We start from the raw sequence: 57,671 nt of genomic DNA, 5'->3' as shown, positions 1-57,671 counted from the left end.
GCTGCTCGGCCTCGCTAATAAAGTTATTTTTGCGCATCTGGCTCAGTACCACATTGCGCCGCTCGGTCGATTTTTCAGGGTTACGTATCGGGTTGTAAGTAGAAGTAGCCTTAAGCATACCAATTAACGTGGCCGCTTGCGCAGGGTTAACCTGGTCCGGCTGCTCATTAAAATATTTTAAGGTAGCTGTTTTTATACCGAAGGAGTTGTTACCAAACGGCACCGTATTAAAATACATAGTAAGTATTTGCTGCTTGGTATAAACATGCTCAATTTTATACGCGGTAAGCCACTCCTTAAATTTATATATCACCGTACCCAGGCCCGGCACACGGCTCAGCACGCCCCTCGCTTTCTTTTTACGGGTGCTAAAAAGGTTTTTAGCCAACTGCTGTGTAATGGTACTACCGCCGCGGCGATCGCCTTGCGCGGTTGATACCATACTGCTGAAAAATGACAGAAAATCAACACCGCCATGGCTGTAAAAGCGCGAATCCTCGGTGGCTATAAGGGCGTTGATCAGGTTAGGCGAGATGTCTTTATAGTCGACAGGTGAGCGGTTCTCTTTATAAAACTGGCCGATGAGTTTTCCGTCAGCCGTATAAACTTCTGATCCTACCGAAAGCACGGGAGTTTTTATATCCTCCATGTCAGGCGAATAGCCGAACAACCACAAAAAATTAAGTTCGATGGCGCAGAAAAAGATAATGACAAAATATATAAATATAACAAGATAGCGCAGGACGCGGTACTTTATGCGTTTGAACATTTGGTAAAGATGTAAAATTATGAAGCTAAATCATAACGGGACAACAAAATTTAACAACGTAAACCGGGTTAGTAAATTTTATAAACCACAATTTATTTTTGCTGAGAAACGCTTGTTTGCTGCTGCTTTGATGTGGGTTTTTCCAGGTCCTGCATAAAAAGTTTGTTGGCCATAACTCCGGTAAACACCTCGAACTCGCCGCCCTTAGCTATATCGCTATAATTTAGGTATAGTTTGTTGTAGCCGCTTTTTTCAAGGTTCATACCTTGTAAATAAAAATTTTTACGGGTGATGGCCGTACCACCGTTTACAATGCTGAACTGTTTATTGCTCGGCAGTGTGATGGTAGCCTTATCAAACTGCGGCAGGCCGATAAAGTATTGTCCGCCTGGTATTATGCTGTAAAAGCCCAGGCTGTTAGTAATATACCAGGCCGATATCTGGCCATTATAATCATTGCCGCTAAGGCCTGATGCTTCTGGCGCATAAAGCTGATTTATAATGCGGTTGATATAGCTCTGTGTTTTTTGCGAATTATCAGTAAAGGCGTACAAATAGGGTATAAAGTTATTATACAGGTAAGCCACGCTAAACTGCCCGGTAAAGCCTTCGATATAAATCGGGTGTTCTGTCAGGGTGCCGAAAAAGCTATCGAGCTTTTCCTCGAATGCGTCTTTACCGCCCATCATCTCTAATAGCGCTTCCTCATCGTGCGGCACCATAAAGGCATATTGCCAGGCATTGCCGCGTTCATAAGCTACGGTGTCGATGGGCTTAAAAGGTTCCTGCCACTTATCACCTGTTTTTGCCTGAAAGAAACCTGTTTTAATATTGAACAGTTTTTTCCACGATGAAGCCAACTGGTAATGTTCGTTGGCTTCCTGCGTTTTATTTAAAGCTTTAGCCATTTGCGCCGCAAGCCAGTTGTAATAGCTGTAAAACAAAGTTTTACTTACTGATAATGGCTTATTGCCCTGTACAAAGCCCTGCTGTTTTAAGCCCTCATTATTTAAGTTATTAAGTGACGAGCGGAGTTTCTGGTATGCTTTATCCGCATCAAACCCTTTTATGCCTTTGGCAGTTGCATCCAAAATAAGCTCATTAAAGGCCAGGTTGGTGTTATTGCCGCTTCCGTCAAGGTAACTCTTTATAAAATCTACCGTGCGTTTGGGGTCGGTAAGCGTTATCAACTGATAGCGCGAGCCGAAGGTATTAATAGGCGTAACATCATAGTAGGTGTAGCCCTCGCTTTTTGCGGTCTTATTATCGGTGGTAATGTAAGTGCCATCAGCATCATTAGCTATATTGGGCGTAAGCATGGTGTGATACATTGCGGTGTAAAATACGTTTTGCTTTAAAGCAGCAAAATCAGGCAATTTTACAACCTTTGGAGACGGTCGCCCATAAGGATTATAGGTAGCTGGCGCCGCTTCTTCCACACGAGGCACGGGCGGCGCGCCGCCAATGACCTCCATTTTACTTAACTCTTCCGTCCAGGTGGCTTTTGCCGCTTTTTGTATTTTACGCAGATCAAAATCGGGTATTTCGGTATCCAGGTTTTTCAGCGCACCGGCGGTACTAACATGCGATAGCCCGGTGCGGATAGCCACCTCGCCCGGATCATCAAATTGCAAGTAAAGTTTTACATCAGCTCCTGATGCACTCTTTTGCCCAACTTGCAACGCGCCATTTACAGCAATACCAAAAGTTTTAAACGGCTTTGAAAATTTGGCGTAGAAATAGGTGCTCCTTTTATTACCATCTGTGCCTGATGTGCGCAGACCGTGCACTTCATGGTCGTTTACAATTTCAACTTCGCTGTAAAGTATGCCGCCGCCATATTGCAGGTCAATGATCACATTAGCCTTCGGCGCGGTTGGGAAATCGTATACCTGCAAGCCGGCGCGGGAAGTAGCGGTAAGTTCAATCTCTACCTTGTTATTAAAGGTTACGTTATAAAAACCTACTGAAGCTTTTTCATACTTCTTTTTAAAAGATGCTGAACGTTTAGCCTGGCTTAATTCTGGCTGACCTATAGTCGGCATAAACAGAATTTCGCTATGCGGTAATCCGGATGCATCGGCGTAAACCGCATGGGTAAAGCCGTGTATGGTACTGTCAGTATATGAATAGCCATCCTGCGAGGTGCCGGTTACTGGCGTGAGCAGCACCATGCCATAAGGGGTAGCCGCACCGGGATAGGAGTGTCCGCTGCCAGCCGTACCAATAAAGGTGTTAACCAACGGTGTATGGTCTTTCTTTTTCTGTGCCGATGTGTTGGCCGTTACGAAAAATAACATCGCCGACAGGCAGGCACTGCTGTATGTAAACTTCATGAAGATTAATGTAGAATTTACCGTTTTAATCAACGCAAAATAAAGCGTTTATTTTGTGGTTACGTAAATAAAAACAGTTTACGCTACGGCCTTAGCAAAAGTTTTTGTGCCGATGCTATTTAGTTGATGGTAAAGCTATCCGCATCCTTCAAAAACGGGAGCGCGCGCCGTGTTTTTTCCAGTTCGATAGCGGCAATGGTGAAGGTATAAAGATCTTCCTCGTCGCGTTTATAATAGATCACCTTTCCGTTCGGATCAATACAGGTTGAATCGCCTGAATGATAAACTTCGTTACCATCATGCCCAACACGGTTAACTGCCACCACGTAGCTTTGGTTCTCTACCGCGCGGGCCGGTATCAGTGTGCGCCAGTGCAGTGCGCGGCGTTCAGGCCAGTTGGCCACAATCAACAGCAGGTCATACTCGCCGTTAACATTACGCTGCCACACCGGGAAACGCAGGTCATAGCAAATCATCGGGCAAACGTTCCAGCCTTTAAGTTCAACTATCAGGCGTTTATTGCCGGCGGTAAATTTTTCGTGTTCTTTACCAAGCGCGAATAAGTGGCGCTTATCATAATGTTCATGGCTACTGTCGGGGCGCATCCATATCAGGCGGTTGTAATACTTGCCGTCTTCCTCAATAATCAAGCTGCCGGTTATTACACAGTCAAACTTTTTGGCGGTCGCGGCCATCCACTGCATGGTTTTGCCGCCCATTTCTTCAGCAAGCGGCTCAACATTCATGGTAAAGCCGGTGTTAAACATCTCGGGCAGTACAATCAGGTCGGTTTTTTCACGTATGTTTGATAAGCGCAAACTGATGTTCTGCAGGTTCTTATCGGCATTTTCCCAAAACAGGTATCCCTGGAATACAGTGATTTTCAGATTATCCATAGGCAAGTATAGCTTAGCTAAAAGGCTAAATATTATTGCAATGTGTTAAAATTTATTTAAACTTTAATTAACCTATCAACGGCTTTATCTAAAGTTTCTTGTGTTTTGGCAAAACAAAAGCGAATCACCTTAAAGTCGGTACCCTTACTGTAAAAAGCTGATGTTGGTATGGCTGCTACGCCAAATTCCCTGGTTAAACGCACCACAAAATCCGTATCCTTTTCGTCACTAATAGCATCATAAAATACTGATTGGAAGTAGGATCCCTCGCAAGGCAGTAATTTAAACCTGCTCTGCTCAAGCCCGGCCCTGAAGTGGTCGCGCTTTTGCTGGAAAAAGCCTGGTAAATAGTTGTAATGTTCTTCGTTTTTCAGATATTCAGCTGCGGCGAACTGCATGGGCGTGTTTACGCTGAATACTAAGAACTGGTGTATCTTCCTGAACTCGCGCATCAGGTAGGCCGGGGCAATACAGTAACCCAGCTTCCACCCGGTAACATGAAAGGTTTTGCCAAGCGATGCTACAATAAAGCTGCGGTCGCGCAACTCTGCATAGCGTGCCATGCTTTCATGTGTGCGGCCGTCAAATATCAAATGCTCATAAACTTCGTCGCTTAAAATAAAAATATCCCTGCTATTGATGATGCTGATCAGTTGGTCAATATCTTCCTTACGCAGCATGGTGGCGGTAGGGTTATGCGGGGAATTCAGGATGATCATGCGGGTGCGGTTGGTGATCAGCCTTTTAACCATCTCCCAGTTTATGCGGTAATCGGGCGGTTCCAGTTGTAGTGATTTTACCAGGCCGCCCATCATACGTACTGCCGGGGCATAAGCATCGTAAGCCGGTTCAAAAATAATAACCTCATCATTAGGGTTTACTACAGTGCTAATTGCGGTATAAATAGCCTGTGTACCGCCTGCGGTTACGGTTATCTCCGTTTCCGGATCGTAAACTGCACCGTAAAGCTTTTCAGTTTTGGCGGCAATTACCTCGCGCAGGCTCATTAAACCGGCCATTGGCGCGTATTGGTTGTAGCCTTGCTGCATAGCCTGGCTAACCAGTTCTTTTAATTCAGCAGGGCAATCATAGTCCGGAAAACCCTGCGACAAATTGATAGCGCCCAGTTCGGCAGCCAGTGCCGACATGGTGGTAAATATAGTAGTGCCCGTTTGTGGTAGCTTTGATATTATAGGTATCATCAATGGCTAAAATACCGCAATAAGTAATTTGTTTACCATTTGTTGAAAAATAGCGTGTTTATTTTACACACTATCCATGGCCGATTGTCAGTTACCCGTAATAACCTGGTTACAGATTACAGCCGCTTGCGGTTATATTTCGGCTTTAAGGTTTAATAACTACTTTAGTGGTATGAAGTATGTGAAACTTTTAGCAGTTGTTGCCGTAGTTGCAACTATTATATCGTGCCAGCAAAAAGGTAAAAAAAACGATGTGCCTGTTGTTGGCTTTGTTGATGCTTTTGAAGATGCCACTATTGCACAGGCGCGTACCGGTTTTACGGATGCGCTGAAAAAGGGCGGTTTTAGTGAAGACGCGCATACCGTAAAAATAGAATACCGTAATGCGCAGAACGATATACCCCAATTAACGCAAATTGTAAATTATTTTGTTAGCCAACCGGTGGATGTGGTGGCTACGTCAACCACATTGTCCACTGTCACGGCGTTGCAAAAAAGTAAAACTATCCCGGTATTCGCTATGGTATCACCCGTGCCCGAGCGGATGAAGGTGCTTGATGCGAGTGGAAAAGCGCCGGCAAATCTGTTTGGCGCGTTGGAAGACCTAAACTATATCGATACGTCATTTTCTATCATTCCGCATATACTAAAACCTAAAGCGGGAGCTAAGTTGGTTGTAGGCATGATCTATAATCAGTCCGAACCACAATCGGCAGATGCTATGGAGCGCATAAAAGGTTTGGCTGCTAAACTGAACGTTAATCTGGTAGCATTGCCGCTAAATAATTCGTCAGAAGCATCGCTGGTAACGCAATCATTGCTGGCTAAAGGTATCGACGCTTTTTTTGCTAACCCGGATAATACCGTGTTTGCTGCCTTCGAAACCATTAAAAAAAATTGTGACGCTAAAAATGTACCTATCTTTACCAGTGAAGCTGGTTTGGTACAACGCGGCGCGGTAGCCGCTTTCGGGGCGGATATTTATCAATGGGGATACCAGGCCGGTGAACAGGCGGTGCAATATCTTAAAACACACAAAACCGACGGACTGAAGCCGGAACTGGTAAAAATCAGGAAGCGGGTATACAATGCTGATGTTGCTAAAAAGTATAAACTTACACTGCCATCAAACTTTGAAGCGATAAAATAAATGGATTTTTATCTCACCGCTCTATTGCAGGGTTTATGTTTCGCGGGTATCGCGCTTGGAATTTATATTTCCATGAAGATATTTAACATACCCGACATTACTACTGATGGCAGTTACACGCTTGGCGGCGTAGTTACTGCATTGCTACTTACGCATCAGCAACCGGTATACATTGTTTTACCTGCGGTGATTGTGGCCGGGGCACTGGCGGGCGCTATAACAGGATTAATTCATACGCGCTTAAAGGTAAACCCACTGCTTGCCGGGATATTGGTGATGACGGCACTTTATTCGGTCAACTTAACCTTGATGGGGCGCTCAAATATTCCGCTGATAGCTGTTAAAACCTTGTTTGATAAGCTGCCGTTACTGACTGACCCTAATGAAAATACAGGCGTTGTGTTATCGCTTGTTGTATTGTTAATTACTTTATTAATAGGTTATCTGCTAAAAACTGATTTCGGGCTGGCCATGCGTGCCACCGGTAACAGCGAAACCATGATACGCGCGCTTGGTGTTAATACCAATAACATGAAAATTGCCGGGCTTGCTTTAGCTAACGGACTAATTGCCCTCAGCGGCTACCTCATGACGCAATTTCAGGGTTTTGCTGATATTAATATGGGCATAGGTATTGTTATAACCGGGCTTGGGTCTGTTATCATAGCCGAAACAATTATTAACTGGCTACGCATTACCTCGGCATGGCTTAGCCAGGCATTGGTTATTGCCGGTGCCATAGCATTCCAAATGGTGCTGGCGGTAACGCTGAGCATTGGGGTTGATGCTAACCTGCTTAAACTGGTTACAGCCTTGTTTGTGCTGCTGATTGTTAGTCTGCCCCGTTTATCCCTTAGCAGAAATACATGATAGCGCTCAATTCAGTATATAAAACTTTTAATAGGGGTAAGGCAAGCGCGATTATCGCTATAAACAATGTTTCACTCAACATCGCTGCTGGTGAGTTTGTGGTTATTGTTGGCTCGAACGGATCGGGTAAATCAACGTTGCTTAATTTGGTAGCCGGCAGTGTTTATGCCGATGAAGGGACCGTGCAAATTGACGGCAACAATGTTACCCGTATGGCAGATCATCAGCGTAGCAAATGGGTGGCGCGGGTTTTCCAAAATCCGTTAAGCGGCACGGCTCCCGATTTAAGTATTATTGATAATTTCCGGCTGGCTGCTATTCGCACCAAGCGTAAGGGTCTGTCAGTTGGTGTAAACGCAGGTTTTATGGATAAGGTAAAAGGGCATATAGCCACTTTAGGCATGGGGCTTGAAAATAAACTGGAGCAACCTATGGGTACCCTTTCCGGAGGGCAACGCCAGGCGCTTACCCTGTTGATGAGTGTTATGGATAGTTGTAAAGTTTTGCTGCTTGATGAACCTACCGCGGCACTTGATCCACGCTCAGCCGAAACAGTAATGCGCACGGCAGATCAATTGATCCGAGATTTTAATCTCACCTCTATACTTATTACGCATAATTTAAAGGACGCCTATCAGTACGGTACACGGCTCATCCAGATGAATGAGGGCGCAATTGTGCGGGATGTTTCAGCGGAAGAAAAAAAGACGTTAACTCAAAACGATTTATTTAGCTGGTTTTCGTAAGCGTTAAAAAAATTGGCAAAGTTATTGTATCTGTCTGATTGCTATGAAGAACAATGATTTTACAACGATAAACGACGCTTACCAATTGGTAAAAGGTGCAAAAATAAAAGGCAAAAAACAGGACGAGGTTTTTGAGCTCGGTCATTATGACCCTAATAAACGCAGCTATACCGTTTATCCTTACGAAGAAGGAGTAATGTATAAGGATTTCAGCGTAATGGTATCTGAAAATGAGCTGAAAAATAATTACCTGATAGAGGCGGTTAAAAGCAAAGCAATTGACGCGGGTGTTGTAAACACTGCCGAACTTTTTGCTGATATAAATAATTTAAGGAGCGCTTAATAATTGAGCACTCTTAGAGTTTGTCATCCAGTGCTGTTGCCGGATGGTGTTTGTTGAGATGAGTGTTGTGATTGAGGGATGATTCGGCAAGCGCTGGTGACATTGTTACTGTTTGCGATTAATTAAATGCGATAATGTGCTCTATTAGAAGATGAGGTTGATTTATGTAGATGATTATGGGGATATGCTGATAAGTAAATCGCGAACCACAAGAAAAGGCGCCCGAATGGAGCGCCTTTTCTGTGTAATAACGTTTCGTTTAAGAAGCTCAATTAAACCGAGAAGCTTTCGCCGCAGCCACAGGTGCGGGTAGCATTCGGGTTATGAAAGTTAAAGCCTTTACCGTTCAATCCGTCCGAAAAATCAAGTTCTGTGCCGGCCAGGTATAAAAACGACTTCATATCCAGGGCCATGCGTACGCCTTTATCTTCAAAAAACTGGTCGCCTTTTTTCTCCTCGTTATCAAAATCAAGGTTGTATGACAAGCCCGAGCAGCCGCCACCCTGTACCGATACGCGCAGGAAGTATGAAGCATCAAGCCCGGCATCCTGCATCAAAGTATCAATTTTGCTTTTAGCTTTATCTGTTACGGTTACCATTTTTATAAATTCAAAAGTCCGGAAACAAGAGTTAAGAATCAGGAATTAAGAATTCAAGTATAAACTTTTTGATCTTATTTCTTAATTCTTAAAATCTCTAATTAGTGGTGTGATTTTTCTAATTCAATTGGCTCCAAACCATTTTTAACGCGATAATCGTTAATAGCGGCTTTAATAGCGTCCTCAGCTAAAACTGAGCAGTGAATTTTTACCGGTGGCAGGGCCAGTTCTTCAACAATATCCATATTGTCAATAGCCATAGCATCATCAATGCTTTTGCCTTTTAACCACTCGGTAGCTAATGATGACGAGGCGATAGCCGAACCGCAACCAAAGGTCTTGAATTTTGCGTCGGTGATGACGTTATTATCGTCAACCTCAATTTGTAAACGCATAACGTCGCCACACTCAGGGGCACCTACAAGGCCGGTACCTACTTTATGGCTGCTTTTATCTAATGTACCCACGTTGCGCGGGTTAGTGTAATGATCAATTACTTTATCTGAATATGCCATTTTCTTATAGCTTTTAAATTCTAAATTTTAATATCTAAATCCTAACAATCAAATCCGGAATCGAAAATTCCAATTCCGACATAATCTTAGTGTTCAGCCCACTCAATTGAGTTAAGGTCGATGCCTTCTTTAAACATTTCCCACAGTGGTGAAAGTTCGCGCAGGTGAGTAACCGCTTTTTTAGTTACCTCGATAGCGTAATCAACTTCCTCCTCGGTAGTAAAGCGGCCTAAGCCAAAACGTATCGAAGAGTGTGCCAGATCGTCTGATAAGCCCAGGCTTTTCAGTACGTATGACGGCTCAAGCGATGCCGAAGTACAGGCCGAACCTGATGATACCGCCAAATCTTTCATGGCCATCATCAAACCTTCTCCCTCAACGTATTTGAAAGAAATGTTGGCTACGTGTGGCAAACGGTGTTGTGTGTTACCATTTACATAGCTTTCTTCCAACTGGCTTAATGATGCTTCGAGTTTATCGCGCAATGCTGATAAACGTTGAGCTTCTGAATCCATTTCTAAGCGGGCAATTTCGCAGGCTTTACCCAAGCCAACTATACCCGGTACGTTTAACGTGCCTGAACGCATACCGCGCTCGTGGCCACCGCCATCCATTTGGGCTGTAACCTTAACACGCGGGCCTTTACGGCGTACATATAAAGCGCCTACACCTTTAGGGCCATACATTTTATGGGCTGAAAGTGCCAATAGGTCAATACCGTCAGCATTTACGTCAACCGGAATTTTACCTACGGCCTGCGTAGCATCAGTCATAAACAGGGCGCCATGCTTGTGGGCTATGGCTGCAATTTCTTTTACAGGCTGTATAACGCCGATCTCATTATTACCGTACATGATCGATACCAGGATGGTTTCGGGCGTGATGCTTTGCTCAAGCAGTTGCAGGTCAATCAAACCGTCCTCTTTAACAGGCAGGTAAGTAACCTTTCCGCCAAGTTTCTCAACATGTTTACAAGCATCAAGCACAGCTTTATGCTCGGTAACCGCGGTGATGATGTGGTTGCCTTTCTCCTTATACATCTCAAAAACACCCTTGATAGCCAGGTTGTCTGACTCGGTAGCGCCCGAAGTGAAAATGATCTCCTTCTCGTTAGCGCCGATCAATTTGGCTACCTGCTCACGGGCATAATCAACACCCTCTTCGGCTACCCAGCCAAAGTGGTGGTTACGGCTCGCGGCATTACCAAATTTCTGAGTAAAATATGGTATCATAGCTTCAAGCACCCGTGGGTCAATGGGTGTTGTAGCGTTGTTATCTAAATAAATCGGTAAGTTCATTGTATCAGTTTAACAATACAAAGATATACAAATAATTTATTTAAAATTGTTCGATAACTGTCATAAACGAGTGCGTAGGTATGCAATCATAACAGTGGTCAATAAGATATTTAAACCTTAAAAGGTGTAAGGAAAAGTAATGAATTTAAACGGTGGAAAACTTTTTACCTGAATGTTTTATAATCAAAATAAGATCACTATATTTGCGCCTCTTTTATAAGGAAAGTATAAAGTAATGAAAAAAGATCTGCATCCGTCAAACTATAGATTAGTGGTTTTTAAAGATATGTCTAACGACTATTCTTTCATCACTAAATCATGCATCGATACCCGTGAAACAGTTAAATGGGAAGATGGTAACGAGTATCCGTTAGTAAAATTAGAGATATCACACACTTCACACCCTTTTTATACCGGTAAGATGAAGTTGGTAGATACTGCCGGTCGTATCGACAAATTCCGTACGCGTTACGCTAAAAAGTAATCGCTTATTTAAAATATTTATAAGTCCCGGCTTAGCAGTCGGGACTTTTTTTATTTTTGCGCCATGGCAATTATCCTGTTTGACGATAACGCACAAAATACCTTATTACCACTAACCTATACACGCCCTGTTGCCAACCTGCGCACAGGTATACTTACTATTGATGAAAAGTGGGGTAAATACTTTAACCGCACTTATTCATACTATACCCGCGATTATCTGCAGGCTAAGTTCCCGCTTGAAATACAAAGCGAGAATATTTTTATAAACGGCTCGGTTTGCCCGGATGAATACCTGACCGAAGCAATTGATAAACTGGCAGAAGGGGAAGCTTTAAAGGCTGGACATATATTGATTGCCGTAAAACTTAATGAAGCCGACGCTAAAAACTTCACTCCAATTGGCATTTTTGGTAAAGTTACAGAACATACCGAGCGATTTAATTTTATTAAACATCCCGAGGATATTTTCAGAATCAACGCGTTAGAGCTTAAAAAGGATTTCGCATTGTTAACAAAAGGGCGTACCTCAGCATCTATCAGTGCTACCAATACTATCATTGGCGCTAACGACCAGTTTTTTGCGGAAGAAGGTGCCGTAGCCGAATGCTCCACCTTTAATACCAATAACGGCCCCATTTACCTGGCGGCTGACACTGAGGTTTGGGAAGGTACTAATATACGCGGCGGGTTTGCGCTGTGCAGTAACTCGCAGGTTAAAATGGGTACCAAGGTGTATGGTGCAACCACTATCGGTCCGCACTCGCGTGTGGGCGGCGAGATTAACAATGCCGTGATTTGGGGCTATACTTCAAAAGGCCATGAAGGTTACTTGGGCAATTCTGTTTTAGGCGAGTGGTGCAACATCGGTGCCGACTCTAATAATTCCAACCTGAAAAATAACTACGCAGAGGTTAAGCTGTGGGATTATAACACCCAGCGTTTCCGTAAAACCGGGTTGCAGTTTTGCGGCCTTATTATGGGCGATCATTCAAAATGCGGCATTAACACCATGTTTAACACAGGCACAATAGTAGGCGTGAGTGCTAACGTATTCGGCGCGGGCTATCCACGTAATTTTGTGGCCGATTTTTCGTGGGGCGGGGCGCAGGGTTTTGAAACTTACGGACTAAAAAAAGTATTTGAAACTGCCGAGAGGGTTTTTGAAAGAAAAGAAGGCCGCGACTTTAACCAGATTGAAAAGGATATACTAACAAACGTTTTTGAACTAACTGAACCGTTCAGGCGTTTTTAATTGTAATACATAACATAAAATATCATGAGAAAAAAAATTGTTGCCGGTAACTGGAAAATGAACCTCGATTATAATGAAGGTTTGAGTTTATTTTCAGAGGTTATCAACATTATAAAAGATGAAATAACCGGTACACAGGAAGCCGTGGTTTGCAGCCCGTTTATTCACCTGCACAGCTTGGTACAATTGGCTAAAGGTTATAATAAAGTATCGGTTGGCGCGCAAAATGCACACCAGGCTGAGAGTGGCGCTTACACCGGCGAGATATCTGCCAAACAAATAAAATCTGTAGGGGCTGAATATGTTATCCTTGGCCACTCAGAGCGCCGCCAGTATTTTGGCGAAACTAACGAGTTGCTGGCCAAAAAAACTGATACTGCATTAGCTAACGGTTTAAAGCCTATCTTCTGCATTGGTGAAACTTTGCAGGAGCGTGAAGCTGAAACGCACTTTGAGATCATCAAATCGCAGCTGGTTGAAGGTATTTTCCATTTAGATGAAGCATCATTCGGCAAGTTAGTTATCGCTTACGAGCCGGTTTGGGCTATTGGTACAGGTGTAACTGCAACGTCAGAGCAGGCGCAGGAGATACACGCATTCATCCGCCAGGAGATAGCGGCTAAATACAGCCAGGCTGTTGCCGATGCAACTACGATACTTTACGGCGGTAGCTGTAACCCTAAAAATGCTGCTGAATTGTTTGCGCAGGCAGATATCGATGGTGGCTTGATCGGCGGTGCATCCCTTAAATCGCGCGATTTTGCCGACATTGTTAAGGTGTTTAATTAATATTTGGATGTGAGACTGTAGATATGAGATTTGAGAAAAGGAATTAACCCCTTTCCTGATCTCATATCTAAAATCTCATATCTCACATCTGTTCCACAAAAATGGATTATTACGAAATAGATTTTACCCTTGCCGCTGCTGAGGATTATCAGCGCGATTTGCTGATTGATGCTATGGCCGGTTTGGGTTGCGATACTTTTGAGGAAACGGAAGCAGGCTTTAAAGCTTACATTCAATCTGCTGACTTTGATGAAGAAGGACTGGAAGAGCAGCTTGCGGCTTATGAAGGCATGCTTGATTACACTTACCAAGTGAACCTTATTCCACAAAAAAACTGGAATGAAGCTTGGGAAAGCAACTTTGAGCCGATAGAAATACAGGATAAAATATTTGTGCGGGCTACTTTTCATGAGCCTCGTGCGGAGTTTCCCTATGAGATAGTGATCGACCCGAAAATGGCTTTTGGTACCGGGCATCATCAAACCACATCCATGATGCTGGAGCTGATGCTTGACGAGTATTTTGCGGGTAAGCAAGTGCTCGATATGGGCTGCGGAACCGGAATACTGGCCATCATGGCTTCAAAGCTTAGTGCAAATGATATAACAGCTATCGATTACGACCCGGTTTGTTATGATAGCACTTTGGAAAATGCTACACTGAACAACGCAAATAACATTACTGCGCTTTGCGGCTCTAAAGAGGCAATACCGGATGCTTTTTATGATGTAGTGCTGGCCAATATAAACCGTAATATACTGCTCGATCAAATGGAGCGTTATGCCGAGGTGTTAAAACCGGGTGGAGTAATATTCTTCAGCGGATTTTACGAAACGCCTGATCTGGATATCATAAAGGAAGCCGCGGCTTCGCGTGGCTTAATATATGACAGGCACTTGGAGCGTAAAGATTGGGTGGCTGCACGTTTCGTAAAAGGTTAATTTTCGTTAAAACTTAAATATTATCAGTTTAAACAAATATATTTTTGTTTATTTGCTCACCATCTTCAAATTATAATTATAAATGAGGGTTCATTTTATTGCGATAGGGGGGAGCGCTATGCACAACCTCGCCATCGCCCTGCATAAAAAAGGATTTAACGTAAGTGGATCTGACGATCACATATTTGAACCCTCAGCCTCACGCCTGGCTAAGTACGGCTTACTGCCCGAACAGGAAGGATGGTATCCCGAAAAAATTACTACCGAACTTAATGCTGTAATATTAGGCATGCATGCCCGTGTGGATAATCCTGAATTATTAAAAGCGCAAGAGCTTGGCATAACCATCTATTCCTATCCCGAATATATATACGAGCAATCAAAAAATAAGCTACGGGTAGTGATTGGCGGCAGCCATGGTAAAACATCTATCACCTCCATGATACTGCATGTGCTACAGCACGAAGGCATGCAGTTTGATTACCTGGTAGGTGCGCAACTGGATGGCTTTGAAACCATGGTTGGTTTAAGCGATGCGCCTGTTATTATTATTGAGGGTGATGAATACCTGGCCTCGCCGATTGACAGACGTCCTAAATTTCATATTTACAAGGCCAACATTGGCGTTATCAGCGGTATAGCCTGGGATCATATCAATGTATTCCCAACCTTTGAAAACTATACCGATCAGTTTAAGATCTTTATTGAAACCATTCAGCCCGGCGGCGCGCTGATTTATTGTGATGCCGACCCGGTGTTGCAACACACCGTTGCCGATACAAATACCGGTGTTGAAAAGCACGCTTATAACCTGCCGAAATTTAACATCGAAAATGGGGTTACAAATATTATTTTTGATGGTAATATTTATCCTCTACAGGTTTTTGGCGAGCATAATTTATTAAATATTCAGGCTGCCCAGCAAGTGTGCGCGCAGTTAGGTATCGCACCGCAAAACTTTTATAAAGCAATTTCATCTTTTAAAGGTGCAGCACGCCGACTTGAACTGTTAGGTAAAACAGATAACGCGAATATTTACAAGGATTTCGCACACTCGCCATCAAAGTTAAAAGCTACCATACAGGCAGTTAAAGCGCAATTTGAAGGGCGAAAGTTAATTGCGGTTATTGAGCTACATACGTTCAGTAGTTTGAATAAAGATTTTTTGAATGAGTACGCAGGTACAATGAATGAAGCCGATGAGGCTATTGTATTTATTGATAAACGCACTTTTGCTCAAAAAAATATGGATCCATATAGCGAAGTGGTAGTAAAAAGTGCATTTGCGCGGCCTGATCTCATATTTTTTGATGAGCCAAAACTATTATTAAAATACTTGGAAGATATTAATTTAACTGATGCTAACCTTTTGCTAATGAGTTCAGGAAACTTTGGCGGTTTGGATTTAGTGCTGTTGAAAAATAATTTATTAAAATTATAATATTGTATTAGTATTTAATAAAAAATTATTATAACTTTATTAACTATTGAGAAAACCCGCACCCTTAATTGAACAATAAAAAAAATGAAAACACTGGGAAAAAAAATCAGGCTGCTACGCCATCAAAAAGGATGGAGCCAGGAAGATGTTGCAAAAAAATTAGACATATCAATTCCCGCATTTTCAAAGATTGAAACCGGTATTACTGATATCAACCTTTCAAGGCTTGAGCAGATCGCTACCTTGTTTGAAATGTCGGTAGTACAATTGCTTACGTTTAACGATACTCAAGAAGAGCAAAAATTCGCGAGTGAGCTTGAGAACATTCACAAAAAGCTAACCGAACGCGAAACCGAAGTTATTGATCTCCAGAAAAAGGTGATCGAGCTTTTTGAAGAGCTTCGCCTTAAAAAAGTAACAGCATAATAAAAACCCGGCCATGCCGGGTTCTTATTTATAATCGTTGTCAGGCTTAAACAAAAACCCGGTTGTCAGAGTAATTATCTCTGAACTCGTTTGGCGTACAGCCTTTCTTGTTTTTAAATGTGCGGTTAAAGTTGGCCATATTATTAAAGCCGCATTTATACGCGATTTCCGACACGGAGTGCGTAGTATCAATTAACATGCGCGAAACATGGCCCAGCCTGATCTCGTTAAGGCTGCTTATAAAAGTTGACCCGGTGCGCTTGCGGATAAACCTGCTGAAAGACGCGCTTGGCATATTCGCAATTTTCGATACATCATCAAGCGTAATCTGCTTACTGAAATTAGCGTTCATGTATTCAAATACGCGCTCTATCCTCCGGCTGTTATAGTTATCCTGTTTATGCAGAAAGGTAGCGTCTGACAGGGTTTTGTAATCACGCGCTAACGATAGCTCATTGAAAATGGCGAACAGCTCAAGTATCGAATCAAACCCGGCCTGTTTGTTCAAAGCAAGTATCCGCGGCGCAATATGCTCAATGGTCTTGCGCGAAAACATCACCCCCTTTTTCGAGGCGTCAATCATATTCCTTATGAAATTCAGCTGGTTCCGTTTCAAAAAGCGGTCATCCATCAAATCCTTATGAAACTGTATAGTCACCTCCGTAATCAACGGGCTTTTGCAGTTATGCGTAAACCAGCCATGCGGCAGGTTGGGGCCAACCAGCACTAATTCCATATCTGTAATCTCATCAATATGATCGCCAACTATGCGTTTAGCGCCGGCGGCGTTCAAAATCATATTCAGCTCCATCTCTTCGTGGTTATGAAGCGGGAAGTTAAACTCCTGTTTCTCTCTAGTAAATATGGTGAAACAGTCGTTCTGCGTCAGGGGAGTAATCTCCCGCGAAACATTCTTGAACATAGTTAAGGGTTATAATTGTTATCGCAATATAGTTAAAAAACTATTAATTAAAATATTGCATCAAAAGGTGTAGGTATTGGCATAACGTATCGTCCACAATGCGCTGGCGCATCTTAATCTAAACCTGATTGTCTTTTTATCATATAAAAACCCTGTATTCACTGTTGTTTTGAGCGCTTTATACCATGTTTGGTTAAAATAATATTAAATGCCTTGTGTCGTCTCCGCTACTTTTGGTATGAGATTTACGATCAGGTAAAAAGGTTTTTTAATACGGTGTTAAAGCAATAAATTACCGCTACTTATGCCCGCGCGAGCCGGGCAGCCAATTTTATAAACGCTTATTGCAATTTTAATGAAGTTACAATTACTTGATGTATTGATACTGCTGAGTTACCTGATAATGATGGTGCTTATTGGCTGGTATTATCGTAAAAAAGCACGGCTTAATAAAGATAGCTATTTGATGGGTGGTAAAAAACTACCCTGGTACATGCTCGGCTTAAGCGATGCATCGGACATGTTTGATATTAGCGGTACCATGTGGATGGTATCGTTATGCTTTGTATACGGATTCAAAAGCATCTGGATACCCTGGCTTTGGCCGGTTTTTAACCAGGTGTTTAATATGATGTTTATGGCCAAATGGCTGCGCCGCTCAAATGCCGATACCGGTGCCGGTTGGATGGCTACGCGGTTTGGCGAGAGCGGTACGGGCGTAAAATCATCACACGCCATTATGGTAGCATTCGCGCTCATAGGTTGCCTTGGATATCTGGCCTATGGTTTTGTTGGGCTGGGTAAGTTCGTAGAGATATTTATCCCCTGGAATGTGGTTGAGCCCTATATTCCTTTTACTGTACCGCCGGAGTATGTGGCACATTTTTATGGTATCATATTTACCCTCTTCGCTATGTTCTATTCCATTTTGGGCGGAATGCACAGCATAGTGCTTGGTGATGTAATTAAATACGCAATCATGACGGTTGGTTGTATCGCAATTGGGGTAATTGCCATGCATCATTTGCAGGGCCAGCAGGTAAATGTACCACGCGGATGGAGCGACCCGTTTTTTGGCTGGAAGTTGAATTTAGACTGGAGCCATATCGTGCCAGATGCAAACAAAAAAATAGCTGAAGATGGTTTTGGCCTGTTCACAGTATTTTTTATGATGATGATATTCAAGGGCATTTTCGCCAGTATGGCTGGTCCGGCGCCTAACTATGATATGCAGAAGGTGTTGTCGTCACGTTCGCCCAAAGAAGCTTCAAAAATGACCGGCTTTGTAAGCATTATACTATTGCCCATACGTTACACCATGATTATCGGGCTTACTGTTTTGGCGCTTTTATATTACAATCAGTTAGATGTGCAAACCACCAACGGAACCGATTTTGAACGCATATTACCCGCTGCTATCAATAATTTTTTACCTGTCGGTATTCTTGGTTTGGTGGTAACCGGTTTGTTGGGCGCTTTTATGGGCACCTTTTCAGGCACGCTGAATGCGGCGCAGGCTTATGTGGTAAATGATATCTATCTGAAATACATAAATCCTGATGCATCTACTAAAAAGATCATCACCACAAATTATATAACCGGGGTAGTAGTAGTATTTATTGGAGTTGTGCTGGGCTTTTTTGCAAAAGACGTGAACTCTATTTTACAATGGATAGTGGGTGCACTTTATGGCGGATACATAGCAGCCAATGTACTTAAGTGGTATTGGTGGCGATTTAATGCCAGTGGCTTTTTCTGGGGTATGGTATCGGGTATTGCAGCTGCTTTGATATTCCCCTTTGTTTTTACAGGCTTACCGTTATATAACTGGCCGTTATTGTTTTTGATTTCAATCATCGGGTCAATAGCCGGAACATACGCGGCACCGCCTACTGACGAGAAGGTACTGAACACTTTTTACAGCACTGTAAAACCATGGGGTTTCTGGAAGCCGGTTCATGATAAGGTACTACAGCTGGATCCGTCATTCGTGCCTAATAAACGCTTTAAGCTCGACATGTTCAACGTGGTGCTGGGCATAATAGCGCAACTGTTGCTCACCCTGTTACCAATGTATGTAGTAATGTGGATGAAGCTACCCTTACTTGTTACCGTTGCTTTACTGGCTGTTATTATAGTGGTGCTTAAAAAAACCTGGTGGAACAAACTGGAAGATTAATACTGAAACTCGCAATACAATGAATATAACTTTTAACGAGCGTTTACAATACATCCGCCAGGAATACGAGGCGCTGATGACGCGCACCAATAAACCAACGCCCGATACTAATGGCGTGTACCAGCGCTATGAAAACCCCATACTTACCGGAAAGCATGCACCATATTTTTGGAAGTACGACCTTAACCCGGCTACAAACCCCCTGCTACTGGAACGCATAGGCGTAAACGCGGCTTTTAACGCAGGCGCTATTAAATGGAATAACAAGTATTTATTGGTAGCGCGGGTAGAAGGTAACGATCGTAAATCATTCTTTGCGGTGGCAGAAAGTCCTAACGGTATTGATAATTTCAGGTTTTGGAATAAACCGATGTACATAACACCTTATCCGGGGCAGGAGCCAGACACGAATATTTACGACATGAGGCTCACGCAGCATGAAGATGGATGGATCTATGGCTTGTTTTGTACTGAGCGCCGCGATCCGGACGCCGGTGAAGGAGATCAGTCGGCAGCGATTGCGCAATGCGGCATCGTTCGCACAAAGGATATGCTAATATGGGAGCGTCTGCCCGACCTGAAAACGCCATCTCCGCAGCAACGTAACGTAGTGCTGCACCCGGAGTTTGTTGATGGTAACTACGCCTTTTATACACGCCCGCAGGATGGTTTTATTGAAGCCGGAAACGGTGGTGGCATAGGTTTCGGCCTGGCTGCTGATGTTACGAATGCTGTTATAGAAAAGGAATATGTTATTGACCGCAAGGTTTACCATACCATAAACGAGGCAAAACTGGGTTTAGGGCCGCATCCAATCAAAACGGAAAAGGGCTGGCTTCATCTCGCGCACGGCGTGCGCAACACTGCCGCGGGGTTACGTTATGTGCTTTATGTTTTCATGACTGCGCTTGATGATCTTACCCACATCATCCACAAACCGGCAGGCTATTTTCTTGCTCCCGAAGGTGATGAAAGAATAGGCGATGTATCAAACGTAGTGTTTTCAAACGGCTGGATAGCCGACGATGATGGCCGGGTATTTATTTACTATGCCTCTTCAGACACGCGAATGCACGTGGCGGTATCAAGTATTGAGCAATTGCTTGATTATACCATCAACACGCCGGAAGACGGTTTAACCTCGGCGGCATCGGTGGCGGTTATTACCAACCTCATAAATAGTAACGAAACTTATTTGTAATAATTAAAAGGGGGCTAAAATAATAAAGGCTGTACCGGTAAGGTACAGCCTTTATTATTTTCTCTGAAAATGTAAAATTACATTTTAGCAGCAGTGTCAGCTTTAGCTGTATCAGCAGCAGCAGTATCAGCAGCAGCAGTGTCAGCAGCAGTAGTATCAACAACTGTAGTATCAGCAGCAGTTGAATCACCTTCTGATGAACCAGAACCTTTACAAGCAGCAACTGAGATAGAGATAGCAAGGGCTAAAAAGCCGAATTTGAATGCATTTTTCATTTTAAAATCTTTTTAATAGTGATTAATAGTTTTACTTTAATACGCCAATGTTTAAAAGGTAACCCGCTTTTTTGAAAAAAAATTAAAAATTTAATTTAAAAATTTTGAGCGGCCTCATTTTCATTGGCTTTTATTGCTGTTTACGCAATTACATTTTAGCTGAATCAGCCTTTGTTGTATCGGTAGTAGCGGCAGCAGTATCAGTAGTAGCGGCAGAGTCAGTAGCTACGGCAGCAGAATCTGTAGCAGCGGTATCAGAACCTACGGTGCTTGATGAACTGCTGCAAGCCGAAACTGCGATTGAGATAGCTAAGGCTAAAAAGCCGAATTTGAATGCGTTTTTCATGATTGTGTTTCTGTTTGTTTAATGGTTAATACTTAAAAATTAAAAAGGTAACCCTTAAAGATGTGTTTTGTTCAAAATAATTTTTGTAAAGCGTTGTATTATAAATATTTGTAACCAAGGTGTAATTATCTGCTGGTATAAACAGGGTTACATTTAAAGCAAAACCGTATTAAAACCGTGGAGAACATTTATCACAATAATTTTTTTTTATGAATTATGGGTTACATTTTCGCATAAACCGTATTAAATAGTGAGTAACAGATCAAACAGTTCAATACCAACGGATAACGAAGTCATTTTAGGTATCCTTAATAACTCAGAGGTTGTTTTAAAGCGATTATACCTGGCTTATTTCCCGATGGTGCTGCAACTTATCATCAATAATAATGGTAGCGCTGATGATGCGAAAGACATTTATCAGGAGACCATAATCGTTCTTTACAACAAAGTAAAATCAGGCAATTTTGAGTTGAGCAGTAAGCTGAAAACATATATTTATTCGGTTAGCCGCAGGCTCTGGCTTAAAAGATTAACGCAAATGAACCGCTACGGCGGCGATTTGAAGGAATTTGAAGAGCATTTGCCTGTTGATGAAGCCGACCATGAGCAACATGCCGACCGAGATATGCAGTTTGGAAAGATGCAGGCGGCGTTAGCACAGCTTGGCGAGCCCTGTAAAACTATTATGGAAGATTTTTACATCCATAACCGGTCTATGCAGGAGATATGCGAGCGTTTCGGCTATACCAATGCCGATAACGCTAAAACACAAAAATACAAATGCCTGCAAAGGCTAAAAAAGCTGTTTTTTCAGCAAAATTAAATTTGAGTGAGATGAGTGATAACCGATTACTGGAGCAAATTGACCGTTACGTAAACGGCCAGATGAGCGGCGAGGAACTGGCGCATTTTGAGCAGTTGCGTAAGGATAATCCGGCTGTTGATAGCCAGGTATCTGAGCACCGTAACTTTTTGAGCGCCCTTAAGCATTACAGCGAGCGCCTCGACCTGGAGTCGCGCCTGAATGCCATACACCAGGAAATAGATGTACACACGCTTGAGGATGAACTGATGGAAAAACCATCATGGATTGTAAGCATGTGGCGCCATCACCATTCTAAAATATCGGTGGCCGCCTCAATCGCTATTTTCGCTGTATTGTTCACGCTGATGTTTACCGGTGGCTTTAAAAAGCATGATACAGCTTATGTAGAATTGAAGAAGGAGATTGCGAGCGTGCGTACTTCAACTTTGTTGCTTAATGAGCAAAGCCATAAAATAAAGCAGCAACTGTCGTCATCATCAAATGGTAAAAAAATTGTAAATCCGGGTAAATTTAGTGGTACCGGTTTCGCGCTTACCGCCAATGGTTACCTGGTTACAAACTACCACGTAGTTAAGGATGCGGATTCGGTTTACGTACAAAATGTAGATGGTGATGCTTACCATGCCAAGGTAATTTATACCGAGCCTGCACAGGACATCGCCTTCTTGCAGATCAATGATGCTTCATTTAAATCATTAGGCTCTGTTCCATACAACTTTAAACGCGCCAAAAGCGATTTAGGCGAAGAGGTATTTACAGTAGGCTACCCGGCTGATGTAATCGCTTTTAGCGAAGGTGCTTTAACTTCACCTGCCGGTTTTAACGGAGATAGCTCGGCTTATGAGTTATCCATACTGGCCCGTCCGGGTAACAGCGGTGGCCCCTTGCTTGATAATAAAGGTAACCTGATCGGTATCATCAGCGGTAAGCAAACATCTTATGAAGGTATTTCATTCGCCAAAAAATCAAGCTATTTGTTAAAAGCTATCCAGAATATTCCGTCAGACTCGCTGGCGAAACCACTTAACCTCAATACACGCAATACGCTGGCCGGTTTAAGCCGTCCGCAGCAGATTAAAAAACTGCGTAACTACGTGTTCATGGTTAAAGTATATAATTAAAAACCCTCACCCGAACCATATCACGTTAAACCCGGAGCATGCTTGCTACCGGGTTTTTTATTTATACTCTTAGCGTGGCTTTGTTATATTTGAACCATGGAGCAACCGCAAACTTTACCTGTATTAACCGAAGCCGAACTGAGGGTTTTAGGCGCTTTGATTGAAAAATCGCGTACCACGCCAGAGTATTATCCCTTGACACTTAACAGCCTTACCACCGCTTGTAACCAGAAAACCGCCCGTAAACCGGTTGTAGAGTATGATGAGCAAACGGTTATTACCGCGCTTGACACTTTAAAAAAGCGCGGACTTATAGCGACAGTAGTTGGTGGATCAAGCCGGTCCACTAAATACAAGCATAATTTTGCGGTTTTGTATCCCTTAGTGCCTGCCGAAGTAGTTGTTATAGGTTTGTTAATATTACGTGGCCCGCAAACGCCGGGAGAGATTAACACCAATTCGGGCCGTATGTATGAGTTTGAATCATTAGAGGAAGTGCAGGAGATTTTGGACAAATTATCATCAGGCGATATTATTTACATACAGCAATTGCCCAAACGCCCGGGGCAAAAAGAGGTGCGTTATGCGCATTTACTTGGTGGCGAAATTGACGTTAACGCTTATGATGAAGCTGATGCGTTAACTTCGCCACGTTCATCATCGGGTGCTTTAGAAGCCCGTGTTATCGCCCTTGAGCAGGAACTCGCGGAGCTTAAAGAGAGCTTTAATAAGTTAATGAAAGAACTGATGGGTTAACTTTTCAGGTAAAGGATTGCTTGAACGCCACTAAAACCGACAGGTAAATATTTCTTTCCAACGGAAATTCAGGTGGCTGATCAGGCCGGATGGGAACGCCGTTCTTATATTTCAAAGGAAAGAACAATGCTACAAAATCATCCTCAGTTATATCGTATTTCAGCCAGGGGTGCTTGCGGTGTATCTCTACCAGTCGCATCTCAAACAACGAAGCACTTAACGGGTCTTTAGTCATCGGCCAAATATAGCAACAGTAATTATAATAGCAGGATATCTATGCGGTGGGCATGCACGAGGTTCAGATCGTCAGACCAGGAGAAGATGGTGAAATGTCCGTCCTGTGATGCAACCAAGGCTATCGCATCATGCTGGTCATAGATAAACTGGGCTGCCGAGAGGTGCCTTGTACCCCCTGTTTGTGTAGGATGCCTGCGCTCGGCCTTGCCATCAACTACGGGTTCGCTTAAAATGATCTGCTCAATAGGTATGCTATTCTCTGATCTTGATATTTTAGCGCCAAATGCCAGCAATTCGTGGTTTTGTGTAATAACGGTGGCTCCATCTACAGAGGTAAAGCCACCAATTAGCTGCACGGCCTGTAATACGGCTTCCTGCCATTCCAGTGTGTCGCCATCTTCCTCCTCGCGCAGCATCAGCTCGTTAATAACATCGTAAGCAGGCTCGACTGGATAAGTTACCGGCTGCACGATAGATTCTCGCCATTTATCAGTACCCGGCGGAACAACAAGCACAATACCGCCCCTGCCGTGCAGGCGCATAACAGCGGCTAATTGCACCAATATATTTACACTTTTGCCGGTGCGGTAGGGTAGTGGTAACCCTAATAACGACTTAAGAAGTTGCGGGCAGCCATTTAAACCCGAACTCTCCTCGTCAATCATTTTGATGTCGTCGCCTTTTAATACGGCAACGTTCACAAACTTGCCAAAGCCGTCAACACGCTTGTGTTTAACAACCAGCAAACCAGGTTCGGCAACCTCGAGAACAAAACAAATACCAGGTATTACATGCGTTGTACCCCATATGTAAATATCGTCTTCATCAAACCAAACACCGAGGTGTATGCCGGGTTGCTCAACCGCCGGGGCCAGTTTTATAAGCGTTTGCGGGGTAAGGCGCAGCGGTTTACCAAACATTAAGGGCTGTTCGCACTGTTTAGGGTGGAGTAAAGCCAGCGATATCTTAGGCGGACGGCCTTCTTCGCGGCGCAGGCTTGACCAAAAGGCCACATCAATTACCGCCTCAATTATCCTGCTGCCCGGGTTGATAGCCACATTGGGCTCGCCCGAAATTTTGGCGGTATGAATATGTTTATCAAAATGCGCTTCGATGGTTGGAGCCACCATTCGCGCAGCAAGATATGTGGGTTCTGAAAGCATAGCTTTATGACGGTAATCGGTGTGTTTGCAAAATTAACATTATTGTATGGCAATGCGTTTTGAGTTCTGTATAAAAAAAGTAAACACAACGCCGGTTCAGTCACGGCAGTATCAAATCCGCAACGCTGCCTTTAAAGTCTAACACATGGTACGATAAATGTTGTTACCATTGTTATTCTGATCCTAAAAAATAAATACAACTAAACATGACAAACGAAACAACAAGCCTGACCTATAATTTAGGCGGCGATCTGCAAATTAATCGTTTAGGTTATGGCGCCATGCAATTAACCGGTAACGGCGTATTTGGCGAAGTAGCCGACAGAGATAATGCTATTAAAGTGCTGCAATCGGCAGTTGAGCAAGGTGTAAACTTTATTGATACTGCGGATGCTTACGGCCCGCACTATAACGAAAGCCTGATAGCCGATGCCCTGCATCCATACAAACAAGGTTTAGTAATTGCCACAAAAGGCGGTTTCAACCGCCCGGGGCCTAACAATTGGGTGCCTAATGGTAAGCCTGAGTTTATAGAGGAAAATATTGAGGGGAGCTTAAAACGCCTTAAAGTTGATGCGATTGACTTATGGCAGCTACACCGGATTGACCCGAAAGTGCCGGTTGAAGAAACGCTTGCACCGGTTGTTGACGCTGTAAAAGCCGGCAAAATTAAACACGTAGGGTTATCTGAAGTCGGCATAGCTGATATTGAGCGTGTACAAAAGGTATTGCCAATAGTGTCTGTACAAAACCTGTATAACCTGGGCGAGCGCAAATGGGAGGATGTGTTGGATTATACTACACAGAACGATCTTGCTTTTATTCCCTGGTATCCGCTGGCGTCAGGACCGCATACTCTTGCCGAGAAGATCGAGAAAATAGCTGCTAAATATGAGGCTACTACCGCCCAGATTGCGCTGGCATGGCTGCTTAAGCGTGCCGACAATATTTTGCTCATCCCAGGTACCAAATCAATAAGTCACCTTGCCGAAAATTTAAAGGCGGCCGAAATTGAGCTTACCGAGGAAGAGTTTGAGCAGTTGTCAGCATAATTTCTCATAAAATAGTTTTGCTATGAGGCGCACTTAACCGGTGCGCCTTTGTTTTTTACAAACTTTTTTTTGCTGCCGATTGTGTTTTATATTCCATGCGCATAAAAACGATAGCATTACACCTGGCGCTTTTACCCATGTTTTTCACAGGTAAAACCTTTGCCCAGTTTACCGATAGTACCCACTATCGTGTTAATTACACTTCATCGGGTTCTATTAATAAAACGGGCGATGGCACGGCATATTTGCTTAACAACAGTGCCGGAATTGGTATTAAAAAGAAAAATATTTCGCTGAATTTTAACAATACGTGGATTTACGGACGACAGCGGGACGCGCTAACCAATAACGACTTTTCAACCGCTTTAGACTTTAACCTGTATAAAACCTTTCCGCATTTTTTTTTCTGGGGATTAGCCAATTACAATACCAGTTATTCTCTAAAAATAAATAACCAGTTGCTTGCCGGCCTTGGCGCTGCCTATAATATTGTTGACAAGCCTAATGCCTGGCTTAACATAAGCAACGGTATTTTGTATGATAAAAGCGACCTGATGCTGAATGATACTGCACGTGAGGATTATCATACCTATCGTAATTCACTCCGTATTGCCTTTAAGTTTACTATCAACAAACTTATTGTGCTGGAAAGCAGCAGCTTTTTGCAAAATTCGCTTAATAAAGGCGATGACTATATTATCCGCTCCAACAACTCGTTATCATTTAAAATGAGCAAATGGCTGGCCTTAACCGCAGCTCTTGGTTACAACCGACAAAACCGCACAAAAAGCGAGAATCTGCTTTTTACCTATGGCCTGACGCTCGAAAAGTACTTTAAATAATTTAACGTTAAAAGTGCGTTTTTACGCCGAAAACGCAATAAATGTCAAAAAAACATTACATCAAAAATTGCTCAAAACAGCATTGTTAATATGCTAAATCAGCCTCTAATTAAGGCTGGAACAAAGCGTATCAAAAATTTATTTCTAAAGTACTTTATTTTACGTTTTGCACTGATAATAAGCATATATAGCAATTGGTTTACTTGTTATTAAAGCGTTTCAAATTTAACATAAATACTTAAAAATCAGTTATTTATGAAAAAATTATTTGTTTTTTTATTCATTACTTCGATAAATTTGAACCGTTAAGCGTTGCCTCAAAAACCAATTATACAACGCTCGCTTTTAAACTTTTATAAACCCAATTATGATGTGCACACAATTGTACCTGCGGCTTGCTTATGGCTAACGGGAGTTTTTAGAAAACGCATCAGCTTTGATGCAGGCCTTATTCCAAATCCAACAATTATTAACTAATCATCCATGAGAAAAAAACTTACTTTTTTATTATTCCTGCTTATTGCTGGAGTTACAGCAGCCATGGCCCAAAACACTACCGTTAGGGGTAAGGTGGTTGATCAGAATGCGCAGCCTTTACCCGGCGTATCAGTAGCAGTTAAGGGTACACAAACCGGTACGCTTACTGATGTGGGCGGCAATTACACGTTAAGTGCTGCGCCTAACGCAACATTGGTATTTTCATATATCGGTTTTGATACGCAGGAGATCAGCGTATCGTCCCGATCTGAGCTTAACGTCACCCTTACTGAAGGCGTTAGAAGCTTGAATGAAGTTGTAGTGGTAGGTTACGGTACGCAAAAGAAAAGCGTGGTAACCGGCGCAATTGCCCATGTAGGCGGCCGCGACCTTGAAAATCAGCAGGTAACCCGTTTTGACCAGGCTTTACAAGGCCGTGCTTCGGGCGTAGTGGTAGTAGCCGGCTCCGGTGCACCAAACGCAGCGCCGATTATTCGTGTACGCGGTATTACTTCAATCAACAATTCAAATCCGCTTTACGTTATTGATGGTATCATAAGCCAGAACGGTGGCCTTGAAAACTTAAATCCAAATGATATTGAGTCAATCGAGGTGCTGAAGGATGCATCCGCCGCTATTTACGGTTCGCGTTCATCAAACGGTGTAGTATTGGTAACCACAAAAAAGGGTAAAAGTGGTGCACCGCAATTGTCATACAATGGCTATTTCGGAACTCAAAAAGCTACCAAACAATTTGATGTGGTAAACGCTACGCAATACGCTACCTTGCGTAACCAAGCTGTTACCAATGATGGCGGTACTGCGCCATTTGCCAACCCGGCACAATTCGGTGAGGGAACTAACTGGCAGGACATTGTATTAGGTGAAAGTGCTGCAATACAAAACCATAACCTCTCAATTCAGGGCGGTACAGAGTTAAACAAATACTATTTGTCCTTTGGATATTTAAATCAGCAGGGTATTGTTTTCTCTGATATATCAAACTTTAAAAAATATAACTTTACCGCCAATACCAGTTTTCAGCCAAAAAAATGGTTAAACATTGGTCAAACCTTCGGTTATACTTATACTCGTAATCAGAGTAACTTTAGCACCAATAATGAATTTGGCGGTCCATTAAGTTCATCGCTTAACCTGGATCCAATCACGCCAATACTTGCGGCTCAGGAAGACCTGAACAGTTCACCGTATACTGACAAACCTGTTGTACGCGATGCGCAAGGCAGGCCTTATGCGATATCAAAATATGTTGGGCAGGAGATGAGCAACCCATTGGCTTACCTCGAAACTCAACGCGGAAACTACGGATGGTCTCACAACTTATTGGGTAACGTGTTTGTTGAAATTCAACCAATCAGAGGGTTGAAAATTAAATCGCAGATTAACGGTAAGCAAGCGTTTTGGGGAAGCCAATCATACACACCGCTTTATTACTTAACTACCCAAAATAATAATACTACTAACCGCAGTGCTTTCAGAGGCAGTAACCGCAACCTGACCTGGAACTGGGAGAATACCATGTCTTACAATCGCCAGGTAGGTTTACATGATTTTACCGGCCTTATTGGTACCAGCGCGCAAGGACAAAATGAGGTGGGTTTAAATGCTACTTTCAATAACATCCCGGTTGACGATTACCGCAAGCTATCTTTCAATTATGCGTTGCCTAACGAAAATCGTATCGGTGGTGCCTATGATAATCAGCCTTATCATTTAACATCACTATTTGGCCGTTTAAACTATAGTTACGATGAAAAATACTTGTTTACAGGTATTATTCGTCGCGATGGTTCATCAAAATTTGGCTCAAACTACGTTTATGGTACATTCCCTTCCGCACAGGTTGGTTGGGTTGCCTCACGTGAAAATTTCTTTCCAAAAAATTCTTTTGTTGACTTCCTGAAACTACGCGCTTCATATGGCGAGGTTGGTAATGAGCTTTCGCTCGACTTCTTCCAATACACATCAGTTGTCGGCGGTGGCCGTAACGCGGTATTCGGTCCGGGCGGTTTAGTTATTGGTAACGCACCACTGGGGCCGGAGAATCCGAATTTACGTTGGGAAGCGACAAAGACTGCAGATATTGGTATTGACGCGGTTTTATTTAAAAACGTAAACCTGACCATTGATGTATACCGTAAACTTACTTCAGGTATGCTTCAAAGCTTCCGTTTACCAGGATATGCAGGGTTTGACGGCGACTTTTTTGATAACATCGGCGATCTGGAAAATAAGGGTATTGAGGTTGAACTGGGTTACAACGGTAAATCAGGCGATTTTAAATACAACTTAAGTGGTAACATCGCTTACAATAAAAACGAAGTAACCTTCCTCGGTTCGAGACCATTTATTGATGGCGGATCATTCCAGGCTTCAAGTTATCCATTGTTCCGTACGCAAACCGGCCAGCCTGTAGCATCTTTCTATGGTTTCCAGGAGTTGGGTACATTTAAATCTCAAGCGGAGATTGATGCGTACACCAGAAACGGTACTAAAATTCAGCCAAACGCCAAGCCAGGTGATTTTAAATGGGCTGATAATAACGGTAACGGTGTAATTGACGAGGGTGACCGTACCTTCTTAGGTAACCAGTTACCAAAATGGACTTACGGCGTAAACCTGCGTGCCAATTATAAAGATTTCGATTTCTTATTATTTGGCCAAGGTGCATGGGGTAATAAATTATTCCAGGGATACCGCAGGTTAGATATCGCTACTGCAAACTATTCAACAGCGGCGCTTGACGCCTGGACACCGCAAAATTCAGGTAGCAACTACCCGCGTTTGAGCGATCTGGATCCGAATAACAACTTTAAAAATCCATCTAATTTCTATCTGCAAAGCGGCGCTTACTTCCGTATTAAAACGTTGCAGGTTGGCTACACTTTGCCGGCTTCGGTACTGAACAAAATAGATGTTAAAAGAGCAAGGATTTTTGTAAGCAGTAACAACCTGGTTACTATTACCAAGTATGATGGTTTTGACCCGGAGATCGCCGGCAGTGTTGACCGCGGTATCTATCCACAAGCCCGCACCTTTATGGTTGGTTTAGATTTTACTTTATAAACTGAATTCAATAATTAATTGTCATGAAAAGAAAATATATCATATACGGCTCAGTAGTATTGATGGGAATAGCCGGATTTGCATCATGCAAAAAATCATATTTAGAAACAACACCTTCCGGCCAGACACTAGAGGCTAATTATTACAGCACGCCCGAAGAAATATTTACCGGCGTAGTTGCCGCTTACGATCCATTGGTTACCGAAACAGGCGGATTAAATAATACCTATTCTGGCCCGCTTGGTCCGCTCAACGCAGCGTCCGACGATTGTGTTGCCGGTGGTGGCGGCCCTACTGATATGAATACGTGGCAAGCCTGGAATAATTATTCATTGACTCCGGCAGTTGGCCCGCAAGGTGAATATTGGGGGCGTAATTACCGAGGTGTGAGCCGTTGTAATACCATCCTGTCAAAAATGGCGCCCGCTACTTTTCTAAACGAAAACGATAAAAAACGTTACACGGCTGAAGTTAAGTTTTTGCGCGCCTACTACTATTTCTGGTTGGTACGTTTGTTTAAAAACATACCAATGATATTGCAGCCGCTGCCGCCGCAGGATGTTTACAATCAACCACAGGTAGCGCCTGAAGCGGTTTACACGCAAATTGAAGCTGACCTGAACGCCGCAATTCCTGATTTGCCGGTGACCGTAGCCGCGGCAGAAAATGGCCGTGTTACCAAGGGTGCAGGCATAGCGCTGTTGGGCAAGGTTTATTTGTACGAGGAAAAATGGGCTGAAGCTGCCGCGCAACTAGCGCAGGTTAATGGTGCTACACCAGGCGGTACAACCGGCACTTACGGTTACAAACTGCAAAGCAACTTCGGCCAAATTTTTAGCCCGGATAATAAATTTAACAGCGAATCGATATTTGAATTGAACTTTACCGGCTCTCAAAGTTACAGCTGGAATAACTGGAATCAGTTTAAATCAAACGTCTACGTACAAATGGTTGGTCCGCGTGGCTATAACGGCCCTATTTATTGGGGCGGTTGGGGCTTTAGTCCGGTTACAACCGGTTTAGCTACCGCCATGAAACCAGATCCGCGTTATGGTTATACCGTGGCTAACATTGACAGCTTAACCAAGGCAACCGGCACCAGGTATGAGCCGAGTTATCAAAACACGGGTTACTTTATTCAGAAGTATGCGCCGCTGCAAAAGTATAAAGCGCCAACAGGTACTGCTGAGCTTAACTTCCCTAACAATTACATCGAGATCAGGCTGGCTGATACTTACCTGATGGAAGCAGAGGCATTGTTACAAAGCGGCAGTAACTCGGCACGTGCTTTAGCACTCTTAACAGCTGTGCGCGAGCGTGTAGGCCTTGCGCCGGTACCGGCAACTTTGCAAAATGTTTATAATGAGCGCCGTTTTGAGCTGGCTACCGAAGGACACCGCTGGTTTGACCTTGTACGTACCGGGCAGGCGCCAACCGTGCTGGCAAGCAAAGGCTTTAAAACCGGCACCCATGAAATTTTGCCAATCCCGTTACAGGATATGCAGAATACCCAACTTAAGCAAAATCCAGGTTATTAATTAATAAACACACATGTTGTTGTATGAACCGCCCGCGAGGGGCGGTTCATAATTTAAGTAAACTAATGAGTATGATAAAAATTAATACCACGATATTACTTTGCGCGTTTACCGGACTGGTACTCATTGCCTGCGGTAGCAAAAAAAGCGACCCAGCACCTAACATCGGCCCGGTTAAAACCGAGCCACCTACCGATAAGGGCTGGGAGTTTGAGACCACGGCATCCTTCGCAGACGAATTTGATACCGACGGAAAGCCCAGTGACTCCAAATGGATGTATGATACCGGCGGCAGCGGATGGGGCAATAACGAATTACAATACTATACCAATACAGAAAATAATGCTTCGATAAAAAACGGCATTCTTACCATCACGGCTAAAAAAGAGGTTATGCAGGGCATGAACTACACTTCATCGCGCATGGTATCAAAGTTTGAGCATAGCATCACTTATGGCAGGGTTGAGGTACGCGCCAAACTGCCTGCCGGTAGGGGAACTTGGCCGGCCATTTGGATGCTGCCTGATGACTATAAATATGGCGCTTGGCCAAAATCAGGCGAGATTGATATTATGGAGCATGTAGGTTACGATCCGAACAATGTACATTTCAGCGTACATAATTCGGTTAATAATGCCGGCAACTCCAAAACATCAGGCCGGATGATGGAAACGGCGCTAACCGCTTACCATAAATACCGTGTCGATTGGACACCTTATGCTATCCGTGGTTATTATGATGACACACTGGTGTTCACCTTCGTAAATGAAGGCAAAGGTGAATCAACCTGGCCGTTCGACCAGAAATTTCACCTGCTGCTGAATGTTGCTGTTGGCGGCAATTGGGGCGGGCTGCAGGGAGTTGATGACAGCGTTTTCCCGGCCAGTATGCAGGTTGATTATGTACGATTCTATAAAATGATTAATAAATAAAGGCTGCATCACCGCTTAGTAAATAATCATAATTATCACCGGCAAAACTTTTTTGCTAACGGCCTAAAAGCTGTAGCAACGGCCACCCGTATGCCTTTAAAATACATTTGCCTGATAAATTAACTATATGAATAAAACAGTTATATACCCAATTTATTTCTTGCTGTTGCTCGCCAGTGTTGCCGGTGGATGCAGTAAATCGGCCTCAACAAAGCCAGACCCGGTTGACCCGGTAGTTCCGCCACCAGTTACACCAGCGAAAACTGATGTAGAATTTTGGCTTACCAAAGGCGACAGAACATCGCTTTTTGCAAAACAGAATGTAGCTATCCTGTTTAAACAGGAAACAAATAATAACGCCACCATTGAGGTGGATAGCACCCAAACCTATCAAACCGTGGATGGCTTTGGCTTTGCGCTAACCGGTGGCAGCGCCATGCTGATCAATCAACTGAACGCTACTGATAAAACCGCTCTTATCAGGGAACTTTTTGGCACAGAAGGTGGTGGAATTGGCATCAGCTATTTGCGGGTAACGTTGGGTGCGTCAGATTTGAGTGTTGTGCCTTTTACTTACGACGAGATCACTACCGGTGTAAGCGATACCGAACTTAAACAGTTCAGCATCGATATGGAAAAAAAGGATTTGATACCGGTATTGAAAATGATATTGGCCGTTAATCCGAATATAAAAATATTGGCCAGCCCATGGACAGCGCCAACCTGGATGAAGGACAACCAGGGCTATTATGGCGGCAGCCTAAAGAAAGAATATTACAGCGTTTACGCGCAGTACTTCGTAAAATACATTAATGCCATGAAGGCCGAAGGGATTACCATTGATGCCATTACCCCGCAAAACGAACCGCTGAACGCTTACAATAACCCGAGCATGTTCATGTCGTCGGCAGACCAAAAGATTTTTGTGCGCGATAACCTGGGCCCGGCGTTCGAGTCAGCAGGCATCAATACCAAAATATTGATCTACGATCATAACCTCGATCATCCGGAATATGCTATCGATATTTTAAAGGATGCCGCCGCCGCAAAATACATTGATGGCTCGGCGTTTCACCTGTATGGCGGTAACATCAACGCCATGAGTACTGTACATGATGCGGCGCCAAGTAAGAACGTGTACTTTACCGAGCAGGCCACTTTTGGCAACGGCAGCTTTGACGGCGATTTGAAATGGCATACCAGCAACCTCATTATAGGCGCTATGCGCAACTGGAGCCGAAATGTAATAGAGTGGAACCTGGCTTCCGATCCTAAATTTGATCCGCATACTGTTGGCGGCTGCGATGCTTGCCAGGGGGCGATCACGGTAGGTACATCAGTTGCACGCAATGTGTCTTACTACATTGTGGCACACGCGTCCAAATTTGTTAGGCCAGGCTCGGTACGTATCGGCTCAAGCTCAATAAATGATCTGCAAAGCGTGGCTTACAAAACGCCATCAGGCAAAAAGGTACTTATTGTGCTTAACAATACGGCCAGTACCTTAACATTCAACATTAAGTATAACAACAGGATAGCTGCCAGTACATTGGCAGGCGGGGCAGTTGGTACTTACGTATGGTAATCAATTACAAATCAGGTTTACAAAAACATTTATACATGCATAAGATACATAAATTAGCCGCTATGCTGCTTATATCGCAGCAATTATGGCAACAGGCTTTGGCACAAACGGCGGCCTCGCCGGTTGCCGGTAAAACGGTAAAGGTTTACACCACGGCCAAGGATACCAAGTTTCGCCTCTCCGAAACGGGAACGCTGAACTTCACACCCAATCCGCAGCCTTTTGAAACCGAAGCCTGCATATTTGTTGACCCGGGTAAAACATTCCAGTCAGTATTGGGAATAGGAGCTGCCCTTACCGATGCCTCAGCTGAAACATTTTACAAGCTGCCTAAGGACAAGCAGCAACAACTATTGACAGATTTTTATGATACTGAAAAAGGCATAGGTTATACCATTGCCCGCACCAACATACAAAGCTGCGACTTTTCGAGCGGGAGCTATAGCTACGTAAAAGAAGGTGACGCCGAACTTAAAACATTTAGTATACAGCATGATAAAAAGTACCGCATACCCTTTATTAAACAGGCTATCGTGGCAGCTGGTGGTAAACTAACCATGTATGTTAGTCCGTGGAGCCCACCTGCTTTTATGAAGGATAACAATAATATGTTGCAGGGCGGTAAGCTTAAGGCGGAGTTTTACCAACCCTGGGCCAATATGTATGTAAAATTTATCAACGCATACGAGAAGGAAGGCATACCGGTGTGGGGCTTATCGGTACAAAACGAGCCGATGGCTAAACAAACCTGGGAGTCGTGCATGTACACTGCTGAAGAGGAGCGTGACTTTGTGAAGAACTTTTTAGGGCCTACGCTGCACAAAAGCGGTATGGCCAACAAAAACCTGATTGTGTGGGATCATAACCGTGATTTGTTATACCAGCGCGCCAGCACTATTCTGTCTGACCCGGAAGCGGCCAAATATGTTTGGGGTACAGGGTTTCACTGGTATGTGCACGATGTTTTTGATAACGTAAAGCGTGTGAAGGAGGCTTTCCCCGATAAGAACCTGATATTTACCGAGGGTTGCAGCGAGCGCTACAGCAACGAGCGCATTAACGAGTGGCAATGGGGCGAAATGTACGGCAAATCAATGGTGAATGATTTTAACAACGGCGTAGTAGGGTGGACGGACTGGAACATATTCCTGGATCAAACTGGTGGCCCTAACCACGTAGGTAACTTTTGCTATGCGCCGGTACATGCCAATACCAAAACCGCCGAGATCACGTACATGAACTCATACTACTACATTGGTCATTTCTCCAAATTTGTTAAGCCGGGCGCTAAGCGCATCATCAGCTCATCAAACAGGGATAAACTGCAAACTACGGCCTTTGTAAGTCCGGAAGGTAAGTTGGTAGTGGTGGTGCTAAACCTGAGCGATGAGGAACTGCCTTACCAATTGTGGATAGCCGGCAACGCCGCTAAAACCAAAAGTTTGCCGCATTCTATCACAACCCTGGTGGTGCAATAACCGTTAAAACACATAACCATATCAACCGGTAATAAACAGTCTATCGCAATTCAACTATGAGGGGTAAAAGGATCATTCTTTTTTCGGGTATATTTCTATTGCCCCTCATCCTGATATTTTCGCAATGCAGTAATCTATTTGATAAGCAAGAGGCCGACCCGCGCGGCAACTTGTACGCGGGCTATAAGTCGTGCATGAAATGCCATAGCGATGTTTACAAGAGTTATCTGCACACCGCGCATTTTCAAAGTACACGCGATGCGGCAAACAGTACCGTTCAGGGCGATTTTAGTGCAGGCCACAACAGCTTTACCTTTAACGACAGCCTGAAGGTAGTGATGGAAAAGCGCAAAGATGGCTTGTACCAGGTTGGTTATATCAACAACAAAAAACAGCAGGAACAGCGTTTTGATATTGCGTTTGGCGGCGTAAAGGCCGAAACGTATTTGTACTGGAAAGATAGTACAACTTATCAATTACCCATATCCTACTTTAAACGCCTGCACAACTGGACAAATAGCCCTGGTTATGATACCACCCGTATTGATTTTGGGCGGATGGTTGGCAAGCGTTGTTTTGAGTGCCACAGCTCGTATATCAAACAATTGCCTTCGCCTCAGCAAAGCCTGGCATCGGTAGTTAAGTTTGATCAAGCTACGCTGATTAATGGTATTGATTGCGAGCGCTGCCACGGGCCCGCGGCTAACCATGTTAATTTTCATACCGATTATCCGGAGGAAAAGAAAGCACGGTACATTACTAACTACGCATCGCTGTCGCGGCAGCAAAAAATTGATATGTGCGCCTCGTGTCACTCCGGTAACAGCAGTATGCCGGTGCGCTCAATGTTTGCCTTTAAACCCGGCGACACACTGTCTAACTTTCTCGAAACTGAATATTATCCAACCGTAAGAACTGGCGCGGCGCAATTGGACGTACACGGTAATCAAAGCCAGATGCTGGGTGCCAGCCAATGCTTTATTCAAAGTAAAATGGATTGCGGAACCTGCCACAATACGCATGTAAAAGATAGGGGCAATATAGCCCTTTACTCGCAGCGCTGCATGAACTGCCATAAGGCCGATGGACACAATTTTTGCAAAATGGCGTCGAAAATTGGTGTTTCAATAAAAAATAATTGTGTGAACTGCCATATGCCCGAACGTCCGTCGGCTATTATTGCGGTGCAAACATCAGCGCAGGGCAGGGCTGCCCCTTATTTTGTGCGCACACACCGCATAGCGGTATATCCGCAGGAGGTAGAGAAAGTGTTATCGTATATCAATAAAAAATAAATCCCGAATAAAATTCACATATTTAAGCACCAATTTAACCACTTATTTATGAAGAAACTATTACCTGCCCTGGTCATGCTTATGGCCATGTTTTCAGCGCAATCATTCGCGCAAGGCAAATTCATAACCGTTAAAGGCAAGGAGATTATCGGTACCGATGGTAAGCCATTCTTAATACGCGGCACCAACCTGGGAAACTGGCTGGTGCCCGAAGGCTATATGTTTAAGCTAAAGGGCATCAACTCGCCACGATTGATCAACCAGGCATTTGCTGAGATGATTGGTCCTGATGATATGCGCGTTTTTTGGAAGCAGTTTTTAGATACCTACATTACCGCCGAGGATATCCATTACCTGAAAACCACCGGTATGAACTCCATCCGCATACCGTTTAACTACAAGCTTTTTACCAATGAGGATTACATGGGCGATAATGATGCCACCCGTGGTTTCAAGTACCTGGACAAAGTGATTGCCTGGTGTAAAAAGGAAAACCTGTACGTAATACTGGATATGCATTGCGCGCCCGGCGGCCAAACCGGTGATAATATTGATGATGGTTACGGCTACCCCTTCCTGTTTGAGAACAGGCCGAGCCAGTTGCTTACCATGAAGATATGGAAGGAGATTGCCACTCGTTATAAAAATGAAAGCATTATTTTGGGTTATGATTTGCTGAACGAACCCATTGCGCATTATTTTAAAGTAGATAGCCTGAACCCTTACCTGGAGCCTCTGTATAAGGAGATCACACAGGCTGTACGCACGGTTGACAAGAATCACCTGATATTTTTAGGCGGCGCACAGTGGGACAGCAACTTTAAACCTTTCGGACAGCCGTTTGACAGCAAGTTGGTATACACCTTTCATAAATACTGGACGCCTGCTACCATTGATGTAATTAAGGACTACATCGATTTTAGGGATAAATACAATGTGCCCATCTACGTAGGCGAAACCGGCGAGAACACCGACGAATGGGTACGCGATTTCCGCATCCTGCTGGAAAAAAATAACATTGGCTGGCATTACTGGCCTTACAAAAAAATGGATAACGAACGTGGCTTCCGCACGTTTGCACAGCCTGAGGGTTACGATAAAATATTTGAATACACCGAGAAGAACCGCCAGACCTTTGAAGACATTCGTAAAGCTACCCCGGAAGATCGTAAGAAACTAAAGGAGGTACTGTTTAAGGTGTTGGAAAGCAGCAAATTTGTAAATACCAAGCCTAATAAAGGTTACATTGAGGCTTTAGGACTTACCGCGGGGCAATAGTTTTTAATTTGTGGCGATAAAAAAGCTATGTTTGCATTGTAAACCATTATAAACAAGGCTTCGTTTGTTAGCGAAGCCTTACCAAGCTTTTAACTGACCTGTATGCCAAAAACCTGGCTAAAGAGTTTTTTCTTTATTGCGTTTTTAATGCCATTATGCCTGCGCGTTTCGGCCCAGGTGCCGCTGCTGTTAAATGATGAGGAAAACCAGCGTTTTTTTACGTTTAATGAGATAGAAGCGCTGCCCGATTCAACCGCGTCGCTCGCCTTTGGGCAGGTGCTGAGCAAACAATATGCGAGACAGTTCAGGCCGAGCAAGTTATCCTCACCTAAAACCGGTGAAGCTGGTTGGGCTTACTGGTACCGAATCCGCATAAGCAATACAAACAATACCCGCAAAAACTGGCTGCTGGAGTTTATGGATCAAACCATTGACAGCATTACGGTTTACTCACCACGCAAAGAGGGCGGTTACAGCAAAACATCCTTTGGCGCGGCTTACCATTTTGACGAGCGGCTTTATCACCATAAAAACTTTACGCACAATATCAGCGCCGATCTGCAAGGCACGCATACTTATTATATCCGTATAGTATCGCACCAGCCGGTAAACGTTATTGTGGTGCTGCGGTCGGTAAGCTGGTTTATCCATTACGCGCTTGATGAATACCTGTTTTTTGGGGCATTTTATGGTATGCTTACCGTTTTCGGGTTGTATAACCTGATGATGTTTTTCGCCATCAGGCAAAAGCAATACCTGTACTATGTGCTGTATAATGTGAGCATCGGTTTTTACGAAATGTGTACCGATGGTATTGCCTATCAGTACGTATGGCCTAACTCACCAAATTGGAATCAGTACGCTTATGGTATCGCCCTATATTTTGCAAGTGTATCGGGCATGTTGTTTACGCTAAGCCTGCTGCACGTAAAAGCCCGTGCCCCCAAGATGTATAAGATTTTTGTTTGGGCGATAGCGTTACGCTCGATTTTCTTTTTAGGCTGTTTAGTTATTGATAAATGCTGGTTCAACTATAAAATTATTGAGATCGTTCCACTTCTTTTGGCTTGCTATACCGGTTTTTATGTAATGCGCAAGGGTTATTGGCCGGCACGTTTTTTTGTGGTGGGTTACAGCTTTTTGTTTGTAGGCTTCATTATAAAATTACTCATAGCGCTTGATGTGCCCTGGTTGCCATTCGGGCCGGTAACGCATTATAGTCTGAGTTTTTGCTTTATTATGGAGATGCTGTTCATTTCCTTCGCTATCGCGGAGAAAGTGCGTGCCCTTAAAAAGAAAAAGGATTATGTGCAGCGCCGCATCATTAGGCAGATGAAGCAGAACGAGGAACTGAAGGATAACATTAACCGGCAGTTAGAGGAACAGGTAAAAGAGCGTACGCGTGAGCTATACATAAAATCAGAAGTGATTGAGCAGCAGAACGATGAGCTCAAAGCCATGAACCTGCTGCTTAAGGAACAATCCGAAGAAATATCGCGCATAAACGTATTGCTCGAAAAGGATAACATAACCCTGCACAACGATATTGAAAAAGTAACGCATGACAGGGTAATGTCTGCCGAGGTGGATTTTGAGGAATTCAGCCGCATTTACCCCGACCGCGAAACCTGCTTTGGCTTTTTAGCTAAGCTGAAATGGGAAAAGGGCTACGCTTGCCGCCGTTGCGAACACACCCATTACAGCGGTGGGCATTTGCCTTACAGCAGGCGTTGTTCCAAATGTGGGTATGAAGAGTCGGTGATATCCTATACCATTCTGCAAAATACCCGCATACCCATCAACAAGGCTTTTTACATGATATTTTTGATGTATTCCACCAAAGGCAAAATATCATCGCATAAACTATCTGAGGTGCTGGACATTCGGCAGAGCACCTGCTGGGCCTACAGCTCGCGTATAAAAAAGGTAATGGAAACAAAAAAGAAGGAACTGCGCAACGCCGGCCACAAAGGCTGGAGCAAGCTGGTGATTGATGTGGATGATGATTGAGGGTACGCGCAAGTTTTGTAAGTATTAAAATTTACATACTTTTAGTTCATCAATGCAACTGAAAGACAATAAACGCACCATTTGGTCGTGGGCTATGTTTGATTGGGCCAACTCGGCTTACAACCTGGTGATCACTACCACTATATTCCCGGCTTACTATACCGCTATTACAGCCAACAACGGTACCCATAAGGTTGATTTTTTTGGACACACTTTTATCAATACCGCCCTGGCTGATTATGCCCTGGCAGCCGCTTACCTTGTTATCGCACTCATGCTGCCGGTACTAACCGCCATTGCTGATTTTCGTGGTAATAAAAAGGTGTTCATGCAGTTTTTTACCATGATAGGTGCCATAAGCTGCGGGCTGTTGTTCTTTTTTCATAAAAACGACATCGAAATGGGGATCATCTGCTTCGCGATGGCGGCCATTGGTTATTGCGGGGGCTTTGTGTTCTACAATTCATACCTGCCCCAGATTGCCAGTATCGAAATGCAGAATAAGGTGAGCGCCAAGGGTTTTACCTACGGCTATATCGGTAGTGTGCTGCTGCAACTCATTTGTTTCGCCTTTGTGTTAAAGCCCGATTGGTTTGGCATAACCGATGCTTCTTTGCCTCCACGCTTGTCATTCTTATTAGTAGGCGTATGGTGGATCGCCTTCGCACAGATACCGTTTACTATTCTCCCGAAAGGTGAGCCAAATACCACCGCTCAGCATAAAAATATAATTAAAGGTGGCTTTGCCGAGTTAGGAAAAGTTTGGAAAAAGATAGGGCAGATGCCGCTGCTTAAAAAGTTTTTACCGGCATTCTTTTTCTACTCTATGGGTGTGCAAACCGTTATGCTGGTGGCAACCAGTTTTGGTGCTAAGGAGCTGGGTTTGCCTCAGGAAGCATTGATCGCCATCATCCTGATCATCCAGCTGGTGGCCATTGGCGGTGCCATTTTAATGTCGCGCCTGGCGGTTAAGTTTGGCAATGTGCGCATTTTACTTATCGTAGTTATGCTATGGATAGTGGTTTGTGTATCGGCATACTTTATTACTACGGCAACACAGTTTTACATATTGGCCACGTTGGTTGGTTTGGTAATGGGCGGTATACAGTCGCTTTCACGCTCCACCTACTCCAAATACCTGCCGCAAAACATTCCGGATACAGCATCATTCTTTAGCTTTTTTGATGTTACCGAAAAGCTGGCTATTGTAGGCGGTTTGTTCAGCTTTGGTTTTATTGAGGAACTGAGCGGAAGCATGCGTAATTCAACATTGGCGCTGTGCGTTTACTTCGCTATCGGATTGATATTTTTATTCGTTTTACTGTCTGCAGAGAAAAAAGCAGTAAAAAATGTTGATTTTAGCGCCGTCTAATTTTATTTGTGCGGATGAAGGTAGAGCTTTTTGTACCCTGTTTTGTTGACCAGTTATATCCCGAGACGGCTTTTAACACTGTAAAGCTGCTTGAAAAGGCGGGCTGCAACGTAGCGTTCAACCCTAGCCAAACCTGTTGCGGGCAACCAGCTTTTAACGCCGGTTTTTGGGATGAGGCCAAAGAAGTGGGCACCAAGTTTCTGAACGATTTTGAGCAGGATAGCATCATCGTAACCCCATCGGCATCGTGTACCGGTATGGTTAAAAATTATTATAACGATTTGTTCACCAATACCATCGAGCATAACAAATGCCGTAACATTCAAAGCAATATTTACGAGTTGTCTGATTTCTTAGTGAACATTTTGCAATTCGACTATTTCGGCGCTGAGCTTGATGGTCGTGCTGTTTACCATGACAGTTGCAGTGGTTTACGCGAGTGCCATATAAAGGATGAACCCCGCCAACTATTGTCAAAAGTATTTGGTTTGGAGTTGGTTGAAATGAAGGATAATGAAACCTGCTGCGGCTTTGGTGGCACCTTTGCGGTAAAGTTTGAGGCTATTGCCAGCGCTATGGCCCAGCAAAAGGTAGATAACGCCCTTGCCGCGGGTGCTGATTATATTATCTCGACAGATGCTTCATGCTTGTTGCACTTGCAAGCCTATATTGATAAGAATAACCTGCCCATAAAAACCTATCACCTGGCCGATGTATTGGCTAATGGCTGGGGCAATGTATAATAGTTATTTATTACCGGCCAGTATCTCCAGCAAAGCATCGATCAATGGCGCCTGCCCTGGGTTGATGTAAACACGGGCATCATCAACAGTAAAGAAGTTTCCCTTATCCACCTCCGGTATTACAATGGTTTTACCTGATTTAGGCGGCCAGGGCAGCGCGAAGGTATTGCTTACTATCTTGGTAGTATCCACATCGCCCTCAACAGCCCAGGCATTTACTATTTTACCACTGCGTTGTTTCACCGGCGGCAGGGGAGTAAACTCACCATGTATTTTTTGCCCGGTTTCCTCTTCAAACTCACGTTTCGCAGCCACTAGGGTGTCTTCATCGGGGGCAAGCTCTCCTTTGGGGATAGACCATGCGCCCTTATCTTTATTCTTCCAGAACGGTCCGCCAGGATGTACCAGGAAGATCATGGGCTCGTTATTCAGCATCTTATACAGTAAAATTCCGGCGCTTTGTTGTGGCATGGTCAATATTTTGATTTGCTGTTAAAACCATTGCTTTTATATTTAGTTTTGCCACATGTTTACAGGTATTATTGAAACGCTTGGCAGGATAGTAACGCTCGAAAAGGAGCATAGCAACCTGCACATCACGGTTGAATCAGCCATTACGCATGAGTTGAAAATCGATCAGTCGGTTGCTCACAATGGTGTTTGCCTTACGGTTGTGGCTGTTGCCGATGGCTTGCACACGGTAACCGCTATTGACGAAACGCTGAGCAAAACCAGCCTCGGCCATCTCAAAACCGGCGACCTGGTAAACCTGGAACGTTGTATGCAAATGAATGCCCGTTTGGATGGCCATATTGTACAGGGCCATGTTGACCAAACCGCTATCTGTACCGCCTTTACCGAGCACGGCGGTAGCTGGGATTACACCTTTGAATACGATGCCACTACAGGTAATGTAACTGTTGAGAAAGGCTCTATCTGCGTAAATGGCATCAGCCTTACGGTGGTTAATTCAAAGGCCAACAGTTTTTCGGTAGCCATTATACCTTACACTTACGAGCATACCAATTTGCAGCACGTACGTGTTGGCTCGGTAGTCAATCTTGAGTTTGATATCATAGGCAAATACGTTGCCCGCCTGATGCAGCGTTAACGGCTTAGCGCTTCAATGCGTGAGCTGCTGTAAGCCATATACTGCTGATGATTTTTTGGTGGTTTTGATACCAAGTACTTTTTGTAGTATTTGATGGCCTGTTTCTTATTCTTAAGTTTATCATCATACAAAATAGCCAGCGCGTAAAGCGTAACCGGCCGCTCATTGTATTGCAGTGCTTTTAAATAAGCCGCTAATGATAATTTGGTCTTTTTAAGCCGGTCATAACTTTCGCCAATTTCGCCGTAATAAGAGTCGACAGATGGTGATATGGCTTTTTCGATGGCTTTTTCAAAATAACCGATTGCTTTAGGTTGATCTTTTAAACCTTTATAAGCCATGCCAGTATAGTACAGCGACGCTTCTGTCTGCGTATCATCGGTGAATTTACCGTAGGTCTCGATACATTGACGGTACTTTTTTTCGATGTAGTAAGATGTGCCTAACATGCTGATCACCGCGCCGGACATATCGCCTTCCTGAATAAGTTTATTGCACAAGTTAATCGTCTCAGCAGTTTTGCCTTGCTGAAAGGTGATTTTGGCTTTGCCCAAAACAAGCGTCAGGTTGGTACTATCGGCAGCAAGTGCGGGCAATAGTATTTTATCCGCCTGGTCGAGTTGCTTGACCGTTACATAAAAGCTGCTCAGATCAAAAGCCACATCGCCATCCAACGGGTTTATTTTGTTTGCTTTTTGCAGGTAATGCACATAACTCCCGATATCGCCCAGGTTTTTTGAAAGTGCGCTAAGCTGCCTGTAAACGTTAAAGTTAGCACTGTCTTTTTTAAGTATTTGTTTATAATAGATAAGGGCTTTCGCGCTGTTGCCGCGTCGGTTATTTATATTGCCGAGGTTGTATAATACCGGCACGTTAAGCGAGTCTGTTTGAAGAATGCGTAAATAATAACCCTCGGCTTGCGGTAACTTGCCGCTCATTTGCGCGGTGTATGCCAGTGCAGACAGTATTTTGCTATCAACTACATCATCTCCATATATACCATTAAGGTAGGAGTAGGCGTCAGCATAACGCTGGTTTTGATAGTAATCCAGCAAAATCGCGGCATCATGTTTAGGCGAATTTTGTGCATTTGAAGTTAAAAACAGGCATATAATGCCTATTAAGATTAATAGTCGCTTCATTTAACTAATTTATTAGTTGATTTTGACATATCCAAACTTTGGCAACATTATTGTTTTATGTATTGCACATCATAAATTGAAAAACTATGGATAAGCTAAAAAAATTCGCGCTGATGGAAAAAATTGTCCATGAGCTTGAGGATTTAAAAAACAGCCAGACGGCTTTGATACAAAAGATCGCTAAAATAGAAGTGGACAACATTGAGCTTGGCGATAAAAGGTTAGAGAAGGATCTGCCGGATATGCATCAGCGTGTAGCTGACAACCTGGATACCATCGCGGCTATACTTGACGATTTCGCTCAGCAAACCGATGAGTTTAGCGATAAAAACAACATCAGCGCCCTGAAAGAGCAGGAAGCTATAAATAATGCATAAACAGCAAAAGCTGAGTACTGAAAAGGTCTCCGCCGATAAGGCGGAGACCTTTTTTATGATCATAGGTTTTTTCTATAAAGCTTAAATAATAAATTTAACTCTATAGAACATGAAGCCTTACAATTTGTAAGATGTTCGCTTTTATTCAACTTCTTAATTAATGCTTTTGCCCTTCATAGCATGGCTTATGGCCTGGTCCATCAGGCGCTCGGCAAAGGGGCGCGTAAACTCGTTGAGCTCGTCAATACGTTTGTGTATTAAATCTTTATCGCCGCTATTTAACGCTTGTTTAAGCGCTGATACGTGTTGGTTTGTTTGTGTGGTTTCCTCCTCAGTTACCGAGGATCCATGTTTCTGCAAAAAGCGCTCCACAGTATAAATCATCTGCTCGCCCTCGGTACGTGCCTCAATAATCATGCGCTGGCTTACGTCGTCCTTGGCATGGGTAATGCTGTCCATTAGCATTTGTTCTACTTGGTCATCAGTAATGCCATAGGTAGGTTTTACTTCAACTTCTTGTTTAACTCCCGAGCGTAACTCTATGGCCTGCACTTTTAAAATGCCGTCTGCGTTCAGTAAAAAGTTAATATCAATTTTTGGGAAACCTGCCGGCATTGCCGGTATGCCCTTCAGGTTAAACTCGGCTAGTTTACGGTTTTCTTTAACCAAATCACGCTCCCCCTGGTATACGGCAATTTTCATATTCACCTGCCCGTCAACGGAGGTAGTATATTGCCGGCCGGCCTTGGTAGGTACTTTGGCATTGCGCGGGATAATAACATCCATCAATCCGCCCATGGTTTCAATACCCAACGAAAGTGGGGTAACGTCAAGCAGCAAAATATCTTTACGGTTACCGGCCATAATATCAGCCTGAATAGCGGCACCAAGGGCAACCACTTCGTCAGGGTTGACCTCGTCGTGCACCGGGCGACCAAAAAACTCAGCCACCATTTGCTTAACCAGCGCAGTACGGGTTGATCCGCCTACCATTACTACTTCATCAATTTGTCCAACACTCAGTTTAGCGTCTTTGAGCGCGTTTTGGCAACAGGTGATGGTTTGCTGTACTTTAGGCAATATCAGTTGCTCAAAAGTCCGGCTATCCAAGGTGCACCATATATCGCCCAGTTGTTCGTTAAACAGGCTTTGGTGTGCAAATGATTTTTTCGCTTCCTCAGCCTTTAAACGTAATTGCTGCGATAGTTCACGGTTATCTGCCAGTTGTGCTTTGTTCAGGTTGTTCTTTGCTATCCAGTAGTCTATAATGGCGCGGTCAAAATCATCGCCACCTAAAAAGGTATCGCCGTTAGTAGCCAGGACCTCAAAAATGCCATTCTGAATTTGCAGTATCGATACGTCAAACGTGCCGCCGCCCAAATCATACACGGCAATGGTCTTGGTTTCTTCGGGGTTAAGGCCTATTCCATATCCCAAACTCGCGGCGGTAGGCTCATTTACTATACGCAATACATCCAAACCGGCAAGTTTACCTGCATCGCGTGTTGCCTGGCGTTGCGAATCATTAAAATAGGCGGGTACGGTTATCACCGCACGGTTAACTGGTGTCTTCAGGGCGTGCTCGGCACGCTCTTTTAATTCTTTAAGTATAAGTCCGGATAGTTCAATAGGAGTATAGAATTTATCGCCCACATTGATTTTAACCAGGCTTTCGGAATTATCATCAATTACCTTATACGAGAAAAAATCCTTGTAATTTTCAATGTCATGGTACGAGCGGCCCAATAGGCGCTTAACCGAGAAGATGGTATTCTGCGGATCGGTAACCAGATAATTTTTAGCATCATTACCCACAGTTACTTCGCCGGTTTGGCCGAAATGAACAATCGACGGTACCAACACCCCTTTACCGGCATCATTAATCACCTGCGCGTTCTTGTCTGGGTTGATGAAGGCCACCAGCGAGTTGGTGGTACCCAGATCGATACCTACAATAATCTCTTCTTTTTGTAACGAGCCTGTTGCCAGGTTTATAGAAACTTTAGCCATAACGGGGCAAATGTAGCAAGATTTAACAGGCCTAATGTCTTTTTAATCTCTAATTCTCAATTCAGTTGCGTAATATTTATATTTTTGTTCACCCGGTTATTTACTACGAATGGGCAGGCATTTAAATGAATTATAAAGGCTATCTTACTAAAAATCTGCCCGCTATTGTTTTGAGTCTGTTTCTGCTGGCGTTTTTTAAAAATGCCGACGCGCAAACGTTCGGGGGCAACCCACCAAGCCTGCAATGGAAACAGTTTAACACCCCCGCCGCACGGGTGATATTTCCTGCCGGGATGGATAGCACCGGCCTGCGCGTTACCGTGCTGATTAATCGAATAAACAACGTAGTAAAGCCATCCATCGGCTCCAAACAAAAACAGATTAACATCGTATTACAAAACCAGACTACCGAGAGCAATGGCTATGTAGGCCTGGCGCCATTTCGCAGTGAATTTTACCTTACACCACAACAAAATAGCTTTGAATTAGGCAGCATATCATGGTCAGAAATGCTTGCTGTTCATGAGTTTAGGCATGTTCAGCAGTATAATAACTTTAACGTAGGCTTATCGCATGTTTTAAAGTTGTTGTTTGGCGAGGGTGGGCAGGCCTTCGGCAATGCCTTAAGCGTGCCAAACTGGTTTTTTGAGGGCGATGCCGTTTACAACGAAACCCTGGTTAGTGCGCAAGGCCGGGGGCGTTTGCCTTATTTTTACAATGGCTTTCGCGGGTTGTGGGCTGCCGGTAAGGTTTATAACTGGATGAAGTTGCGCAACGGATCATATGTTGATTATGTGCCCAACCATTATCCTTTAGGCTATATGATGGTTGCATACGGACGCGAAAAGTATGGCGACACGTTTTGGCGAGACGTTACCCATGATGCAGCGGCTTATAACCGTTTGTTCTATCCGTTTCAAAACAGTGTTAAAAAGCACGCGGGAATAAAATTTTCCACCTTCCGTACCGAAGCTTTGAATTACTTTAAGCAGCAGTTTAATGATGCTGCTCCGCAAAAAACGGCTAAACATTTTATTGCTGATGAAGAGTTTCCGGCTTTTGTTAATGATAGTACCATCATTTATCTGAAAAGCCCTTACAATAACATAGCTGCATTTTTTATCCTTTCGGGCGATAAGGAGCGCAAGATAACCACACGGGCAATTTCGCAGGACAGATATTTCGATTATGCCAACGGTAAAATAGTGTATGCCGCCTACCGGCGTGATTTACGCTGGGGTTACCGCAATTACCACGAACTGCGTGTTGTTGATGTTAGCAGCGGGCACGAACGTACCATTACCAGCAAAACCAAGTACTTTTCGCCATCATTTAGTGCCGATGGCAAGCGTATTGTAGCGGTGCAGGTCAACCCTGATGGCAAGGCGGCACTGCATATACTGGATGCACAGACAGGCAAGCTTATTTCGGATCTTCCAAACAATGCCCGGTTGTTTTATACTTATCCTAAATTCCATGGCAGTGATGTCATCTCCGCTGTTCGTAACGCTAAAGGGGAGATGGGTATAGTTAAGATAAACACGGTTGATGGTGTACAGCAAAGCTTATTGCCATTCAGCTATCAGCCAATTGGGTACATTAACGTTAGGCATGATACGGTATACTTTACCGGCACATCAGGTAATAACGATGCGTTGTTCGCCCTTGCAATTAATGATAAAAAGTTGTTTAAGCTGCGCAGTGATCTTAAAACTATTGGCAGCTACCAACCGGCTGTGTCAACCAATAAATTAGCCTGGGTGGGTTTTACGGCCAGTGGCTATCGAATAACACAGGCTGATAAACGCGATATACAATGGGAGCCCGTCAACGCTGAGAATTTACCGGGCGGTTTGCCAGATTACCGGGTTTCATCGCTTGATAAAAATACAGCATCAGGCTTAATTGGGGTTGACGATACGGTATACAGTTATCCAGTCACTAAATATAAGAAAGGCTATAACCTGTTCAACTTTCATAGTTTGATACCGGAGATCAGCGATCCCGATTATCGCATATCGATAGCCGGGCAGAATATATTGAACACGTTTGAGTCGAACATTTACTTTAACTACAACCGTAACGAAGGCTATAAACAAGCCGGTTTTGATTTAATTTACGGTGCGCTTTTCCCGTATCTCTCTGCCGGTGCCGATTATATTTATGAACGACGGCGCATATATCGCGGCAGCGATATTTACTGGAACGAATTTAATTTACACGGCGGCTTGCAATTACCTTTTAACTTTACCCGGGGCAAAAAAATTACAGGCTTAAATGTAGGTACCGATGTATATTACGCCCAAACCAATTACCAGGACGGCTTTGAAGCATTCAACAGGCATTTTACTTACCTAAACAGTTACCTGTCATTCTCAACGCGCATTCAACAGGCAAGGCAGCATATCAACCCGCGCTGGGGGCAGTCGTTTACGTTTATTTATAAAAACGGTTTGAGCCTATCGGCGCATCAGTACCTCGCTTCCGGTACGTTTTATTTACCGGGCTTATGGCCAAATCACAGTTTGGTTATTAATGCAGCCCATCAGGAGCATGGGTTAGATAACCAAGTGAGCTTTTCAAACAATTTTCCATTTTCAAAAGGATACTCGGTTGAAAACCTGTACCGTATGGATAAGCTTGGTGCCAATTATCATTTTCCAATCGCTTACCCGGACGCGGGCGTGGCCAACACCATCTACCTGATGCGGGTTAGGGGCAACGCGTTTTATGAGTATACCCGCGCGTCAGACTTTTACAATACCGGTAATAAATTTAAAGCGAACTTTAGAAGTGTAGGCGGAGCAGTATTTTTTGATACCAAGGTTTTTAATGAAACATCCATCTCATTCGGTTTAAGATATAGCCGTTTGCTTGATCCTGACCTGTTTGGCGGCACCGGGCGGGATAGATTTGAGATTGTGTTGCCGGTGAGTATTTTTTAAAGGTACAGTTGCACCATTTGCCGCCAGTAACGGGGGCGATGCGCATAGTTATCCCAAATGTATAGGTTATTAGGTATGCCCTTATCCCACAAAAGCTGGCTAAACTCATAGTTGTTGGCTAAAAAGGGATCTGTTTCACCTATAGCAAATATGTACTGTGAAGTCCGTATGCTATCGAGCAGATCGCCTTGTTGCATGTTGCCCATAAACTGCAGGGGCGAGTTGTAATAAATATTATCGTCGCGATAACCATCGAACAGGTCCTTAAAGTCGTTGATATTGCGCGTGAGGTCGTACCGCCCGCTCATGCATATCACTTTGTTAAACAATGCAGGGTGTTTAAGCGCGATGTTTGCCGCATGGAATGCGCCCATACTGCAACCGGCTACCTCCATTACATCGGTATTGTTTTTTGAGCGAATGAAGGGCAGCACCTCTTCCAGTATGTAATCCTCATACTGCAGATGCCTGATTATGCGTGCAGAAGGATGGGTGGATTGATTGTAAAAGCTTTCGGCGTCTATGCTATCCACACAGTATACCTGTAATTGCCCATTATCAAGCTGGTCGCGCAATACTTCGATTATTCCCCAATTCTCATAATCATAGAACCGTGCCATACGTGTAGGAAAGAAAAGGACGGCCCGCCCGCTGTGCCCAAACACCAAAAGCTCCATGTTGCGTTGCAAATGGGTACTATACCATTTATGATATTCCCTGTTCATTGAGGAGGCATAGCTTTTTGGTGGTGAATATCAGTAGCGCATGTTACTTAACTGTGAACAAATAATTAATGATGACGATACAACTGTTCGGCCACCACCTGTTTCCACAGTTCATAACCTTCCTTGCTCAGGTGCAATCCGTCGTTAACAAAATACCTGCCCTTTGGATAGTCGCCTGCATCAACCATATGGCTAAATATATTGATAAAATGCCAGTTATCGCTGCTTTTAACTATTTCTGTCTCAATTAAATTGTTGGTATACTTAAACCTGTCGATGATGTTTCGCCGGTTAATGCTTGGCTTAAGCGATATATAATAACATTGGATATTACCAAAGCGCCGGTTAACTTCAACCATAAGCTGCTTGAAAAATATGAAAACCTCTTCCGGCGTACGCCCGTCGCCCAGGTCGTTATCACCGGCGTAAACAACCAACCTTTTCGGGTTATAGGTAAGCATTATGCGCTTAAAAAACCACACGCAGGCCGCCAGTGTGGAGCCGCCAAAGCCCAGGTTGACGGGTTTAAGGTCAGCAAAATCACTATACAGCGTTTCCCATAACCTTATGGACGAGCTGCCGTAAAATAATGTTTCGGGCTCATAGGTAAGTTGCTGGCTCCTTTTTTCTAACTGCTTAACGTCTTCTTCGTACCAATACATTTACAATCGCTTTTGCGGTTTCAAAGTAAGCAAATAATTTTCCAGCGCAATGTTAACATTTGCTTTTTGCTTAGATATAAGTGATAATTGGCAATGCAAACATTTATAAGCATTGATAGTTTTTTAGCTATCTGCACATGCCGCTTAATTATAAGTAATAAACAAAAAGCGCTGTGTTTTACGTTATAATAGTTTTTCAATTTCTCCGATAAGTGAATGGCTGATAACCAGTGGAAACGTTTTATGCGCTCAATAAAGGGTAAGGTTGTATTTGCCTTTATACTGGCATGCGTCGCCCTTTTTTTGGCATGGAACGTTAGCCGTGGCGCGTTTAGCGAAATGCTGGCGGCGGTTGAAAATATATCTACCCCTAACAATAAACTGCGTATTGTAAACGATCTTTCGCGCCGCGTGGCACAGCTCGATCAGATGCAGCGCATGCAGGTATTGCGTAACGGTGGCGAGCACGATAGCTTTTTTAAAGAGACACGCCGCATCAACCGGTCTATTGATACGTTACAGGGCTATTACCAGAATGACAGGGTTCAGCTATGGCGATTAAAATCTCTACGTAAGCTGTTACGCGAGCGCGATAAGCTGTTTATGAACTATTTGCAGGTGCGCGAAAAGCTGGTTAATAATAAACTGTTTTCGGCCCAGGTAGAAGTGTTGAATGATTTGGTCGACAAAAACGCCCGGGCAGACAGCGCAGCTGTTACCACCGAAAAGAAGGTATCGACCACCATTGTTTACCCGCAGAATAATGAGGACAGGCGCGGATTTTTTGGAAAGCTGTTTGGTAAAAAGAAAAAGCCTGCCGATACGGCTTATAAGGTGGTTAGCGAGCAGCTCAACATCGAAAAGGATACCGTAGCCCAGGCTATTAAGGACAGCATCATGGAAAGCATGACGCAGGCTGTTGCCCGTATTGAGAAGAACCAACTGCGTAAAAGTGCCCAGTTCATTAATCAGGAAGTAGTGCTGGCCAAGGCCAATACAAAAATCATTACACAAATACTATCAATACTTAAGCAGGTTGAAAATGAGGTTGTATCGCAAATAGAGTACAACAACGCCCATGCTAAAACGGTAGTTAATACCAGCGTTAAAAAGATCAGCCTGATCATACTCGGTTTCTTCCTGATCACGCTAATTCTGGTGGCATTGATCCTGATCGATATATCGCGAAGCAACCGCTACCGTAAGGAGCTGGAAGAGGCCAAGGAGACAGCCGAATACCATAGCATGGCTAAGCAGCGCTTTTTATCAAACATGAGCCATGAGATACGAACGCCGCTGCAATCCATCATTGGTTATGCTGAATTAATTCGTCAGCAGGAGCACCCGCGCCGTAACCATATTGAGGCTATCTATCAATCCTCCGGCCACCTGATGCAGATTGTAGACGAAGTGCTGGATTATAACCGTATCATATCAGGTAAGTTCACTTTTACCAATGCTGCCTTTGATATGCTGGAAGTATTGAATGAGGTAGCATCGGTAGTACGTTTTCAGGCCGAAAAAAAGCAGCTTAAACTCGAACTAAAAGCCAACTTTGCTGCGGAGATATATGTCAATGGAGATGCTTTCAGGCTTAAGCAGGTATTATATAATTTGTTAGGCAATGCCATAAAGTTTACAGAGCAAGGATCAGTACAATTAATAGTAAGTTGCGCCAGGCATAGCGAGCGTGCCAATTTCACCTTCAGGGTGGATGATACCGGTATGGGTATGGCTCAGGCAGACCTGCAAAAAATATTTAACGAATTTGAGCAGGCTGATAATAACCGAACGCAGATTGGCACCGGGCTGGGCCTGACCATAAGTAAACAATTAGTTGAAGCACAGGGTGGAAATATACAAGTGAACAGTAAGTTAGGAAAAGGGTCAAGCTTTATATTTCATTTAAGCTATCCGATTGTAGCAGCGCCCGAGAAACAGCATCAGCATCATACGCCAGCCTTGCTTAATACCGGAACAGATATGGTGTGGATAGTTGACGATGATAATTTTATCCTCGAAATGTGTTCATTGATGCTTACTAAACATAACATCAGCCACCGTAGTTTCAATTCGGCGCAGCAGGTACTCGACGCCAACTGGACCAGCGATGTAAAATACATCCTGATGGATATACGCATGCCCGGCATGAGCGGTATTGAACTTTGTAAGCTGCTGCGCCAAAAATTGCCTCATGAGGTACACCTTTTCGCACTTACGGCGCAGGTTATCCCGCAGGAGCGGGAGAGTATTTTAGCTGCCGGATTTAACGGAATACTTAAAAAGCCGTTTAAAGAGCACGAACTTATTGAGATACTCGACCTGGATGAAGAGCCGGTTATAGCCCTAGAGACCATCGACATTAGTAACCTCGAGAAAATGACTTTTGGTGACAAAGAGCAATTGGCGCGAATACTCGAGCTGTTTACAGAAGACACTTTGAATGATATTAACAGCCTGAAGCGTTTGCTCGAAAACTATACCGACGAAGCGCTGGAAGAAATAGCGATAACCGTACACCGTATGGCCGGCCGTACGGCGCAAATTGGTGTTAAAAACCTGGCCGCTGATCTTCGTTCAGCTGAGCTTGAGCTAAATAAAGCGGATACGCTTACTAATGCGCACACCAACAGGTTGCTGGCCTTGATCATCCGCTTGCAGCAGGTTAGGGAGCAAATACGCCGCGATTATTTACACAACGCCGAAGTTTAAGAATCGAGGCCGTAGCGCTCAATTTTTGCATAAAGCGTTTTACGATCAATGTTCAACAACTTTGCTGCCTTTGATTTATTGTACTTTACTTTTTGCAAAGTTTGCTGTATAACGGCTTTTTCGTTAGCCTCATTCAATGCTTTCAGGTCGGCATCAGCAGGCGGCGTTACCGGTAGATGCGTAATGTAATTGCTCATTTCATCAGGTAACGATTCTGCACCGGCTTCCTCTCCGCGGGTTAGTAATACCATGCGCTTGATCACGTTTTTCAGTTCGCGCAGGTTACCCGGCCAGTCGTAACGGTTAAGCAGTTCCATCGCTTCCGGCGATATGCTTTTAACATTACGTTCAAGTTCCTGATTAGATATCGTAATAAAATGGTTGATGAATAATTGCAGATCTCGGCCGCGCTCGCGCAGGGCAGGTATCTGTATCTTGAATTCATTTATACGGTGATACAGATCCTGGCGGAAATCACCATTGCTTACGCTGCTCAGCAGGTCGTCATTAGTAGCGGCGATGATACGCACATCAACCTTGATCTGTTTAGTGCTGCCCAGTGGCTGTATGGTGTTCTCCTGCAAGGCTCGCAGCAATTTTACCTGCACATCATAACTCAGATTGCCAATTTCATCCATAAACAGTGTACCGCCATCGGCCACTTCAAACAAGCCTTTCTTATCAGTCAAAGCACCGGTAAAAGAGCCTTTTATATGACCGAACAATTCGCTTGCCGCCAGATCTTTTGATAGCGCCCCGCAATCAATCGCTATAAATGGTTTATCCGCACGTTTACTGCGTTCATGTATAAAACGCGCGGCATGTTCCTTACCGGTACCGCTTTCACCCTGTATTACTACCGACATATCGGTAGGCGCAACCAGGTCGATGTATTCGTAAAGTTTATCTGATTCGGCGCTTGTGCCCTTTATAAATCCGGGATAGCTGGTAGTGCCGGCTTCTGCCGGTTTGGTTGTTTTAACAGGCGTTGCCTTTTCCTCTGTTTTAACATTTAATGCTGATTTCAAGATCATCAGCAATTCATCCGGATTAACGGGTTTGGTGATATAATCGGCCGCGCCCATTTGTATGGCTTTCACAGCCGTACGCACATCGTTAAAGCTGGTCATCATTACGGCCGGAATTTTTAATCCCTTATCATGCGCATGGGCCATCACTTCAAGCCCGGTACCATCGGGTAAACGGTAATCAAGCAGTAACAGATCAAAAGCTTGATCATCCAGCTGCGTTAAAGCATTCTTGATATTATTTACAGCAACAACCTCATGGCCATTTCTTGGTAAAAAGCCTTGTAGTATTTGTGAAAATGTAGTATCGTCCTCAACCAGTAATATTTTCGCCATCGGTAGTTTGTTGCAAATAAGGCGTAAAAATACAAAAGCCGGAATAAATTCCGGCCTTTGATGTTGAGGTATATTGTGATTATGAGTGCTTATTATTGCTTAACCGGGCGTCCGTCCTTGTCAAGCTTTACAAATCGCAGGTCATCACCTTTTTTCAGGTTGATGATGTAGTACTCTGCAGTACCTGCTTTTACTAATGATGCATCAACCGCGGTGTATTCTTTTACCGCATCGCTTTTCAGCGTGGTTTTTACTGCTTCAGGTAATTCCTCTACTTTTACAGGTGTTTTAACCTCCTGTGCTGTTGCACCCGCTGTAGCTGTGGCAGCGGCACCGTTAGCGCCGGCAGCAGTTGAATCCTGTTGAGTTTGTTGTGCAGGTTGTTGCTGTGATGCTGCAGGTTGAGTGGTTGATGTATTTTGTGCGTTTGCGTTAACTACTCCTATTAGGCCTAAAAAGGCTACTGACAAAATGATCTTTTTCATAGTATATATATTTTATTTAAGTACGATAACTTATAATACACAATTGTGCCAGCTAGAAGCGTATATACAATGATACTGATAATCAGTAATTTAATAAAATAGTGTTAATTTAAACATGGGGAGCATCTCCACAATGTGCCCTGTTAAGCGGCAAAAGTCAGGGAATAAGCAGCTGCTTAAATTGCAGGCTGTCGCCTTTAAAGGCGTTAAAGTCTACCTCGTGGGCTATACCATTTACATAAGCCCTGTCCGAATGTTGCCAGAACCACCAGTTGGTTTCCTCTGGTAAATTCAGTTCATGCTTGTAATAATGCGCGATCCATAGAGGGTATTCATCAAAGTATCCGGCTAAATATTCCTTATAAAAGCTGATGTTGGTATAAATTACAGGCTTTACGTGTGTTTTCTTTTGCACATGATTGATGAAGGCAGTAAGCTCCTTCCGCATTTTTTCGGGAGATACGCCGTCGGTTACTTCAATATCAACCACTGGCGGCAGGTCGCCGCTTTCGGGCTTAACATTCTGCAAAAAGAAACGCGCCTGCCACAGGCCATTCTTTTTAGGGTGGAAGTAATGATACGCACCGCATACGATACCGAATTTCGGTGCTTCGCGCCAGTTACGTTTGAAATACGGGTCGGCAGTGAGTAAACCTTCTGTAGCTTTTATAAAAGCAAAGCGGATGCGCACACTATCTTCTTCCATGGTGCTTACCTGCTGCCAGTTTATGTTGCCTTGCGCGTACGATACATCAATGCCATGAATTTTATAAGCCACGGGTATATCTATATCAAAGCTTTTATACGTACGGTAAGTCGCAGGTTTGCCGCCGTCCCATATCCACCGCCAGGTTGAGGAGAAAAATTTTACCACATACCCGTAGTAAAAAGGCGATAGTAATATAAGTGCTAAGCCAATGGCATAAGGGTACCAGTTAAAGGTATTGCCCGGCCTTTTCTTTTTAGTACCTGCCGATGGCTTTCGTTTTACCGTTGCTCTGGGTTTTACAATAGCGGGTTGTTTACGGGGTGGCACGGCACAAAATTATAAAAATAAAGCAGGCTGTTTTATGGCCTGCTATATTTTATGGACTCTAATCAGTTGAATACTATTGAGAGTTCGCTTGCAAATAATTCAATACTATAATCTTCATAAAAGTCAACATAGTAACAGTATAATCCCTTTTCAGAATATTCAAATAGCTTTCCGTTTTTCTCAAACCGGCCTCTGTAAATGTTGTCTACAGTTAATTTAAAAAAAATGCCGTTGGTAAGATAATCGCTTATTTTAGAAACTACTATGTCCTTAAATGTAATTGGACTGATCCAATTTCTGAAGTTGGATCAAGAACGGTAAAGAGTAA

51 protein-coding genes (1 of these 51 cut by a window edge) are annotated in these 57,671 nt (G+C 43.8%); 31 read left to right on the top strand and 20 right to left on the bottom strand.

Translation table 11 applies throughout. The annotated features are described in order from the left end of the window. The 4 genes from ABD960_RS11710 to ABD960_RS11695 form a co-directional block, all read right to left on the bottom strand. Positions 1–769, bottom strand: partial view of a penicillin-binding protein 1A gene (locus ABD960_RS11710; protein ID WP_345331339.1) — the 5' portion only. It extends 1,559 nt beyond the left edge of the window; 769 of the gene's 2,328 nt are visible here — the first part of the coding sequence; the start codon lies at positions 767–769; its stop codon lies beyond the left edge, outside the window. 92 nt (positions 770–861) lie between these two features. Continuing rightward, a complete protein-coding gene (locus ABD960_RS11705) occupies positions 862–3,105 on the bottom strand; it encodes a GH92 family glycosyl hydrolase (RefSeq protein WP_345331338.1) in 2,244 nt (747 codons plus the stop codon). Positions 3,106–3,224: 119 nt separating this feature from the next. Further along, a complete protein-coding gene (locus tag ABD960_RS11700) occupies positions 3,225–4,001 on the bottom strand; it encodes an amidohydrolase (protein ID WP_345331337.1) in 777 nt (258 codons plus the stop codon). A gap of 56 nt (positions 4,002–4,057) precedes the next feature. After that, positions 4,058–5,203 (bottom strand): methionine aminotransferase, encoded by a 1,146-nt coding sequence (locus ABD960_RS11695; RefSeq protein ID WP_345331336.1) that lies wholly within the window; start codon positions 5,201–5,203, stop codon positions 4,058–4,060. 172 nt (positions 5,204–5,375) lie between these two features. Here ABD960_RS11695 and ABD960_RS11690 point away from each other — a divergent pair, with 172 nt between their 5' ends. The 4 genes from ABD960_RS11690 to ABD960_RS11675 are packed head-to-tail and all read left to right on the top strand — an operon-like array spanning position 5,376 to position 8,312. Then, positions 5,376–6,353, top strand: a complete 978-nt coding sequence (locus tag ABD960_RS11690; RefSeq protein WP_345331335.1) for an ABC transporter substrate-binding protein — start codon at positions 5,376–5,378, stop codon at positions 6,351–6,353. Further along, complete coding sequence (locus ABD960_RS11685; RefSeq protein ID WP_345331334.1) at positions 6,354–7,223, top strand: ABC transporter permease; 870 nt, start codon at positions 6,354–6,356, stop codon at positions 7,221–7,223. Continuing rightward, entirely contained in the window at positions 7,220–7,969 is a 750-nt protein-coding gene (locus ABD960_RS11680; protein ID WP_345331333.1) for an ABC transporter ATP-binding protein, read from the top strand. The genes ABD960_RS11685 and ABD960_RS11680 overlap by 4 nt, the downstream gene beginning before the upstream one ends. Before the next feature lie 43 nt (positions 7,970–8,012). Then, positions 8,013–8,312 carry a hypothetical protein gene (locus ABD960_RS11675; protein ID WP_345331332.1) on the top strand — a complete coding sequence of 100 codons (300 nt, stop codon included), beginning with the start codon at positions 8,013–8,015 and terminating at the stop codon, positions 8,310–8,312. Between the two features lie 272 nt (positions 8,313–8,584). Here the strand turns inward: ABD960_RS11675 and ABD960_RS11670 are convergent, their stop codons facing one another. From ABD960_RS11670 to ABD960_RS11660, 3 genes are all read right to left on the bottom strand, one after another. After that, positions 8,585–8,911, bottom strand: a complete 327-nt coding sequence (locus ABD960_RS11670) for a HesB/IscA family protein (protein WP_345331331.1) — start codon at positions 8,909–8,911, stop codon at positions 8,585–8,587. Between the two features lie 101 nt (positions 8,912–9,012). After that, complete coding sequence (iscU, locus tag ABD960_RS11665; protein ID WP_194102048.1) at positions 9,013–9,426, bottom strand: Fe-S cluster assembly scaffold IscU; 414 nt, start codon at positions 9,424–9,426, stop codon at positions 9,013–9,015. Positions 9,427–9,512: 86 nt separating this feature from the next. Next, the gene (locus tag ABD960_RS11660) at positions 9,513–10,724 is read right to left on the bottom strand and encodes an IscS subfamily cysteine desulfurase (protein WP_345331330.1); all 1,212 of its coding nucleotides are present in this window, start codon (positions 10,722–10,724) and stop codon (positions 9,513–9,515) included. 235 nt (positions 10,725–10,959) lie between these two features. On the opposite strand from ABD960_RS11660, the gene ABD960_RS11655 reads away from it, so the two are divergent. The 6 genes from ABD960_RS11655 to ABD960_RS11630 all read left to right on the top strand — a co-directional run bounded on the left by ABD960_RS11655 (position 10,960) and on the right by ABD960_RS11630 (position 16,059). Continuing rightward, complete coding sequence (locus ABD960_RS11655) at positions 10,960–11,208, top strand: type B 50S ribosomal protein L31 (protein ID WP_294795251.1); 249 nt, start codon at positions 10,960–10,962, stop codon at positions 11,206–11,208. A gap of 63 nt (positions 11,209–11,271) precedes the next feature. Next, entirely contained in the window at positions 11,272–12,462 is a 1,191-nt protein-coding gene (locus ABD960_RS11650; RefSeq protein WP_345331329.1) for a putative sugar nucleotidyl transferase, read from the top strand. A 24-nt stretch (positions 12,463–12,486) separates the two neighbouring features. Next, positions 12,487–13,251 (top strand): triose-phosphate isomerase, encoded by a 765-nt coding sequence (tpiA, locus tag ABD960_RS11645; protein WP_345331328.1) that lies wholly within the window; start codon positions 12,487–12,489, stop codon positions 13,249–13,251. Positions 13,252–13,352: 101 nt separating this feature from the next. After that, complete coding sequence (prmA, locus tag ABD960_RS11640) at positions 13,353–14,192, top strand: 50S ribosomal protein L11 methyltransferase (RefSeq protein ID WP_345331327.1); 840 nt, start codon at positions 13,353–13,355, stop codon at positions 14,190–14,192. Between the two features lie 82 nt (positions 14,193–14,274). After that, a complete protein-coding gene (locus tag ABD960_RS11635) occupies positions 14,275–15,633 on the top strand; it encodes a UDP-N-acetylmuramate--L-alanine ligase (protein ID WP_345331326.1) in 1,359 nt (452 codons plus the stop codon). 84 nt (positions 15,634–15,717) lie between these two features. Continuing rightward, positions 15,718–16,059, top strand: coding sequence for a helix-turn-helix domain-containing protein (locus ABD960_RS11630; protein ID WP_194102040.1), 342 nt, complete (start codon positions 15,718–15,720; stop codon positions 16,057–16,059). Between the two features lie 46 nt (positions 16,060–16,105). Here ABD960_RS11630 and ABD960_RS11625 read toward each other — a convergent pair whose 3' ends face one another. Next, the gene (locus ABD960_RS11625) at positions 16,106–16,981 is read right to left on the bottom strand and encodes an AraC family transcriptional regulator (RefSeq protein WP_345331325.1); all 876 of its coding nucleotides are present in this window, start codon (positions 16,979–16,981) and stop codon (positions 16,106–16,108) included. A 355-nt stretch (positions 16,982–17,336) separates the two neighbouring features. On the opposite strand from ABD960_RS11625, the gene ABD960_RS11620 reads away from it, so the two are divergent. Together ABD960_RS11620 and ABD960_RS11615 are read left to right on the top strand one after the other, a co-directional pair. Next, positions 17,337–19,160 (top strand): sodium:solute symporter family protein, encoded by a 1,824-nt coding sequence (locus tag ABD960_RS11620; RefSeq protein WP_345331324.1) that lies wholly within the window; start codon positions 17,337–17,339, stop codon positions 19,158–19,160. A gap of 19 nt (positions 19,161–19,179) precedes the next feature. Continuing rightward, on the top strand, positions 19,180–20,361 hold the full coding sequence (locus tag ABD960_RS11615; protein ID WP_345331323.1) for a glycoside hydrolase family 130 protein: 1,182 nt from the start codon (positions 19,180–19,182) through the stop codon (positions 20,359–20,361). 77 nt (positions 20,362–20,438) lie between these two features. Here ABD960_RS11615 and ABD960_RS11610 read toward each other — a convergent pair whose 3' ends face one another. Together ABD960_RS11610 and ABD960_RS11605 are read right to left on the bottom strand one after the other, a co-directional pair. Continuing rightward, entirely contained in the window at positions 20,439–20,636 is a 198-nt protein-coding gene (locus ABD960_RS11610; RefSeq protein WP_345331322.1) for a hypothetical protein, read from the bottom strand. 148 nt (positions 20,637–20,784) lie between these two features. Then, positions 20,785–20,982 carry a hypothetical protein gene (locus ABD960_RS11605; protein ID WP_345331321.1) on the bottom strand — a complete coding sequence of 66 codons (198 nt, stop codon included), beginning with the start codon at positions 20,980–20,982 and terminating at the stop codon, positions 20,785–20,787. Positions 20,983–21,232: 250 nt separating this feature from the next. On the opposite strand from ABD960_RS11605, the gene ABD960_RS11600 reads away from it, so the two are divergent. The 3 genes from ABD960_RS11600 to ABD960_RS11590 all read left to right on the top strand — a co-directional run bounded on the left by ABD960_RS11600 (position 21,233) and on the right by ABD960_RS11590 (position 23,685). Continuing rightward, a complete protein-coding gene (locus ABD960_RS11600; RefSeq protein ID WP_345331320.1) occupies positions 21,233–21,805 on the top strand; it encodes an RNA polymerase sigma factor in 573 nt (190 codons plus the stop codon). A gap of 11 nt (positions 21,806–21,816) precedes the next feature. Then, positions 21,817–22,929 carry a S1C family serine protease gene (locus ABD960_RS11595; protein WP_345331319.1) on the top strand — a complete coding sequence of 371 codons (1,113 nt, stop codon included), beginning with the start codon at positions 21,817–21,819 and terminating at the stop codon, positions 22,927–22,929. 96 nt (positions 22,930–23,025) lie between these two features. Continuing rightward, a complete protein-coding gene (locus ABD960_RS11590) occupies positions 23,026–23,685 on the top strand; it encodes a YceH family protein (RefSeq protein WP_345331318.1) in 660 nt (219 codons plus the stop codon). A 4-nt stretch (positions 23,686–23,689) separates the two neighbouring features. On the opposite strand, the gene ABD960_RS11585 is transcribed toward ABD960_RS11590, so the two are convergent. Further along, positions 23,690–23,920, bottom strand: coding sequence for a hypothetical protein (locus ABD960_RS11585; RefSeq protein ID WP_345331317.1), 231 nt, complete (start codon positions 23,918–23,920; stop codon positions 23,690–23,692). A 22-nt stretch (positions 23,921–23,942) separates the two neighbouring features. After that, positions 23,943–25,085 carry a putative sensor domain DACNV-containing protein gene (locus ABD960_RS11580; RefSeq protein ID WP_345331316.1) on the bottom strand — a complete coding sequence of 381 codons (1,143 nt, stop codon included), beginning with the start codon at positions 25,083–25,085 and terminating at the stop codon, positions 23,943–23,945. Positions 25,086–25,291: 206 nt separating this feature from the next. Here ABD960_RS11580 and ABD960_RS11575 point away from each other — a divergent pair, with 206 nt between their 5' ends. The 12 genes from ABD960_RS11575 to ABD960_RS11520 all read left to right on the top strand — a co-directional run bounded on the left by ABD960_RS11575 (position 25,292) and on the right by ABD960_RS11520 (position 42,774). Beyond that, positions 25,292–26,137 (top strand): aldo/keto reductase, encoded by an 846-nt coding sequence (locus ABD960_RS11575; protein ID WP_345331315.1) that lies wholly within the window; start codon positions 25,292–25,294, stop codon positions 26,135–26,137. A gap of 95 nt (positions 26,138–26,232) precedes the next feature. Then, entirely contained in the window at positions 26,233–26,979 is a 747-nt protein-coding gene (locus ABD960_RS11570; RefSeq protein WP_345331314.1) for a DUF481 domain-containing protein, read from the top strand. Between the two features lie 483 nt (positions 26,980–27,462). Further along, entirely contained in the window at positions 27,463–30,543 is a 3,081-nt protein-coding gene (locus ABD960_RS11565) for a SusC/RagA family TonB-linked outer membrane protein (protein ID WP_345331313.1), read from the top strand. A gap of 23 nt (positions 30,544–30,566) precedes the next feature. Further along, entirely contained in the window at positions 30,567–32,081 is a 1,515-nt protein-coding gene (locus ABD960_RS11560) for a RagB/SusD family nutrient uptake outer membrane protein (RefSeq protein ID WP_345331312.1), read from the top strand. Positions 32,082–32,152: 71 nt separating this feature from the next. After that, on the top strand, positions 32,153–33,013 hold the full coding sequence (locus tag ABD960_RS11555; protein WP_345331311.1) for a glycoside hydrolase family 16 protein: 861 nt from the start codon (positions 32,153–32,155) through the stop codon (positions 33,011–33,013). Positions 33,014–33,140: 127 nt separating this feature from the next. Next, positions 33,141–34,598 carry a glycoside hydrolase family 30 protein gene (locus ABD960_RS11550; protein ID WP_345331310.1) on the top strand — a complete coding sequence of 486 codons (1,458 nt, stop codon included), beginning with the start codon at positions 33,141–33,143 and terminating at the stop codon, positions 34,596–34,598. A 35-nt stretch (positions 34,599–34,633) separates the two neighbouring features. After that, positions 34,634–36,076, top strand: a complete 1,443-nt coding sequence (locus tag ABD960_RS11545; protein WP_345331309.1) for a glycoside hydrolase family 30 protein — start codon at positions 34,634–34,636, stop codon at positions 36,074–36,076. Between the two features lie 56 nt (positions 36,077–36,132). After that, a complete protein-coding gene (locus ABD960_RS11540; RefSeq protein ID WP_345331308.1) occupies positions 36,133–37,371 on the top strand; it encodes a multiheme c-type cytochrome in 1,239 nt (412 codons plus the stop codon). 48 nt (positions 37,372–37,419) lie between these two features. Beyond that, positions 37,420–38,649, top strand: coding sequence for a glycoside hydrolase family 5 protein (locus ABD960_RS11535; RefSeq protein WP_345331307.1), 1,230 nt, complete (start codon positions 37,420–37,422; stop codon positions 38,647–38,649). A 102-nt stretch (positions 38,650–38,751) separates the two neighbouring features. Further along, positions 38,752–40,659, top strand: a complete 1,908-nt coding sequence (locus tag ABD960_RS11530; RefSeq protein WP_345331306.1) for a 7TM diverse intracellular signaling domain-containing protein — start codon at positions 38,752–38,754, stop codon at positions 40,657–40,659. Between the two features lie 52 nt (positions 40,660–40,711). Further along, positions 40,712–42,031, top strand: a complete 1,320-nt coding sequence (locus tag ABD960_RS11525) for an MFS transporter (RefSeq protein ID WP_345331305.1) — start codon at positions 40,712–40,714, stop codon at positions 42,029–42,031. A gap of 14 nt (positions 42,032–42,045) precedes the next feature. After that, positions 42,046–42,774, top strand: a complete 729-nt coding sequence (locus ABD960_RS11520) for a (Fe-S)-binding protein (RefSeq protein WP_345331304.1) — start codon at positions 42,046–42,048, stop codon at positions 42,772–42,774. 3 nt (positions 42,775–42,777) lie between these two features. On the opposite strand, the gene ABD960_RS11515 is transcribed toward ABD960_RS11520, so the two are convergent. After that, positions 42,778–43,245 (bottom strand): NUDIX hydrolase, encoded by a 468-nt coding sequence (locus tag ABD960_RS11515; protein WP_345331303.1) that lies wholly within the window; start codon positions 43,243–43,245, stop codon positions 42,778–42,780. 55 nt (positions 43,246–43,300) lie between these two features. On the opposite strand from ABD960_RS11515, the gene ABD960_RS11510 reads away from it, so the two are divergent. After that, positions 43,301–43,885, top strand: coding sequence for a riboflavin synthase (locus ABD960_RS11510; RefSeq protein ID WP_345331302.1), 585 nt, complete (start codon positions 43,301–43,303; stop codon positions 43,883–43,885). Here ABD960_RS11510 and ABD960_RS11505 read toward each other — a convergent pair. Beyond that, complete coding sequence (locus ABD960_RS11505) at positions 43,882–45,027, bottom strand: tetratricopeptide repeat protein (RefSeq protein ID WP_345331301.1); 1,146 nt, start codon at positions 45,025–45,027, stop codon at positions 43,882–43,884. The two genes, ABD960_RS11510 and ABD960_RS11505, sit on opposite strands and share 4 nt — an antisense overlap. Positions 45,028–45,113: 86 nt before the next feature. Between ABD960_RS11505 and ABD960_RS11500 the strand changes: the two genes are divergently transcribed. Further along, a complete protein-coding gene (locus ABD960_RS11500) occupies positions 45,114–45,404 on the top strand; it encodes a hypothetical protein (protein WP_345331300.1) in 291 nt (96 codons plus the stop codon). Positions 45,405–45,557: 153 nt separating this feature from the next. Here ABD960_RS11500 and hscA read toward each other — a convergent pair whose 3' ends face one another. Further along, positions 45,558–47,414, bottom strand: a complete 1,857-nt coding sequence (gene hscA / locus ABD960_RS11495) for a Fe-S protein assembly chaperone HscA (RefSeq protein WP_345331299.1) — start codon at positions 47,412–47,414, stop codon at positions 45,558–45,560. A 125-nt stretch (positions 47,415–47,539) separates the two neighbouring features. On the opposite strand from hscA, the gene ABD960_RS11490 reads away from it, so the two are divergent. Further along, entirely contained in the window at positions 47,540–50,359 is a 2,820-nt protein-coding gene (locus ABD960_RS11490) for a hypothetical protein (protein WP_345331298.1), read from the top strand. Here the strand turns inward: ABD960_RS11490 and ABD960_RS11485 are convergent. Together ABD960_RS11485 and ABD960_RS11480 are read right to left on the bottom strand one after the other, a co-directional pair. Continuing rightward, positions 50,356–51,084, bottom strand: a complete 729-nt coding sequence (locus ABD960_RS11485) for an esterase family protein (RefSeq protein WP_345331297.1) — start codon at positions 51,082–51,084, stop codon at positions 50,356–50,358. The genes ABD960_RS11490 and ABD960_RS11485 overlap by 4 nt on opposite strands. A gap of 65 nt (positions 51,085–51,149) precedes the next feature. Next, positions 51,150–51,746: a GDSL-type esterase/lipase family protein gene (locus tag ABD960_RS11480; RefSeq protein ID WP_345331296.1), complete on the bottom strand. Its 597-nt coding sequence runs from the start codon at positions 51,744–51,746 to the stop codon at positions 51,150–51,152. A 216-nt stretch (positions 51,747–51,962) separates the two neighbouring features. Here ABD960_RS11480 and ABD960_RS11475 point away from each other — a divergent pair, with 216 nt between their 5' ends. After that, complete coding sequence (locus ABD960_RS11475) at positions 51,963–54,458, top strand: hybrid sensor histidine kinase/response regulator (protein ID WP_345331295.1); 2,496 nt, start codon at positions 51,963–51,965, stop codon at positions 54,456–54,458. Here ABD960_RS11475 and ABD960_RS11470 read toward each other — a convergent pair. From ABD960_RS11470 to ABD960_RS11460, 3 genes are all read right to left on the bottom strand, one after another. Beyond that, complete coding sequence (locus ABD960_RS11470; RefSeq protein WP_345331294.1) at positions 54,455–55,822, bottom strand: sigma-54-dependent transcriptional regulator; 1,368 nt, start codon at positions 55,820–55,822, stop codon at positions 54,455–54,457. The genes ABD960_RS11475 and ABD960_RS11470 overlap by 4 nt on opposite strands. A 92-nt stretch (positions 55,823–55,914) precedes the next feature. Beyond that, a complete protein-coding gene (locus tag ABD960_RS11465; protein ID WP_345331293.1) occupies positions 55,915–56,307 on the bottom strand; it encodes a hypothetical protein in 393 nt (130 codons plus the stop codon). 157 nt (positions 56,308–56,464) lie between these two features. Next, positions 56,465–57,343, bottom strand: a complete 879-nt coding sequence (locus ABD960_RS11460; protein WP_345331292.1) for a glycoside hydrolase family 25 protein — start codon at positions 57,341–57,343, stop codon at positions 56,465–56,467. Positions 57,344–57,671: the final 328 nt, after the last annotated feature.

It is taken from the genome of Mucilaginibacter defluvii (assembly GCF_039543225.1).
Classification (GTDB): Bacteria; Bacteroidota; Bacteroidia; order Sphingobacteriales; family Sphingobacteriaceae; genus Mucilaginibacter; species Mucilaginibacter defluvii.
The sequence above is the reverse complement of the archived record's forward strand: the minus strand, read 5'-3'. Positions and strand labels throughout refer to the sequence as shown.

Excerpts from the sequence above, each read along its gene's own strand:
- ABD960_RS11705 (WP_345331338.1), bottom strand. The coding sequence starts at position 3,105 with ATGAAGTTTACATACAGCAGTGCCTGCCTGTCGGCGATGTTATTTTTC.
- ABD960_RS11700 (WP_345331337.1), bottom strand. The coding sequence starts at position 4,001 with ATGGATAATCTGAAAATCACTGTATTCCAGGGATACCTGTTTTGGGAA.
- ABD960_RS11695 (WP_345331336.1), bottom strand. The coding sequence starts at position 5,203 with ATGATACCTATAATATCAAAGCTACCACAAACGGGCACTACTATATTT.
- ABD960_RS11690 (WP_345331335.1), top strand. The coding sequence starts at position 5,376 with ATGAAGTATGTGAAACTTTTAGCAGTTGTTGCCGTAGTTGCAACTATT.
- ABD960_RS11685 (WP_345331334.1), top strand. The coding sequence starts at position 6,354 with ATGGATTTTTATCTCACCGCTCTATTGCAGGGTTTATGTTTCGCGGGT.
- ABD960_RS11680 (WP_345331333.1), top strand. The coding sequence starts at position 7,220 with ATGATAGCGCTCAATTCAGTATATAAAACTTTTAATAGGGGTAAGGCA.
- ABD960_RS11675 (WP_345331332.1), top strand. The coding sequence starts at position 8,013 with ATGAAGAACAATGATTTTACAACGATAAACGACGCTTACCAATTGGTA.
- ABD960_RS11670 (WP_345331331.1), bottom strand. The coding sequence starts at position 8,911 with ATGGTAACCGTAACAGATAAAGCTAAAAGCAAAATTGATACTTTGATG.
- iscU (WP_194102048.1), bottom strand. The coding sequence starts at position 9,426 with ATGGCATATTCAGATAAAGTAATTGATCATTACACTAACCCGCGCAAC.
- ABD960_RS11660 (WP_345331330.1), bottom strand. The coding sequence starts at position 10,724 with ATGAACTTACCGATTTATTTAGATAACAACGCTACAACACCCATTGAC.
- ABD960_RS11655 (WP_294795251.1), top strand. The coding sequence starts at position 10,960 with ATGAAAAAAGATCTGCATCCGTCAAACTATAGATTAGTGGTTTTTAAA.
- ABD960_RS11650 (WP_345331329.1), top strand. The coding sequence starts at position 11,272 with ATGGCAATTATCCTGTTTGACGATAACGCACAAAATACCTTATTACCA.
- tpiA (WP_345331328.1), top strand. The coding sequence starts at position 12,487 with ATGAGAAAAAAAATTGTTGCCGGTAACTGGAAAATGAACCTCGATTAT.
- prmA (WP_345331327.1), top strand. The coding sequence starts at position 13,353 with ATGGATTATTACGAAATAGATTTTACCCTTGCCGCTGCTGAGGATTAT.
- ABD960_RS11635 (WP_345331326.1), top strand. The coding sequence starts at position 14,275 with ATGAGGGTTCATTTTATTGCGATAGGGGGGAGCGCTATGCACAACCTC.
- ABD960_RS11630 (WP_194102040.1), top strand. The coding sequence starts at position 15,718 with ATGAAAACACTGGGAAAAAAAATCAGGCTGCTACGCCATCAAAAAGGA.
- ABD960_RS11625 (WP_345331325.1), bottom strand. The coding sequence starts at position 16,981 with ATGTTCAAGAATGTTTCGCGGGAGATTACTCCCCTGACGCAGAACGAC.
- ABD960_RS11620 (WP_345331324.1), top strand. The coding sequence starts at position 17,337 with ATGAAGTTACAATTACTTGATGTATTGATACTGCTGAGTTACCTGATA.
- ABD960_RS11615 (WP_345331323.1), top strand. The coding sequence starts at position 19,180 with ATGAATATAACTTTTAACGAGCGTTTACAATACATCCGCCAGGAATAC.
- ABD960_RS11610 (WP_345331322.1), bottom strand. The coding sequence starts at position 20,636 with ATGAAAAATGCATTCAAATTCGGCTTTTTAGCCCTTGCTATCTCTATC.
- ABD960_RS11605 (WP_345331321.1), bottom strand. The coding sequence starts at position 20,982 with ATGAAAAACGCATTCAAATTCGGCTTTTTAGCCTTAGCTATCTCAATC.
- ABD960_RS11595 (WP_345331319.1), top strand. The coding sequence starts at position 21,817 with ATGAGTGATAACCGATTACTGGAGCAAATTGACCGTTACGTAAACGGC.
- ABD960_RS11590 (WP_345331318.1), top strand. The coding sequence starts at position 23,026 with ATGGAGCAACCGCAAACTTTACCTGTATTAACCGAAGCCGAACTGAGG.
- ABD960_RS11585 (WP_345331317.1), bottom strand. The coding sequence starts at position 23,920 with ATGACTAAAGACCCGTTAAGTGCTTCGTTGTTTGAGATGCGACTGGTA.
- ABD960_RS11580 (WP_345331316.1), bottom strand. The coding sequence starts at position 25,085 with ATGCTTTCAGAACCCACATATCTTGCTGCGCGAATGGTGGCTCCAACC.
- ABD960_RS11575 (WP_345331315.1), top strand. The coding sequence starts at position 25,292 with ATGACAAACGAAACAACAAGCCTGACCTATAATTTAGGCGGCGATCTG.
- ABD960_RS11570 (WP_345331314.1), top strand. The coding sequence starts at position 26,233 with ATGCGCATAAAAACGATAGCATTACACCTGGCGCTTTTACCCATGTTT.
- ABD960_RS11565 (WP_345331313.1), top strand. The coding sequence starts at position 27,463 with ATGAGAAAAAAACTTACTTTTTTATTATTCCTGCTTATTGCTGGAGTT.
- ABD960_RS11560 (WP_345331312.1), top strand. The coding sequence starts at position 30,567 with ATGAAAAGAAAATATATCATATACGGCTCAGTAGTATTGATGGGAATA.
- ABD960_RS11555 (WP_345331311.1), top strand. The coding sequence starts at position 32,153 with ATGATAAAAATTAATACCACGATATTACTTTGCGCGTTTACCGGACTG.
- ABD960_RS11550 (WP_345331310.1), top strand. The coding sequence starts at position 33,141 with ATGAATAAAACAGTTATATACCCAATTTATTTCTTGCTGTTGCTCGCC.
- ABD960_RS11545 (WP_345331309.1), top strand. The coding sequence starts at position 34,634 with ATGCATAAGATACATAAATTAGCCGCTATGCTGCTTATATCGCAGCAA.
- ABD960_RS11540 (WP_345331308.1), top strand. The coding sequence starts at position 36,133 with ATGAGGGGTAAAAGGATCATTCTTTTTTCGGGTATATTTCTATTGCCC.
- ABD960_RS11535 (WP_345331307.1), top strand. The coding sequence starts at position 37,420 with ATGAAGAAACTATTACCTGCCCTGGTCATGCTTATGGCCATGTTTTCA.
- ABD960_RS11530 (WP_345331306.1), top strand. The coding sequence starts at position 38,752 with ATGCCAAAAACCTGGCTAAAGAGTTTTTTCTTTATTGCGTTTTTAATG.
- ABD960_RS11525 (WP_345331305.1), top strand. The coding sequence starts at position 40,712 with ATGCAACTGAAAGACAATAAACGCACCATTTGGTCGTGGGCTATGTTT.
- ABD960_RS11520 (WP_345331304.1), top strand. The coding sequence starts at position 42,046 with ATGAAGGTAGAGCTTTTTGTACCCTGTTTTGTTGACCAGTTATATCCC.
- ABD960_RS11515 (WP_345331303.1), bottom strand. The coding sequence starts at position 43,245 with ATGCCACAACAAAGCGCCGGAATTTTACTGTATAAGATGCTGAATAAC.
- ABD960_RS11510 (WP_345331302.1), top strand. The coding sequence starts at position 43,301 with ATGTTTACAGGTATTATTGAAACGCTTGGCAGGATAGTAACGCTCGAA.
- ABD960_RS11505 (WP_345331301.1), bottom strand. The coding sequence starts at position 45,027 with ATGAAGCGACTATTAATCTTAATAGGCATTATATGCCTGTTTTTAACT.
- ABD960_RS11500 (WP_345331300.1), top strand. The coding sequence starts at position 45,114 with ATGGATAAGCTAAAAAAATTCGCGCTGATGGAAAAAATTGTCCATGAG.
- hscA (WP_345331299.1), bottom strand. The coding sequence starts at position 47,414 with ATGGCTAAAGTTTCTATAAACCTGGCAACAGGCTCGTTACAAAAAGAA.
- ABD960_RS11490 (WP_345331298.1), top strand. The coding sequence starts at position 47,540 with ATGAATTATAAAGGCTATCTTACTAAAAATCTGCCCGCTATTGTTTTG.
- ABD960_RS11485 (WP_345331297.1), bottom strand. The coding sequence starts at position 51,084 with ATGAACAGGGAATATCATAAATGGTATAGTACCCATTTGCAACGCAAC.
- ABD960_RS11480 (WP_345331296.1), bottom strand. The coding sequence starts at position 51,746 with ATGTATTGGTACGAAGAAGACGTTAAGCAGTTAGAAAAAAGGAGCCAG.
- ABD960_RS11475 (WP_345331295.1), top strand. The coding sequence starts at position 51,963 with ATGGCTGATAACCAGTGGAAACGTTTTATGCGCTCAATAAAGGGTAAG.
- ABD960_RS11470 (WP_345331294.1), bottom strand. The coding sequence starts at position 55,822 with ATGGCGAAAATATTACTGGTTGAGGACGATACTACATTTTCACAAATA.
- ABD960_RS11465 (WP_345331293.1), bottom strand. The coding sequence starts at position 56,307 with ATGAAAAAGATCATTTTGTCAGTAGCCTTTTTAGGCCTAATAGGAGTA.